Origin of the sequence: Sphingobacterium sp. UME9, from assembly GCF_014170215.1 — a bacterium.
GTDB classification, from domain to species: domain Bacteria; phylum Bacteroidota; class Bacteroidia; order Sphingobacteriales; family Sphingobacteriaceae; genus Sphingobacterium; species Sphingobacterium paramultivorum.
On record NZ_LZZP01000005.1, the window covers coordinates 230,687 to 288,357 of the forward strand.

33 protein-coding genes (2 of these 33 running past the window's edge) are annotated in these 57,671 nt (G+C 41.1%); 3 read left to right on the forward strand and 30 right to left on the reverse strand.

Annotated elements, in window-relative coordinates; genetic code table 11:
* From A9970_RS09660 to A9970_RS09690, 7 genes are all read right to left on the reverse strand, one after another.
* Nucleotides 1-1,671 carry the 5' portion of a glycoside hydrolase family 2 protein gene (locus A9970_RS09660; protein ID WP_182982143.1) on the reverse strand. It extends 1,287 nt beyond the left edge of the window, so 1,671 of the gene's 2,958 nt are visible here — the first part of the coding sequence; it begins with the start codon at nt 1,669-1,671; its stop codon lies beyond the left edge, outside the window.
* A 1-nt stretch (nt 1,672) separates the two neighbouring features.
* Nucleotides 1,673-2,827 carry a glycoside hydrolase family 88 protein gene (locus A9970_RS09665; RefSeq protein WP_182982144.1) on the reverse strand — a complete coding sequence of 385 codons (1,155 nt, stop codon included), beginning with the start codon at nt 2,825-2,827 and terminating at the stop codon, nt 1,673-1,675.
* A 114-nt stretch (nt 2,828-2,941) separates the two neighbouring features.
* The gene (locus A9970_RS09670; protein WP_182982145.1) at nt 2,942-4,537 is read right to left on the reverse strand and encodes an arylsulfatase; all 1,596 of its coding nucleotides are present in this window, start codon (nt 4,535-4,537) and stop codon (nt 2,942-2,944) included.
* A 1-nt stretch (nt 4,538) separates the two neighbouring features.
* Nucleotides 4,539-5,318, reverse strand: coding sequence for a rhamnogalacturonan acetylesterase (locus tag A9970_RS09675; protein ID WP_182982146.1), 780 nt, complete (start codon nt 5,316-5,318; stop codon nt 4,539-4,541).
* Between the two features lie 8 nt (nt 5,319-5,326).
* Entirely contained in the window at nt 5,327-6,097 is a 771-nt protein-coding gene (locus A9970_RS09680; protein ID WP_182982147.1) for a rhamnogalacturonan acetylesterase, read from the reverse strand.
* A gap of 55 nt (nt 6,098-6,152) precedes the next feature.
* Nucleotides 6,153-8,000: a rhamnogalacturonan lyase gene (locus A9970_RS09685; protein ID WP_182982148.1), complete on the reverse strand. Its 1,848-nt coding sequence runs from the start codon at nt 7,998-8,000 to the stop codon at nt 6,153-6,155.
* Between the two features lie 41 nt (nt 8,001-8,041).
* Entirely contained in the window at nt 8,042-9,367 is a 1,326-nt protein-coding gene (locus tag A9970_RS09690; protein ID WP_227550052.1) for a glycoside hydrolase family 28 protein, read from the reverse strand.
* Between the two features lie 630 nt (nt 9,368-9,997).
* On the opposite strand from A9970_RS09690, the gene A9970_RS09695 reads away from it, so the two are divergent.
* A complete protein-coding gene (locus tag A9970_RS09695) occupies nt 9,998-11,383 on the forward strand; it encodes a glycoside hydrolase family 28 protein (protein WP_182982149.1) in 1,386 nt (461 codons plus the stop codon).
* 128 nt (nt 11,384-11,511) lie between these two features.
* Here the strand turns inward: A9970_RS09695 and A9970_RS09700 are convergent, their stop codons facing one another.
* The 16 genes from A9970_RS09700 to rhaT all read right to left on the reverse strand — a co-directional run bounded on the left by A9970_RS09700 (nt 11,512) and on the right by rhaT (nt 44,430).
* Nucleotides 11,512-14,328, reverse strand: coding sequence for a glycoside hydrolase family 2 protein (locus tag A9970_RS09700; protein WP_259655363.1), 2,817 nt, complete (start codon nt 14,326-14,328; stop codon nt 11,512-11,514).
* Between the two features lie 594 nt (nt 14,329-14,922).
* Nucleotides 14,923-15,861 (reverse strand): glycoside hydrolase family 43 protein, encoded by a 939-nt coding sequence (locus A9970_RS09705; RefSeq protein ID WP_182982151.1) that lies wholly within the window; start codon nt 15,859-15,861, stop codon nt 14,923-14,925.
* Nucleotides 15,862-15,922: 61 nt separating this feature from the next.
* Nucleotides 15,923-18,337: a glycosyl hydrolase 115 family protein gene (locus A9970_RS09710; protein WP_182982152.1), complete on the reverse strand. Its 2,415-nt coding sequence runs from the start codon at nt 18,335-18,337 to the stop codon at nt 15,923-15,925.
* A 15-nt stretch (nt 18,338-18,352) separates the two neighbouring features.
* Nucleotides 18,353-20,881: an alpha-L-arabinofuranosidase C-terminal domain-containing protein gene (locus A9970_RS09715; protein WP_182982153.1), complete on the reverse strand. Its 2,529-nt coding sequence runs from the start codon at nt 20,879-20,881 to the stop codon at nt 18,353-18,355.
* Between the two features lie 323 nt (nt 20,882-21,204).
* Entirely contained in the window at nt 21,205-23,040 is a 1,836-nt protein-coding gene (locus A9970_RS09720) for a RagB/SusD family nutrient uptake outer membrane protein (protein WP_182982154.1), read from the reverse strand.
* A gap of 14 nt (nt 23,041-23,054) precedes the next feature.
* A complete protein-coding gene (locus A9970_RS09725; RefSeq protein WP_182982155.1) occupies nt 23,055-26,240 on the reverse strand; it encodes a SusC/RagA family TonB-linked outer membrane protein in 3,186 nt (1,061 codons plus the stop codon).
* 14 nt (nt 26,241-26,254) lie between these two features.
* A complete protein-coding gene (locus A9970_RS09730) occupies nt 26,255-27,721 on the reverse strand; it encodes a fasciclin domain-containing protein (RefSeq protein ID WP_182982156.1) in 1,467 nt (488 codons plus the stop codon).
* A 14-nt stretch (nt 27,722-27,735) separates the two neighbouring features.
* Nucleotides 27,736-29,541: a fasciclin domain-containing protein gene (locus A9970_RS09735; protein WP_182982157.1), complete on the reverse strand. Its 1,806-nt coding sequence runs from the start codon at nt 29,539-29,541 to the stop codon at nt 27,736-27,738.
* A gap of 6 nt (nt 29,542-29,547) precedes the next feature.
* Nucleotides 29,548-31,005, reverse strand: coding sequence for a RagB/SusD family nutrient uptake outer membrane protein (locus A9970_RS09740; protein WP_182982158.1), 1,458 nt, complete (start codon nt 31,003-31,005; stop codon nt 29,548-29,550).
* A gap of 9 nt (nt 31,006-31,014) precedes the next feature.
* The gene (locus A9970_RS09745) at nt 31,015-34,275 is read right to left on the reverse strand and encodes a SusC/RagA family TonB-linked outer membrane protein (RefSeq protein ID WP_182982159.1); all 3,261 of its coding nucleotides are present in this window, start codon (nt 34,273-34,275) and stop codon (nt 31,015-31,017) included.
* Between the two features lie 13 nt (nt 34,276-34,288).
* The gene (locus A9970_RS09750; RefSeq protein ID WP_182982160.1) at nt 34,289-36,502 is read right to left on the reverse strand and encodes a fasciclin domain-containing protein; all 2,214 of its coding nucleotides are present in this window, start codon (nt 36,500-36,502) and stop codon (nt 34,289-34,291) included.
* A gap of 239 nt (nt 36,503-36,741) precedes the next feature.
* On the reverse strand, nt 36,742-38,052 hold the full coding sequence (locus tag A9970_RS09755; RefSeq protein WP_182982161.1) for a rhamnogalacturonan acetylesterase: 1,311 nt from the start codon (nt 38,050-38,052) through the stop codon (nt 36,742-36,744).
* A 431-nt stretch (nt 38,053-38,483) separates the two neighbouring features.
* A complete protein-coding gene (locus A9970_RS09760; RefSeq protein ID WP_182982162.1) occupies nt 38,484-39,851 on the reverse strand; it encodes an FGGY-family carbohydrate kinase in 1,368 nt (455 codons plus the stop codon).
* A 13-nt stretch (nt 39,852-39,864) separates the two neighbouring features.
* A complete protein-coding gene (locus A9970_RS09765) occupies nt 39,865-41,139 on the reverse strand; it encodes a TIM barrel protein (RefSeq protein ID WP_153844252.1) in 1,275 nt (424 codons plus the stop codon).
* Between the two features lie 83 nt (nt 41,140-41,222).
* Nucleotides 41,223-43,331, reverse strand: a complete 2,109-nt coding sequence (locus A9970_RS09770; protein WP_182982163.1) for a bifunctional aldolase/short-chain dehydrogenase — start codon at nt 43,329-43,331, stop codon at nt 41,223-41,225.
* 22 nt (nt 43,332-43,353) lie between these two features.
* On the reverse strand, nt 43,354-44,430 hold the full coding sequence (rhaT, locus tag A9970_RS09775) for an L-rhamnose/proton symporter RhaT (protein ID WP_182982164.1): 1,077 nt from the start codon (nt 44,428-44,430) through the stop codon (nt 43,354-43,356).
* 177 nt (nt 44,431-44,607) lie between these two features.
* Here rhaT and A9970_RS09780 point away from each other — a divergent pair, with 177 nt between their 5' ends.
* Complete coding sequence (locus A9970_RS09780) at nt 44,608-45,243, forward strand: 3'-5' exonuclease (RefSeq protein ID WP_159727346.1); 636 nt, start codon at nt 44,608-44,610, stop codon at nt 45,241-45,243.
* Complete coding sequence (locus tag A9970_RS09785) at nt 45,240-47,153, forward strand: DUF294 nucleotidyltransferase-like domain-containing protein (protein ID WP_153844256.1); 1,914 nt, start codon at nt 45,240-45,242, stop codon at nt 47,151-47,153. Before A9970_RS09780 ends, A9970_RS09785 begins: the two co-directional genes overlap by 4 nt.
* 9 nt (nt 47,154-47,162) lie before the next feature.
* Here the strand turns inward: A9970_RS09785 and A9970_RS09790 are convergent, their stop codons facing one another.
* The 7 genes from A9970_RS09790 to araA all read right to left on the reverse strand — a co-directional run.
* A complete protein-coding gene (locus A9970_RS09790) occupies nt 47,163-49,082 on the reverse strand; it encodes a family 43 glycosylhydrolase (RefSeq protein ID WP_182982165.1) in 1,920 nt (639 codons plus the stop codon).
* 29 nt (nt 49,083-49,111) lie between these two features.
* Entirely contained in the window at nt 49,112-50,167 is a 1,056-nt protein-coding gene (locus tag A9970_RS09795; RefSeq protein ID WP_182982166.1) for a glycoside hydrolase family 43 protein, read from the reverse strand.
* A gap of 1 nt (nt 50,168) precedes the next feature.
* Entirely contained in the window at nt 50,169-52,130 is a 1,962-nt protein-coding gene (locus tag A9970_RS09800) for an alpha-L-arabinofuranosidase C-terminal domain-containing protein (protein WP_182982167.1), read from the reverse strand.
* Between the two features lie 105 nt (nt 52,131-52,235).
* Complete coding sequence (locus A9970_RS09805) at nt 52,236-53,780, reverse strand: alpha-N-arabinofuranosidase (protein WP_182982168.1); 1,545 nt, start codon at nt 53,778-53,780, stop codon at nt 52,236-52,238.
* Nucleotides 53,781-53,793: 13 nt separating this feature from the next.
* The gene (locus tag A9970_RS09810) at nt 53,794-54,942 is read right to left on the reverse strand and encodes an aldose epimerase family protein (RefSeq protein ID WP_182982169.1); all 1,149 of its coding nucleotides are present in this window, start codon (nt 54,940-54,942) and stop codon (nt 53,794-53,796) included.
* A 95-nt stretch (nt 54,943-55,037) separates the two neighbouring features.
* A complete protein-coding gene (locus tag A9970_RS09815) occupies nt 55,038-56,738 on the reverse strand; it encodes a sodium:solute symporter family transporter (protein WP_182982170.1) in 1,701 nt (566 codons plus the stop codon).
* A 68-nt stretch (nt 56,739-56,806) separates the two neighbouring features.
* Nucleotides 56,807-57,671 carry the 3' portion of an L-arabinose isomerase gene (araA, locus tag A9970_RS09820; protein WP_182982171.1) on the reverse strand. It continues 638 nt past the right edge of the window, so only the last 865 of its 1,503 coding nucleotides appear in the window; its start codon lies beyond the right edge, outside the window — the gene reads right to left on this strand; it ends in the stop codon at nt 56,807-56,809.

Genomic DNA, 57,671 nt, shown 5'->3' on the forward strand with positions numbered 1-57,671 from the left:
ATTGACACCGCCCGAATTTACGCGATCACCAGTGCCCGGACGCATCTTCCAATATTCCCACCAACGGTGTACCGCTTCAACAACATAAGTATCTTGATTCCTGTTATAATCACTGGCATCTACACCTTTATAAAGCGGGCCTTCACCATCCTTATGAAAAGGATAACTCAATTCGTCCCAATATTTACGTAAGGCCTCATCCCGCATATATTCGGTTGCAATCATGGGGTGGCGCGCACTTTTATTGATATACAACATTTCACCACCATACTCAGCTAGCTTACTATCCAGCATCTCACGTGAGCCAATTGCCCGTCCGCCAGCTGGATCGTATTGATCACGAATGGTCTTCATCTCTGCCATATGCTCCTCCGAAATCGATTCGTTTCCACATTCATAAAACAAGACACTTGGGTTATTCCGATAATAAATAATTGCATCACGCATAAGCTCCGTTCGCTGCTCCCAACGTCTACCTTGGACATCTTTTTCGGCATCTCCTGCAGGTAGCATTTGCATCAGTCCCACGCGGTCGCAGGATTCAACATCCTGTTTCCAAGGTGTTACGTGCATCCAACGAACCAAATTGGCATTGCTCTTGACCATCAGTCCATTGCTAAAATCACTTAACCAAGGTGCTACAGACAAACCAACAGCAGGCCATTCATTACTTGTACGCTGTGCATAGCCCTTCATCATCAAAACCTGATCATTCAGATATACCATGCCATCTTTAAAAGCCGTTTTTCGAAATCCTGTTTTCGTCTTTACAGCGTCTATAGTTTTGTTGTCCTGTACAATTTTTGTCGTAACCGTATAGAGATAGCCATAACCCCAGCTCCAAAAATTAACCTGATTCATGGTTGAGTTCATGGTCAATTGTTGTGTTCGATTGGCAGGAAGATTGAACTTTTTTGAAAATGTTTTCACTAATTTTCCTTCGGCATTATGTACTTCGGCAACAAAGTTGACCAGACGCGATTGCAGGGTTTCATTCTTTACCTCCGAAGAAACAAAAAGATCCATTGTCTTTTCAGGAATATTTATGTTTTTCGCATACACATAAACACCTGTAGTCTTCAAATTGGAATACAATGGTAAAGTCTGATAAATTTTGGAAGTAAAGTGGATCCACACATTTTTTGGAATTCCACCATAGTTTGCATTAAAGTTTTTATCGTTCCATTGATACGTGCTATTTGTTGCCTTTTCACGATAGCTCCAACTATTGTCTATACGTATGGCCAAGATATTTTCGTGATCGCGATCAATCAGGTCCGAAATATCAAGTCCTGCTGCCATAACGCCATTTTCATGACGACCAATAAATTTTCCATTGAGATAAAATTCTCCGCCAAAGCGAATCCCTTCAAATTCCAAAAAGACCTTATCAGAAGTAATTCCCTTGGGAATACTAAACTTTTTTCGATACCAAACAATAGTTGTCGAAAGGTCATGTATCGCTTTTGTGAAAGCTTCATCTTCATTCCATGCTTGAGGCAAGGCAACCTGCTTCCATGCCCGATCATCGAAGCCCGTAGCAGAAGCATCACTAACATCGCCAATATGGTAACGCCAGTCAGCGTTGAAACTAAAAGTCCTCCTCCCCGCTTGAGCATATGTACCGAATGAAAGCAGCAGGCAACAAAAAATAAACAGGAACCTTTTCATCTTATCTTGACAACATTTTATAAACCTCTGTCCCCCCCAATAAAAAACAACCCAAACCGTAATCTTCAAAATCCGGTTGACTTGAAAAACTGACGGGCTGACCATCCTTAGGTTCTTTCCCTGTTCCTTGTAAATAGCCCAAAAACCCAGAAGGGTGTACCGCTTCTGCTAGCATTACTTTCCATGCCTTTTCTACAACAGGGCGATATATTTTAGCATCCAGGAAACCATTATTGATACCCCAGGCCATACCATAGACAAATAATGCTGTCCCTGAGGTTTCCCGTCCGCCAAAATTATTGGGATCATGCAGGCTGACATTCCAAAATCCATCTGGTCTTTGGATAGGAACAAGTGCTTCCATCAATGCCTTATAATCCGCTACATATTCTGCTCGATGTACTTCGTTTTCCGGAATTAAAGATAGTACCCTCACTAAAGCTGCTACCACCCATCCATTACCGCGTGACCAATAGCAGTCCTCACCATTTGGTTCTTTGTAGGGAGGAACAAAATCTTTATCGCGCCACCAAAGTTTATCGGTCTGATTATATAGGCCTCCACCTTCCTGCGTTTTTGAATGATGATACATTTTATACATGTAATCAAAGTAAGTTTGATCCTTCGTCATTACACCCAGTTTGGCATAAATTGGCATGGCCATTTGTATGGCATCAATCCAAGTCCAATCGTCTACTTTTCCAGATTTGATAATATAATCTATATTGGCTTTAATCTTTTGGATACGCTCAGGCTTCGCTTCAATCTCATAGAGATCCAGGTAGGTTTGCCCACAAGCCTGGTCATCGGCATTTCGAGTTTCTAAACCGTTGCGCATCCCCCAATCATGTTTATTTCCCCAATCCACTGCATAATTGTAGTATTCGTTGTTTTTATCAATCTGATAAAGTGCCATGAGCCCTTCGTAATAAACGGCCCGGGTCCAGATGTTGCTCGGCCGCCAACGGTTGGTGTAGATCGGTTTCCCTGTGTCTGTCCATTTGTTCATGAAATAACGATTGGTCAACTGCAACGATTGGAGTACATCTACAGCAGATAATTCCTGCTTCTGTTCGACAACTTTCTTCGTCGATGAACATGCTGAAAGGAAAAATGCAATCAATAAAGTGGTCGTATAAGTATTAAATATTTTCATGTTTTTCTTTATATAATTATTCATAACGGGAATTCCTTTTTTTTCTGAAAGTGTCTGATCTTATTGGCCAGAGAGAACCTTCTTTTGCTTTCACTGCTGTTGGTGTCTGCGAAATCATGAAGGTTTTTGAGCGAGCTGCTCGTAGGGTATCACACCAACCCTTTTCGCCCAGTTTTCATAGATCTGAACCATTTCTCGGTATATTTTCGGAAAAGAGGCTGATAAGTCTACTGTTTCACTTCTATCTTTTTCTATATCATATAAATACCACCTATTTTCAGGATAGGAAGAGACCAATTTCCATTTTCCTTTGCGCACAGCTTTGTTACCTTCGTGCTCAAAACAAATTTCCCTATCCATATCCTTCTGTTGCTCATTCCATAGCGGAAGCAAGGAGGCCCCTTCCATCGGTTTAATCGTATTACCGGCATAATTTTTAGGATAGTTTGCTCCCGACCATTGTGCTAAGGTTGGCATGATATCGATCAAATGGGCTGGCCTATCAAACTGTTTTCCTTGAGGCAGAAACTTGGGGCCATATGCGATAAAACTGGTTGCATTGCCACCCTCAAACTCCCAATGCTTAAACTTTTTGAAAGGGGTATTGCTCACTGCAGCGCCTTCGATTCCATAAGCTGTAAAAGAACGTGGATGACTAGCAGGGAATTCATTCGCAGCTCTAATTTCTGCTGTAAATCCCGCATTGGTTATTGTCTCATTGCTCGCCCCGTTATCAGAGAGAAAAATAAAAACAGTGTTGTCCAATTGCCCTTTTGATTGGAGATAATCAACCAGTCGGCCAACATTCTGATCCAATTCGTCTACCATCGCCGCGTAGACAGCCATCTTTTCATCCCATTTTACTTTTTCTTCCCAGCTGCAATCATTCCAATTTCGCAAGGTGGTATCCATTGGAGACAATTTGGTCGTTGGTGGCACTATCCCTAACTGCTGCTGTTTTTGAAAACGCTTTTCACGGATAGCCTCCCAGCCTTCCATATATTTACCCCGATACTTTGCAATATCCTGCGGTTTGGCATGTATAGGCCAGTGGGGTGCCTGAAAAGCGAGGTATAGAAAAAAAGGATCCTCTTTTTTCGTTTCCAAATGCTCGCCAATGAAAGCCATCGCATAATTCGTATAGGCATCCGAGCTATAGTAATCTTTTGGCGGAACGATCGTCTCATTGTCTAAAGCTATCGTCAATGTTTGTTTGGGACGATAAGGCCGGTTTTCAAAGTAGCTGTTTGCTCCATCAATTAGCCCATAGTAGCGCTGAAATCCACGCTGCCGAGGCCAATTTTCTTTTTCCTGTCCAACATGCCATTTCCCAGCCATATAAGTTCCATAACCTGCGCTTTTCAATAGTTCGGCCAATGTGACCGAGTTTCTATTTAAATAGCCCTGATAGGCAGGAAAAGGACGCTTGTTCATCATATCGCCCACACCTGCCTGATGCGGATACAATCCGGTCAATAGAGAAGCACGTGATGGACAACAACGCGAAGCATTATAAAAGTTAGTCATCTTAATACCATCCTTTGCCATTTTATCCAAATGTGGGGTCTGAATTTCGGAACCAAAACAACCTAAATCAGCATAGCCCATGTCATCGGCCAGAATCAACACAATATTGGGCCGTTGCTGTGCACGGACTGTAAATACTGTGAGCAGAAAGAAGATCGTCAGCGGAAAGGTAGATTTTATCATACTACATAAATTTCTTTAGTCCGATTTTGGTTTGTGCTTTCAATTGCTCCGCAACGAGTTTAGCATTTAGCAAAGCACCTGCTTTAATTGTGTGGGTCGCATCTTTAGGATCAAAAAATTCTGTTTCTACATTCTTTTTACCCAATGTTTCATACTGGGCTATCACTTGATCCTGCAAGGGGATAAAAAACGCATTAGTCTGTTGTGCAGCTTCTTTTGCCCATGTTGCATAATCCGATTTACGCACTTGGTTTCCTTCCCAGGCATTGCGCGGAATAGGTGAACAAATAATTGCTGTGGCTCCTTTGTCTTGAATATTTTTCACAAATCGACGTAAGTAAAAACCATAACTATAGACAACTTCATGTTGCTTCAGCAATGGATTATACACTTCTTGGTAATCGTCGCCATTTCCTTTTATCGTTCCACGAGCACGTAACGTATCCACAATAGGACTTGAATCATTATGTCCAAATTGCATAAGGACAAAATCGCCCGGCTGTATGCTATCCAGTACCCTCTGCCAAAGCTTTGGATTGTTATAAAATGTCCGGGTACTTGTTCCCCCCAAAGCACGATTCTTGACATTGATCTTATCTAATTTAAAATACTGACCGATCAAACTTCCCCAGCCCCACTGTCCATTGGCCCCATTTCCCTGTCCGTTTTTTACGGTGGAATCACCAATAATAAATAAGGTCGGTTTATGCTGTTTTTCCAAAAAAGACATACTGATTACAGCGAAAAGGACCGCAGCCCAAGGCAACAATTTCAATTTCATCTTCGTTTTTATTTAATGTATTGTACTAATTGGCTTTTAATCCTCCGAAATCCTTCGATAACAGACAATGCATTTTCTCTTGCTCCAGCTTTATTCGTATGCGTATGGTCACCTGGAAAATAATTGGATTTTACCCGTTCAGCTCCAAGCTGATCATATTTATCTGCGGTAATACTATTCAGATCCAAAAAAGGAACGCCCTGTTCTTCTGCAATCTGCCTAGCCCACAAGCCAAAGTCGTTGTCGGCTCGTTTCACCTTACCTTGATTATCCCATTGGTTGCGCGGAATCATGGATAACAAAATTGGTGTTACCCCCTTTTTCTTTGCTTCAATCACAAAACGACGCAGGTTTTCACCGTAAGTGCGCACGGTCTCCTTCTTTCCATTTCCCCAATCCAGCACAACAGAATCCCGGCCGATGCCCCGTAGCACACCCCGATAGCCTTGTTTGCTGGTATCGGGCTTACTGCCCTCGTTATGGCCAAACTGAATCAATAAAAAATCTCCCGGCTTGAACAAAGAATCAACTTTTGCCCATCTTCCTTCTTTGACAAATGTTCGTGTACTACGCCCCGCCATTGCATGATTGTCTACACGGATTCGTGTCGTATCCAATAATTCAGGAATCAGGGTACCCCAGCCCCAATATTCCTTATTGCTGTTCTTAACGGTCGAATCACCGATAAGATAAATCGTAGGTCTATCTTGCTGTTTTGCAAAGGATATCAAAAGAACGGCTGTCAGTGCCATCCCTATCCATTTTATTGTATGCTTCATTTGCTAACTTATCTATTTCTTTTAGTCAAAAAATCCAAATCGCGCTTCCAAATTTCTATTTTTTATGGGCATACTTTACCAGCTGAATGTTCGGCTTGACTGGACGATCCATACCTGCGCCGAGATAATACCCCGTATGTGGCGGTTGATTGTAAGCCACATTCTGCCATGCTATGCTCAAGCGATACTGTGGATCATGCATCAACGTATATACCCTTTGCGTTGTAGGGATCGTTGTTGTATAGATACGTAGGCTTTGGTTGTCATCTGCACGTAGGATCAATTCTTCACGCCAATCGCCAAAGATATCCGCGCTCAGGTTAGGTGTACTTTTAGTTCCATTGATCGACGATGCTCCAATCCCCGTAAAGATTCGTTCTATTTTCCCATTTTTATATTTTTCAATATAGTTACTGTTTAAAAGTTCCCGGCTCAAATCAGCATCCCACCAAATCAAAAAATTGGTCGATCTCGGAGCCGGCCCTACACGATTACCTTTGGTATCGTACATATCTCTAGATCCCAGCCACCACAGATACGCCCCTTTATGATCGGGATCTATATTTGCAGCAACACCGCGGGGAATATCTTGGTCTATTGCACTTTTAAACAATATTGCACCAGTTTTGGCATCCAATAAAGCCACGCCGGTCCCTTTCCGCCCTCCTTTCAGTTCATGGATTCCAAAGATCTCCAGGCCGGGTCTTTCAGGATCTAAGTCACCGACATGCAGCGCATCACCATGTCCCAGTCCTGTACTGTATAGACCTTTGCCATTATCATCAATAACCATCGAACCAAATACAATTTCATCTTTGCCATCCTGGTCAACATCCGCGACCGTAAGATTATGATATCCCTGTCCGGAATAAGGATCTTTACGAACTTTGCTATCAAATACCCAGCGGTTCACTAATTTTTTATCTTTAAAGTCCCACGCTGCCAGAGCTGTCCGTTCATAATATCCCCGTGTCATCACAACACTTGGATGTACACCATCCAAATAGGCTACACAAGCTAAAAATCGATCGCTGCGATTAGCATTTGTATCTCCCCATGAATTTAGCTCTCCACGTTCTGGTAGATAATCTACAGAGCTTAGGGCTTTGCCCGTCAATCCATCAAATACGGTTAAATATTCAGGTCCTTTCAATATGCGACCAACAGTCCGCGAATTTAATACGGTATCACGCCAATCGGCCTGGGCATCACCAATGACATTTCCCAGTCCATCTTTCGTACCGTCGGCCGTTTTGCAGACCAGCTCCGCACGGCCGTCACTATCGAGGTCGTATACCATAAATTGGGTATAATGTGCTCCTTCCCGGATATTTTTACCCAAATTGATTTCCCAGAGAAAAGTACCATCTAGTTTATATGCCTGAAAAATAGGTTCCGAAGTAATCCCATTGTGTGCGTTATCATGTCCAACACCCGTCTGATGAACAATCAGTTCGTAAGTCCCGTCGCCATCCAAATCACCTACAGAAATATCACCAGGAGTGTATCCTTTGGGAGTACGTAAAGGAATATTTAAGTATTGCTGTACTTTTTGATCTTTCGATAAGGTCAATTTAGCAACTTCTTTTTCTTTACCTCCGGTTACTATATCCAAAATGTAAGTAACATCTTGATTCAAATCGACATGATCGTCCAAAAAATTAGTCCCTTTGGTCAAAGGTGAAGTATTTAGTTTTTTCTGCTTGCCATTCCCTTCCTTTCTATAAATTGCAAAGGCCGTATCAAAATCGTCAGTGCCAAGCAAACGCCAGCTTAAAAAAACAGCGTTGTCCGTCGTTTTTACACCCACCATCCCCCGATCCAAAAACTCCATTTTACGTTGGCCTGAAACGGCTAGGGAACCGATCAGTGCCCCAGTCAAAAGAATAAGTTTTGTCTTCATAATTCAAGGTCTAAGCCACAGCAATATGCTGGTACATATTATTATTGCTTTTTATTATTAACAGTTACATTATTTAGGACAAAGTTTTTAATATATTCCCTGTGAATCGCTGGATCTTTGGCTGCACGGACGTGCATATTTTGAAATGTAAAATCCGACAGCACATATTGTTCCGAATTTAGGACATCGAATACGATGTCGCAATCCAGATCTATATTGCGTAGGACAATATTTCTTGCATAGGACATTTTAATATCTTTCTCGCCCTTCAAATCAAAAAATTGGGTCCAAGGTTTAATAAACAACATGCTATTGACATTTCCCTTTACATTTTCGATCAAAATGTTTTCATATTCTTGTGGCGTATCCGGCCGCATCTTTAACTGCAACAGCTTGCGTGCTTTATCTAAGGTATTGTTCCTAAAAATCACATTATAGCTATGAATAGATTCACTACCACAAGTCAGTGCACTATGACAAAATCCAAAGAAACAATTCTCAATAATAATATTTGAATTAGGTCCATTATTAGGATCTTTGTCGGACTTAGGCCCTTTACCACCTTTTAATGCAATCGCATCATCGTTAACGGATAAGTAACAATCCTTAATCAACACATTACGGCAGACATCCAAATCGATCGCATCTGAACTAGGCGCTTTCACAGGTTCCTTGGGCGCCGAAATGTGCAAACCGATCAATTTGAGATTTTCACATTTATAATAATGTGAGGTCCAAAACGGTGAATTGATCAAACGAATGCCCGAAATTTGTACGTCCTTGCTATTGGAAACATAAAGTAAGCGTGGGCGCATCTCGTCCATATTTGTGCATTGTGGATTAAACTGTCTTCGAAGCCAAAAGGATCGCCAGTAGCGCAACCCGTTTCCATCGAGTGTACCTTTGCCCGAAATTGTAAATCCATCCACCTGATCTGCATTGACAAGCGCCAAAAAATATTTCACTGTCTGACCTTCCATTCGAGTCTCCGCTAGCGCAAAGTCTGCGATATCATCACTTCCTTTTAACACAGCCCCTTCTTCCAAGTGCAAGTGTGTCTTTGGTTTAAAAAATAATGAACCACTCAGATAGATCCCTTTAGGTACGACGACGACACCGCCTCCACTTTCATATGCTTTATCAATTGCTTGTTGGATTTTGGCAGTTTGCACGATGGTGCTATCTGCGACCACACCAAAATCCGTGATGAGAAATTTCTTTCCGAGCGTTCCGATCTCAGTCGATTTTACAGTCTCGAACCATTTTGAGATTGCTGTTCCGTCCGGAAACTTTCCTTGCGCATGTGCATTGGACAAAATCGCAATTGATGTGAGTAGATATAAAAATCGAAAGAATTTTTTCATCATATTTAGTTTTATTAAGTCTTGTTTCCCCGCTTGTCTACAGCTTAATTAAAAAGTGTAGACAATGCCTTCGAATTGATTAGCGTATTTAAGGATACTTAAATAAGTAGCTAGTTTTAAAAGTATCAACATTTTTAACAAGAGCCGTCCTGTAGTATCCTGAACAAACCAGACAGTACAGTCAGAAAGTGCTCGTTTTCATGTATAATAAGGTTAAAAACAGGGATTCAACGTCATTCGTAATATATTTGTTATAGAATTCTCAACTCCAACCCCACACCAACTTATGACCAACTCCTCACTGTAACCACGTTGAGTGCACAGTGAGTCCACGTTGAGTCCACCTTTTAGAGGTTGATTCACCATGCTCTCACCTTTTTAACAATCCGCTAGCAGTCAGGAGTTGATATGGATTTGGTGATACCTTATCCTTAAGAAAATATATCCAAACCACCTTGTACTGTCCTGCTTGGTAAAATTAGGTTCCCCCTTGATTGTTCCTTATTTTTAGTCTTTATTGTTTTTAACCAATTGCTTAGGACCTCCTGATGAAAAATAAACTGGATATTCCATATGCCATATGGCCTTAAAAAACACAAACCGAGCTTGCGTGCTCATGAAATAATTATTAACATGAAATATAAATCAATCTTCACCCTTATTTTACTATCGATCGCTTTTACTCGATTGAGCGTCGCGCAGATCAGCAAGATCAACCAAGACGATATTAAAATCAAAGCTCCTTTTGAAATCCCAGTATTTAAGGTCCCAAATTTCGAGCATTGTAAAAACTACGATATCCGCGATTTTGGTGCACGTAAGGGTGATAAGGAAAGTACTACCACAGCAATCGCGAAGGCAATTGCGCTAGCGACAACATCGGGTGGCAATATCATTATTCCTTCTGGAGAATGGTCAACAAAGGCAATCCACTTAAAGAGCAATGTCAACTTACATGTCAGTGCAGGAGCAACCTTATTATTTTCGGGCGACCCGAAAGACTATTTACCTGCTGTTCACAGTAGCTGGGAAGGACTAGAATGCTATAACTACTCCCCACTGATCTACGCATACGAAGCGACAAATGTTGCCATTACCGGTAAGGGAACCATAAAAGCAGATCTGACTGTTTGGGAGAAATGGTTTCCCAGACCAAAACCGCATATGGAAAGCATCAAAAATCTTTACAACTGGGCACAAGAAGGGCTACCTGTCGAACAACGGATCATGGTCAACGACACATCCAACCTTAGACCTCAGTTTATTCAATTTAACCGTTGCCAACATGTGAGGGTCGAAGATATCAAGATCCGAAACAGTCCTTTTTGGACCTTGCATCTCTACCTAACGAAAGATGCGCTTATCCGTGGCATCGACATCTACGCCCATGGGCATAACAATGATGGAATTGACCCAGAAATGAGTCAGAATGTATTGATTGAAAATTGTGTATTTGACCAAGGGGATGATGCTATTGCCTTGAAGTCCGGTAGAAATCCCGAAGGCTGGCGGTTGAAAACGCCAACAAAGAATATTGTGATCCGCAATTGCGAGATCCGTGACGGTCATCAGCTCCTTGCCGTTGGGAGTGAACTCTCGGGAGGGATTGAAAATATTTACGTAAACAATTGCACGGTACTGCCGAATGAGAAGCTCATGCATCTACTTTTCATCAAAACCAATGAACGTATGGGCGGTTACGTTAAAAACATTTATTTTTCAAATATCAAAGCCCAAAACGTAAAGGAAGGTATACTTGGAATAGATACGGATGTGCTCTATCAATGGCGCAACCTGGTACCAACCAAAGTAAAAAAACTGACTCCAATAACGAATGTCTATCTTTCCCACATTAAAGCTGAAGTAGGGCAGTTTGTCTCGAAGATCAATGGCAATCCCGAACTTCCAATTCAGACCGTACAATTGAAGGATGTACATCTTAAAAAAACAACATCAACTGCTATTCAAAATAAATACGTCAATGATTTTTCCTACACGAATAGCGATAAAAGTGAATAAAGCACAACCTTTTGGGGTTCAAGAAACCTAAATAAGCATTATTGAAAAGAATACATACTATTAGGGTTACACCATAAAAAAGGGCTTTTCTATTAACATAGAAAAGCCCTTTTTTATGCATTATTCTTTTAATCTGTCAACACATTAACCTTAGGCATCACAAATTGTGTATTTTCTTTTTCGCCTTTTGGGGTTCCAAAGTAAAAATAGAGTGTCCGGTTAATCCTTTTATCCATTTGATTAAGCTCACCCGCGGGTCCATTCACGGCAGCATTTCCATTAATTCCCAACGCCAGTTTTGTTCCAATAGGGGGAATAGCATCTAAAAAGGAAATATCTCCAGACGGCAATTGCGGATATCCTTTAGGACCGGAAATTCCGTAAAACTCGAACAATCGCACAAATAAATCTTCCTGATCTGTTGCGACCAAAAACTTGCCTTGCACTGTATTGAATTGTACCCAGCTAACATCGGAGAAGTAGCCTTTAAATTCAGGAAATGCCCATGGACCAATACCGGCTTTTCCATCATTGTACATTTTTTCCCATGTATTTAGGGTGACACCTTGCATCCTATTCTTCCATACGCGATACGGCCCATTACCGAGCCATTTGGCCCCAATAATATAGTTTTCAGGAAAGTTGAAGCTTACTCCGGCATAAGGCACCGTTTTTTTCATATTGTAAGCATAATCAAGTTTCAACCAGCCGTCTGGCCGCATCGTCCAACGGATAAAACTTAGATTGCCATCAAACATAAACTCAACAACTTCATTTTTTCCATCCTGCCAACGTTTAGCACTTTTCAGCTCCGACTGTCCATCAATAAGCACCGGGCCATTATTAAAAGCTAATTTCATGCTATAATCATTGGCCAGATCAACCAATAATCCTGTTTTTTTGGAGATAAAAGCTGTTATTCCGTTTGCCTTGAGGATATAATTCACACTGTCCTCTTTCGCTTCAACATCGGTAGAAGATTTTAAAGGTAGGATTTCAGCTGTAAGAACCTGATTGGATTTTATACGCCATGTCCAAGTATAAATTTCCTCCCCATGTGGGCCAGTTGCCGTCAATATTAGCGCATCATACTGTTTCCAGTCTGCAGGCAAATTCAATTGCACGTTTCCTTTTTGAGTCGGAGCCAATACAGGACTACTTATCTTTAGATTCAACACTGAGTCCACCCCCGCTTCTTCAGCATAGGGCTGTTTATAAGTAATCAATTTACCCTCAAACCTGCAATCTTTTAGGTCGGTAAAGTGATAACGATTTTCCACCGGAATAGTTCCATTGAAGTCGGCAGGTAATTTCTTCATCGTAATATGCACAGGTGAATAGATTTCCCGAATAGCATAGAAACTTCCCTCTTTTTCGCGATGTGGCCCAAGGATTCCATCGGGGGCATTTACGCGGTTGACATCAATCACATTGTTGAAATCTGTACGTACGATACCTTCATCTGCAAAATCCCAAATAAATCCGCCTGCACCTAATTTGGCATTCCAGTGCAACTCCCATATATCCGCTAATCCTGCTGCGGCGCCGCCATCGTCCTGTGCATGGAGAAATTCAGTCGGCATGTAAATGTTTGGCCCTTCCAGAATTTTTTTTGTTGAATAAAAGTCTTCATAATGGTTGCAATCGATTCCATTGATGGCGTTCCCAGGTCTATGATGTGCATGGATTACCGTTCTTGCCGAAAGATCATATTTTTTATACTCATCAACAAGTTCTTTATTATGCCCGCCTTCATTGCCATTGCTCCAAAGTATAATGGACGGATGATTGGCATCTCGAATAACCATTTCTCGCACTAGCTTTTTACCCACAACGGTGCTATATGCCTTCTGCCATCCGGCCAATTCATCCAAAACATATAAGCCCAATGAATCGCAATAGGCCAAAAACGATCTATCTGGCGGATAATGTGAACAGCGTACCGCATTCATGTTCATTTCTTTGATCAGTTTAACATCATTCAGATCCAATTGTGCGTTCACAGATCGTCCAGTTTCGGGCCACCATACATGACGGTTGACACCTTTCATCTTCACTTTTACACCATTGACATAGATACCATCTCCTTCTCGAACTTCGATCGTCCTGAAACCAAAACGATCTTGAGATTGATATCCTTTATTCTTCCCATCCCATAGGGTGTACGTGACCTGATACAAGTTTGGCGTCTCCGCTGTCCACAATAACGGTTTTTCCACTTTCATTTCGATCAATTTTACCGAATCTTTCGCCATAATCGGGAACTTCTGAGTTGCGATCACGTTGCCCTTCAAATCTTTGATCTCCACCTGTAGATTAGTGGCTTTAGATAAGCTTTCTAAATGCACGTTGCTTCGAAAAGTTCCATCTGCTTTTGCGTCGATAGCTGTCCAGCTGATATGCTCCTGTGGTGTCGCCTCCAAGTATACGGGTCTATAAATACCGCCTAAAATCCAATAATCTGCAAGGCGCTCGGCATTGTTAACAGATTTATCGGAAGACATTTTTGATACAGTGGCTTCCAATATATTGGCCTTGTCAAAGCTGATCTTGTCGGTGACATCGTACTTAAACTGATAGAAAGCACCTTGGTGGATATCTCCGGCTAACTTACCGTTGATCTTAACTTCGGTGTCTGTCATCGAACCTTCAAACACAAGGCTTATTTTTTTACCTTTCCAGTTTTTTGGAACAGTAAATTGATGCCGATACAAACCTTTCTCATCGTGAAAGATGAAATTCTTGCCATAGGTCACATAGTCCCGACCATAGTTATAAGCCCCAAATCCCTGTTGTTCCCAATGACTGGGAACCGCAATCTTATCCCATTTTCCAGCCTTACGTCCCCCAGTTACCCAAAAGTCCCAATTGACCGTATGAACGTTGTCCGTTCCTGAGAGATAGTGTATTTCCTTCATCGTTTGTGCTGAGGCAATATTTGCCATTATAACGTATATCAAAGTAAAGAAGGCAATTCGAATTTTAAGCATAGGTTTATTCATTGAATTAGCAAACCTCTAAAATAAAAAGTTCAGGACACTTAAGCATCCTGAACTTACCTGAATGGTTTTATTCACCAACATTTTATTTAGGCATACCATACTGTTCAGACAGAACAGCACAGGATGACAAATCACTTCAATATACTTAAACTTGCCTTACTAAATTGGCTATTCCCAAATTTAGGTGGTAAGTACGTAAATTATAATTTAGATGAAACCAAATGAGTTTTATCAAAGGAACGCCAACAAAATAGTATCATATTTTTTATCATAAATTTAGGATTAATTGGTTATTTTAAAGGTTTTCATTCTCCCCGTTTGAAAACCTTTTTTTATAACAATCACTTCTATTAAGATGGCAACAGTATTATAATTTGATCATTACAAAAGCGTGAATATTTCGAAAGAAAGATCTCAGAAATACACTACTCCGTTCTAAAAGGTAAAGTAGGCAAGCCTTCCTTATTAAAAAAATTAGTGCACGTTTTCCAAATAAAACACACTAAAATAAAGTTTCAGGAACTATACATAGGATTATCAGTTTGCTTTTAACAGATTTGATAAAACCGTTTGATTTATCGTAAAAGCTGTTCCATGACGTACTCCCTTCGGAAAGCTCACCAGATCGGAGACATCTTCCCAGTTGATGCCGTCTTTGCTTCGTACAGCTCCATATTTGTGGTCGCGGTATTTATCAAAATATACATATATATACTCCCCAACCTGTAGCGGAGCAGGCCCCTCCGCCCAATAATTTCCTGTAATCGGCTTAGAGACAGTCGTCGGAAATCCTTTCGCTAAACTCTTTGTTGTTGTGATCCGAATATTTTTCTCAGGTGGGTTAGAATTTTCATTTTTCAACACCATCATGTATTCCTTATTGCCTTTTTGTATAATGGCCGCATCGATGACACTAAATTCGGGATCAAAATATAACTTGGTTTTTGAAAAACGTTTAAAATCCTTTGTCGTGACGTTATACATCCGATGGTTTAAGCCTTTCTCACTATCGCTGGTCTGTACCTCTTTATGTCGACCAGGGATCGTCGTGGCCCAAATGATATAATATTCCTTCGTCGCCTTGTCGTAAAAAAGCTCCGGAGCCCATGCATTTTTCGCATCAGGTTCATCTACCATGACTGGAATTTCTTTTTGTTCGGTCCAATGTACAAGATCTTTGGAAGAAGAATATCCGATAATTTTATCCCACCAACCCGTTGTCCATACAAGGTGAAAGGTGCCATCAGGGCCTTGGCAAATACTGGGATCACGCATCAGCCTATCTTTTCCTACCGTTGGTACTAAGAAAGCTTTTCCCTGATTCAAGGGTTCCCATTTCAGACCATCCAAACTATAAGCAAGATGCAGTCCGTCAGCACCATTACCTATAAAATAAGAGAAAAGGTAGACAGAAGATTGTGCCTTAACGAGGCAAGTTAAAATAACGAGGAGCGTGACTAGAAATTGTTTTTTCATTTTTATAATCTTATGAATAAGTCTATAACGAATTTCCATTATAGAGCAGGAAACGAATACTTTAATCCAAATATAGTGTTACTTCATCGACCACTACGCCCTCATCAAGCGCTTTGATACGCAATATGTCCTGTTGCAATGAAGCAACCTTAAATTTAATCGTTCGAATGGCCTGGTTGCGCAAGACATTCTCTTTCCACTCCTCACTTCGTCCAATTGTTTTATAAGAAATGGCAGGCGAATGCTGTTGCCCCAAGGAAACTTCAAAACGCAAATCATCTGAAGAGACCGGGTGTGTAGGCAGCAAGTGGACGACAATGGTAACAGAATCGCCTTTGAGCCCTTTGAGCGGATAACTGGCTTCTACATCCAATGGGATAGCTCCGGCCTGCCCTTCATACCCCAAACCTTCATATCCTATTGAGCCTTTTAGATCTCTACCAGGAATCCGCTTGACGGGCTGATCATTATTGGCCAGTGGAGCAACAGCTTTCTCTTCTATAATCTTATCGAAAACAGCAAGGTTTCTGGGTTTATAATCCATTATCCCCTTCCACTTACCTTTATTCAAGGCATTGTATTGCGCAGTTAAGGAAACGATTTTATCATACGCATCGTGGCTTTTTTGCCATTCAGCTTTGCCATGACGTGCCAATTGCGCATAAAGGTGTTTTTCATTCATCTTTGCCGCTGCAACAAGTGGATACAGGACTAATTCAAAATATGCATCCTTGCGATCCAAGGGGACTGATGCCTCAATTGCGGTGGCTGCATCTTGAATATGTTTATACTGCACCAATCGCTTTTTAATCTGCTGTTCGGACCAAGGTAGGTCTTTCACAATTTTATAGGCTGGATCTTTTTCTTCCGTACGTGTATTTCCCATAAACTCAGGTTTTCGAATATGAGCCAACCGATAATGTTCCTGCATAATCGGCACGATCTTCTTCGCCAAACGACGTCCAAATTCCCGTTGCAAAAATTGATTCAGATGCTGGTAGATGCCTATTTTTTTTACCTGGTCCATATCCCAGGCCATGTCCATCAGGAGTTCAATCTGATATTCAGCAGGCTTAATATCCCCAACATTGACAATCCACATTTTTTTAACATCATGTTGATAAGCTGTATTAAGCTGCTGATAAATCAGCGCCGGACTCATGGTCGACAACCAAAGATAATCATGTGGTCGTCCCCAATAGGAAACATGATAATACAGTCCATTACCACCCGATCTTTTTCTTTCTATCGGATTTGGGAAGTGGGTGATATAACCATAATTATCGTCACACCACATCAGTGTTGTATAGTCAGGAAGATCCATACCGGCCCTATACACGTCTAATACCTCTTTATAAGGTATAACAACCTGAGGAATCTGCGCTGGGTCTGCATTGACATATTTTTTCAACAGACCCGTTTGATCTTTAATGACCTTATTGATCGCATCTTTATAGGCTTCAGTTGTTTTGACGCCTTCCATTGCTCCATCGTGTTTCCCGCGCATACCCAGTGTAAATATGTTATGGGATTGCCCCAGTGTTTTGAGTCGATTGGACCAATAATCAACAATCTCATTTTTATTTGTCAAATAATTATAGGGCCCCCGACCTACGATATCCCATTCCGTCGCACTGTTTCGAGCAAGGGGTTCACAATGAGATGAGCCGATATATATTCCATATTTTTCAGCCATTTCGCGATTTCCCTGGACAAAATAGAAAGGAACAGTTACTTCATGCATTGCTGGCCAAATTGAATTAGCCCGCAGCCTTAATAACAGCTCAAAAATACGTGCATAGGTCTTAGGCCCTATCGTCGCCATTTTTTTTGTTTTGGCTGGATCAATTCCTGCATCTAACTTTGCTTCGGGTTCATAGGTTTTGCTGCTCCAAGGTGTCAATCCCCAGTCCTCATCATTTAAAAAAATTCCCCGGAATTGCACTTTAGGAAATTGCTTGTCTTCAAAATCGACGGGCAGAGAAATTGTTGATTTTTTAAGGGGAACCACATCTGCCCACCAACTCCATGGAGAAACGCCCAATTTTCTAGAAATTTCCATCACTCCATATGCCGTACCTCTAGCATCAGATCCTATCACTAAAAGTGTCGGTACTTTTTCTATCGGAAGCACCTTCAAACAAAACATTTCCCATTGACCTTCCATTTCAGGAAGACGGATATGATAATCTTTTATCAATTTGCCAATTATTGGATCATGCAATTCTCCAACGATAATCCCCCCAGGATCAGCATTGTCGATTCGTTTAAAAGCAGATTGACCAACTTGTTGTGCATCTGCATCCAAAAGTTCCAAAGCGGTTTCAATGATAGGATTTCTTCCACCATAATAAATATCCGCAGCCCGATTATTTTTGATCAGATTGAAGCCTGAGCCGGCAAACAAGGGCACAATTGTCAAACAGAGGTTTATAAAAACTAAAATAGACTTCTTCTGCAAAGCTGGATATATCATATGAATTGAATGAGGCTATTTTGCACCCGACTGAATTCGGATGACAGTTAACGAATAAGGCGGTAATTGCTGGTTTTTAAGCTTGTCAACGGACATGGTCTTTTCTTCGGGTTTTGCCGTTTTACTTTCCAATTCCCCTGCCAACTGAGCGACAAGAGCCGTATCACCCTTCAAATTGAGTTGATCCAATTCCAATTGTATATTGACCGCAACAGGCAAAATATTAACCAGCTTTACAATGAGTGATTGATCTTTCGGATCTTTAACAATAGAAAATGCCACACGCTTCTGTACCTCAACGTCAGCATTAGCATAAACTGTTTCTACTGGAATATATTCGGTTCCGTTATTATGCCCAAATAATTGCTGTACATAATAGGATGGTGTTAAATTTACATCAGTATTGGAGAAATAAATAAGATCGGGGCGCCATTGCGTATAGCCATCTTTGGCCAACAATGGCGCATAAGAGGCCATCTTAACAACGTCACCATTTCTTTCCAATGCCGTGAGATATGCCGCTTCAGCCAATGCAACTTCCAAGGTACTCGCTCGCCCATGAATATGGGCAGCGTATTCGCCCAAATACACCTGTGATTTGCTGCGATCATATTTATCATAGAAGTCTTGATTATGAATAAACCAGCCCGGTGTCTGATAATAGTGTTCGTCCATAATGGGTACATTCAATTTATTAGCGATTTTCCAGCCCTCTACATAGTCGGTTCCTTCAAAAAATGGCCCTGCCGTTCCAATAACCTGTATTTCGGGATATTTTGCACGGATAGCGTTATAGATCATGGTAAAACGCTCCTCAAAAACATTCGATATTAAATCTTCGTTACCAACACCAATGTATTTTAGATGAAATGGCTCGGGGTGCCCCGCGGCAGCTCGTACCTTTCCCCAGGTACTATTTTTATCGCCATTGGCCCATTCAATCAGATTCAGTACTTCCTGGATGTAGTCATCCATATCTTCCATTGGGATACCACATTGTTGTCCACCCAATGGGTGACCATGAGCACCCGAATTTTGGCAGGGTACACCAGCCGCCACTACAGGAACAGCATAGGCACCGATGTCTTCACAAAATTGAAAATACTCGTAATACCCCAAGCCCACGGTTTGATGATATCCCCACATGTTACGCTGTGGCATACGGCTTTCCAGCGGCCCTACAGTATTAGACCAATGGTAGATATTTTCAATTCCATCCCCATGTGCTAAACAGCCACCCGGAAAACGGACAAAACGGGGATTCAATGCAGCTATAGCCTCGGCCAGATCCTTCCGTAATCCATTTTTTCTCCCTTTAAATGTATGCTGAGGGAATAAAGAAATCAGATCCAAATCCAATTGTTGTCGGTCTGTAAATACAAATTCCAATACGGCATCCTTACAGGTTTCATTGGATGTCAATACCAATTGATATTTTTTCCAGTTTTTACTGTCAACAATTACGGATTTCTCATCGAGGATTTTTCCGTCTTTTGTACTTATCCGGATCTTTAGTTTAGGTACTTTACCAACAGTGCCCCTTCCGAAAAACGAAAGATCATAGCGTTCGTTCTTATTTAAGGCAATGCCATCGTAGCCTATATTTCTGAGGATGCCTTCACCTTGCAATCTCGCATAATGTTTATTATTAGGATGAATTGGATTGATGCTGTCAATATGAAATTGTCCCGAGCCATCCATACGCCAAGCAGTTTTCGCGTTCCAATTTTTATCACGGCCTTGTTTATCACTCAATTTATATTCAAAGTCTCTATTTTGAATCAATTCTGCATAAAGACCTCCGTCTGCGGCATAATTAATATCTTCAAAAAAAACACCCACTAACATATCACTGATGGACTTCGTTTGCCCTACCTTCGGCGTTAATTTGACATCCAATGGCTTTAGGCCAGGGAAGCGGGCGTCATCGTCAACGCTTCGTTCGGACCATTGTTTTTGCTTAAGCAGCGCGAGATCATAATGCTTGATTAATTCTTTAATAACAGACCATGAAACTTTCAACTTGGTTCCACGTAAACTTTCGCCATTCATGGAGATATTATCACGAGTCAATAAACTGTTTTTTACAAAAGATACCACTGATTTATCCAAATCATTTAATGCAATAAAATAATCTTGTCTGCCCCAATTGAAAAAATCGGATGTAAAAGTATATGCATAAGGACCGTCACTTTCAGTACTTAATTGCCACGCACAGGACCAGCCGCCTCCAGTTCGAGGAAACAATACAGGATTTATCATCCGTTTTTCTGATCCCCAGCGTCCATAATCTGACTTTACAAAGGCAAGTTCTGTCCCGATGGAGTTCCATTGCTTACCATCCAAACTCCAGGCATATAATAGCCCTTCTCTGCCAGCATTCTTTTCTTTTGCATAAGCAAAGAAATAAGCCGAATCCGGTTCAGAAGTCCCGCTGCTATAGGCATATGTAGGGGTAGTGAAAATCCAAAATAGACAAAAAAAGCAGATCGCTTTTGCCAGAAAAAAATAGTAGATTCTAAATTTTAAAGAAACTCGTTCCATTGGTTATAATTAATCAGAAATACTTATAAATGTAAAAATTACATTTATAAAACGCAAATGGCATTATCAAAAGATTACACTGTCATTGACATGTTACGATTACATACTCGTCTCACGATAATTACTCGATTTGAATGAGCTGTTGATAGAGCCTAGAAGTATCGATTACCGCTAACAAGTGGTATGGTATCTCTACACAATGATATTAAACAATTTCGAATTCACTATCCTGCTGTCTCATGGTCAACATCTAAGACAAAGAAAAAGGCCTGCACAAAGCAGACCTTTAACCATTAAATCAATAATCCAAACGTATATCAGGTTTACCGCAATTTAAAAGGTAAATACCAATTTTTCATATCCATCAACTTGCTACGTACTGCTCCAGCTTTCGGGTTATTTGCTTTCAGCAATTTCTCATAGACTTTATCGGCTAGGAAAGCTGGATCGTTACGGCGTTTTGCTATGCGCATCAGATCTGACCAGCGTTCGCCTTCGAAGGCTAACTCAAGAGCTGATTCTTCGATAATCTTATCCTCCAGATCTGATTTCGGCACGTCGAAGGCTGTCATCATACTTCCGTAACCACCGACTGTACCCGGACCATATTCAATGCCTGAGAATTGCCAACGCGGCATGGTAGCCCGTCCACGGATTCCCGAATTCCGATACCAAACTCCGCGCACAATACTCGCATTGTCGCGTGCGTCAAAATAATAGGGCGAAGACTCAGCATAAGTGGTCCGATTTGTCCCAAATCCTTCATAAGTTATTTCGGATTCCAATTCGAAAAAATTACCCGGGGCAATTGTTCCTGCACTCGTAAACGCACCATAATAAAAGGTACTAATCAGGCCCCAGTTCGCTAATGCATAGGCCAAACGTCCCTGACCATCCCGATTGGCAGCCTCAGCAAAGCGCAGGTGCGCCCCTGCCGCTCGATTGATGTTCCAACGACCGCTTTTATTTAACAAGCTTAATAAATCCCCTGAATTATCCGTAAATTTTGTAATCACTGGATCACCATTCGCAGCAACTTCATAAGATAGCTTACTCCGGGGATCCCAGGGAATACCCGCATTATTGGTCTGTGAATTCCATAAATCAATCACCTTTTGGGAGGGCTTAAGTGCATAGTTACCTGACTTAGAAAATAGCGCTATAAAAGGATTTCCAGGGACAAAAGAGTTGTGATATGGAATTGACCAGTTCCATTCGGAATTCCATTCCCGTACCGTGTTCGATAGCGCAAACATACTTCGCCAGCCTGCTGTTAAGGAATTTACCAAAGATGACCCCTCCTGGGCTCTCGCAAAACTTACATTAAAGTAGCTCCAGCCAATACGGTTGAAATTGAACAGATAATCAATATTACTGTTATTGTCTTCAGCAGACAGCAATCGCTTATAACTCTTTGCCGCTTCATAATAGTTTCCTTTCCAAAGATAGAGTTCGCCCAGGACATGAGCCTTGCTGATGAACACTTTCTGTGTGCTCGCGCCATCTGTCGTAAAAACCAATGTGCTACCTGTTGGGTAGGCATACGGATCCTGATAAGGCAGGTCTTTTGTGTCACTAATGAGAGAATCAACCAAATTATCGAAAGTTGTTTTCGGATAGTTCTCCAAACTTTTAATCTCGTCAACACTTTCAATGGTATTTTTGATATAGGGGACATTTCCAAAGTGAATCCCTAATTGTAAATACAACCATGCACGTAGCATAGCGAGGTCAGAATACCGCTGATTGAATTCGGTATTGCTCAACTTACCCTGTCGCTCCATCACCTTGAAGTTCTTCAAGGCATCATTGCAATTGAAGATAATTTTATAAAAAGCAGATGGATCTGCATATGGATTATCTTCTGCTACTTCATGATTGGAAACTTGCTGCAAATAGGGATTTGCATTTTGTGTGACGTCCATGAGATCGGCCCTTAATTCGTTCAGGACAATATAACGTTCCCCTAACCCAGCTACTTGCCCATAAATCCCAAGCACTACCGCATCAGCATCGGCAAGCGTATTGTACATTTTTGAACTGTCCAATTTATCCTCGGGCGAGAAATCCAATGCTTTCTTACAAGATGTAAAAGAGAGGCTACAGGCCAATAAGGCCCAGAGTGAATATTTCGAATATTTTCTGTATGTGATAAACATAGTATATTAAATTTTTATAAACCGATCCTCAATCCCAGCTGCACAGAGCGAACAATGGGTTCCAACGTCACATCAACCCCCTGATGAAAAACATCAGCAGACTGTGCAAATTCAGGATCATAACCTAAATACTTACTAAAAGTCAACACGTTATTGGCAGTACCATATAGACGGATATATTTGATGATACGTTTATTTACTGGAATACCGTACTCAACGGAAAGCTGACGAAGCCGAACATATGAACCGTCTTCTATCCATCGATTTGAAAATCGACTATTTCCCATTGGATCGTTGAGCGCAACGCGAGGCACATCAGTTTCCTGGCCTTCCGCCCGCCATCTATTTTGCAATAGTTCTGTCTGGTTATAAAATGTACTTCCCGACTCTAGTTGTGCCCGTGTATAGTTATAAATATCATTGCCTACGCTGAATGTCACCAATGCACCGAATTTCCAATTTTTATAGGTCAGGCTGTTATTCAATCCGCCCACCAAATCTGGATTGGGATCACCTATGATCATTCGATCACGATCATCAATGATCTTGTCGCCGTTACGGTCTGTAAACTTCCCATCTCCTGCCTGGAAAGGTATTTTATGACCTGTTGCATCTAAAATTGCTAGTCCAGAAGCGGCAGCTTCGGCACTGGTACGATAGACACCGTTGAACTGGTACCCATAAAAGGCATTGGGTGCGCCACCTTTCTCGCTCACAAAAGTTCCACCGGCATATTGTGTATAGGATGTTTCGGGGAGATCTGTGATCGTACTTTTATAGTGACTTAGTGTCAGTGAGGCATCCCATTTGACCGGACCGGTCAGAATACGTCCAAACAAGGAGAAGTCAATACCGCGTGTACGCATTGAACCATTATTATAGAGGTAGTAACTAATTCCCGAAACAGTATTCCCCGAATTATAAGCCAGCATATCACTTGTCCTATTTTGGTAGATATCAACGCCTAAATTGATGCGTTCATTCAACAACGAAAGATCCGTCCCAACGTTTATTTTTTCTACTTTCTCCCATTTTAGATAAGGATTGGCAACACCATCGCGCACAAGTCCCTGGACACCTAAGAAGTTTTGGGAGATGTAATTCTGCCGCGCATCATAATTTCCAATATCATCATTGCCTGTAATTCCATAACTCGCCCGAAGTTTCCATAATGAGATCGTACTATTTCCTTTTAAAAAATCCTCATTGGACAATAACCATGCTGCTCCAACTGCCGGGAATACTGCATATACCTTATCTGCAAGCTTTAAGCCTCCTTTTGCTTTTTCTCCAAAGCGGGAAGATCCATCCATCGATATGGATGCATTTAAGATATAAGTATTCTTCCAGCTAAAATTACCCATAGCATAGGCCGTCATATTTGCCCATTTACCGATATGCCCTCCATAAACCCGAGATGCCGGTGTTGAGTTACCAATACTGACCAGCTGATCGGTCGCCGAATTATAGCCTAGTGCATAATCTTGTTCCGAATCATGCTTGTGGTACCGGACTCCACCAATAGCTTCCAAGCGGCCCTGAGTTCCTAGATCCTGATTATATTGCAGACGCAAATCATTTGAAATCGAATAATAACGTGCCACCTGCGTACCGAGACGACTATAAACTTCCATATTATTTACCGTGTCCTTTGCGACTCCTTTTTTAGGAATAAAGAAATCCTCTTGCGCTTTATCATAGGTTACTGTAGACAGGTTACTTAACTTAAAATTTGTATTGAATGCATAGTTGAACACCAAAGAACCTAAAAACCGATAGGCCTTTTTATTATTAATCCCATTTTGTGTGATTTGCATCGGATTGGAATAGCCGAAATAATCAGCTTCAGCATAATTCGGTGAAATGCTGCCGTCTGGAGCAATATCATGCGTGTTTAAAAATGGAGACTTAATCAGCGAAAGAAACAAAGGGTTGGTCTTTGGTGATAAGCCCTGATCCTTCAAGCTTTGCTGTCCATACCCCATGGAGATATTGGTCTGAGCAGTTAATTTTTTGGTCAGGTTCATGTCGCCGTTAAAACGTGCCGTATAGCGATTTTGCTTCGTGTTATCCAAAACACCCTGTTCATTGTTATAACCTACCGACAAGGCATACCGTGCTATATTATCTCCCCCTGTAACGCGAAGAAAATAATTCTGGTCGACCGTATTATTAAGCACATCTTTCTGCCAATCCGTTTCATTATGATATTTCGCATATTCTTCGAATTTTGGATTATCATTATTGAAAGGCATATTCGCAATTTCCTCACCACTGTACGTACTCGTTGCTAACAAGTCATTCAAATAACTTCGGTAGGCATAAGACTTCATGACGGGAATACGTTTCGGACGGAAATTATATCCTGTTGTTGCCTGCAAATCGATCTGTGTAGCCAACTCTTTTGAATGGTTTGTATTAATGACCACGACTCCATTGGAAGATTTGGCCCCATAAATATTAGCGGATACAGCGTCTTTCAATACCGTAACATCTTGAATGTCGCGCACATCAATGTGCTGCAATGCATTATTGAGATGTCCTGTGGTTATAGAAGGACTCAAATGCTCCGCATTATATACAATACCGTCTACAATATATAAGGGCTGATTATTGGAATACAGCGATTGCAAGCCGCGAATATTGAGATTTCCGCCAATAGAAGGTGTTCCTGAATGGCGGGTTACTTGTACTCCGGCTAGCTTGCCTTGTGGATAGCTAACCACCGTCTCAGAATTCTGTTCCCAGGCATTGAGTTCCAATTTATCGACTGCGCCAGTATTATTTAAAACTCCATTATCACCAAATACTGTCTCTGTTTTTTTATAGAAAGAACGATACCCGTCAGGGTAAAGGACCACCTTCATTGATTTATCCAGCAGTACTGGTACCTGCTTGGCTATATATCCATCCAAAGAAACTTCAACAATTGCATTGGAAACCGGTAGCTCCAAGCGGAAATTTCCTTTACTATCCGTCAATTTTGCAACGTTACTGCCGTAAGTTATACGAGCACCTGCGATGGGTTTATTGGTTTGGCTGTCATAGACAGTACCTTTAACCGAATAAGCAGAAGTAACTTGTCCTTGTTGTTGTATATTGCGGGCGGCGGTATCTTGTTGCGCCCAACTGCTGTGCGCTCCCAAAGTAGAAATAAACAAGATAATACCCAATTTATAATTTATGTTGATCGAACTCATTTCGTTTTGCTTAGTTATTGAATAATCGGGACGAATCGGAGATATTCTAAAATAATAGGACCAGTACCATTGCTCATAACAAGCAAAGGCAGATTCCCATATTGGTCTTGCGTCACCTCACCTAAATAAACTTCTCCGTGATTGAGCGGCTGTACATCAAATGTCATTCGCGTATCGTTTGCACCCAAGTTATTGACGACTGAACGTTTGTATAAATCCGCCTCATTAACAGAGATAAGTTTCGGATCAAAAAAGTAGACATATTGGATAAACGCGGCTGTTTGCGGATCACCAGCCAATCCCATAATTGCTCGTCCGTATACTTTATATTTAGCGACGTTCATACCTGTAGCGCGATACTTTACATAAAAGGAAGTAACCTTATGATCATATACTTCAATGTCATTGTATAAATTACCTTCATTATCTCGCTTTTCCCTGAAAAAGGTATTTGATCGCTTATCCGTTTGCTTGTAACCGATGGGTCTTGCTCCCAATACTTTGATTTCCTTGATCTGATCCGCTAGTGCAAACTCTAGTCGCTTCACACGATAAACAACCCCATTACTGGCCTTTGTCCGCGAGATAATATTTGCGGGGTCAAGACTAAATTTGGTTCCCGCTATTGAAATCAGATTATTTGTAAGTTGATCAGTTGCCAATTCCCCCTCTACAATAAAATCGCGCAACAAAGCCTTTTTGGCAAAAAAAGTAGTCGTACTGTCGGGACGGAGCGTATTCCCTTCCTCATAGGCTGTCGCATAGAAAGGTCTTAACTTAGCATACTCGGTCTCAAAATTTTCGTCGTCTACTACGAAATAGGTGTGTTTCTTATTTTCGGTCGTCATATTGCGACGTACCTCCGTATACCATACCGGACTATACCTGTAATATATAATATCACCCTCTGTGGACACTGTATCAAAGGAATTCACAGCCTCAATTTGCTTGGTGTCGGCAAAAAAGGTGCGTACTAGATTAAATATATTCTGAAGAGGCTTTAGGGGACGACCTACCACATGGTACAGTCCATTGCTCGCCACCAGATTCCCCTGAAGAGGTTCAACACCGTCAAATGCGCCATGCGTAAACTCCACATATTTATTGCGAAAGTTTAATGCCTTTACGGTATCAGCTCCTGAATTCACATTATAGACCGAATTGATAATATGGTAGCCTACAAAACTCTTGATCACCGCAGTATCGGAAAAATTATATTGATCCTGTACAGCAGCAATGGCGTCATTAGTTGGTACAATCAAGGTATAATTTTTCGATGCTTTCAACGATTCACCATAGCCCGATTTATTGAGCAAGTCCATAAAAGTTGAAAACTCAGCATGCTCGGAAATAATGGTGTACAAGTTTTTTTGAGCATCGGCATCACCTCCTCCAAAATGATCCTCCCAATTTTTGGAACAAGCAGACAATAAACACATGCCCAATACGACTAGGTAAATTTTATAAATTATAGCTTTCATAATTGTGTATCCTGTTATTTTGGTCTATAAAAAAGTTCACCTGAAATCTGATGAAATCTAGGGTAGTTCTGTTCAAGATCATCTGCGGGGATAAATTGGATCATATCCAGATAGACGGTATTGCTACCACACTTCTTATCTTTGATCGCTTCAAAACGGATGACATGTCGATCAGTCGTCTCGACATTGATAATACCGGCCAAACGGCCAACATTCAATGGAGCTTCACTACCCGATTTTGCCTTGAGTCCACCGGTAATATTATTTACATTGTAATCGCCTACTGTTGCCATGTAACGTTTGTAACCCTGTGCCAGCATCAGATTATCCGCATTTGCATTCGCGAGGTCGCTAACGCCCGAAGCGGTCAGACTTTGATTCAATATGATCGTATTGGGCAGGATTTGTTCATCCCCTTTTCCAGGATTAAACGTCGCCTGAATCTCTGGGGCATCGCCATGCTGGGCATAACAGATCCAGACTTTATACCGTCCTTTTACGAGATATGGAGTCTTAAATTCAATCCATTTTGCTCGCGCACTATTGTTCGCGCAAAGCGACAGACTTAAGAGGTCTCCATTTGCATAAGGGCGCTTCGTTTCTAAGGCTTTATAATAGTAATATCCGTTCGTACCAATGGTCGAAACCGTCAAACTATTAAAGGCAAAAGAATTGGCAATGGTCGCACCATTTGCCACCAATGCCTTGGAACTATTAAAATAGGCGCTTCCCAGTGCATTGACTAATTCGGGAGAGGTCGCTATATCAAAATACACGGGCACCTGCTGGCGGACCTTAATCTTAAATGGCTGTTTCGCTTCATGCAGCACACCATTGGACGCCAATACATCGCTTTGTGATCTGTTGATTTCAGCACCCGCTTCATGAACCCCATTAAACACGTCATCATTCAATAAGATCTGCGCACCTAATAATTTGGTTGAAATAATCTCTTTTGGAGCCAAAGTATAGATCGTATTTGCGGCAACGATGTCTTCCAAGAATTTGATATCGTTGCTTAAATGGTAGGCCATATATAACCACAAACTATCTTTATGGCTTTTTACATCACCAGTCTGTGAATAGACTGCTTTCATATCCGCATAACTTTTGATTCCCTGTAGCTGCAAAACGGAGTCTGACTCAACAATAGCGGTCTGAAAACGTTTGGCATCCGCCACAGCTACACCGCGTTGATAATATAAAGTATCATAAAACCCAGTCTCTTTTAAAGCCTCGGCAAAAATGGAGTAACGAGGATTATTACCTATCAATTCAGCAAGACTCTGTGCTGGTGGAACCAATACTTTATTTATGGAGTGAATAATGCCGTTACCACAGCTAATATTGGATCTAATAATTTTTGCAGATTTATTAATTCGGTAAATCCCATTTTGCACATCTGTGTATAAATATTCACCTAATAAACTCGCTGTTTTGATTTTCCCATCTGTAAAACGTGTGCTGCCTACCGTATCCCTAACCACGTGGTATTTGACAAAATCCAATAGCTGCGCATCTGTAAAATCACTCAATCCTGTTTTTCCATTATCTTTGATCCAGGCATTAATGCTTTCATTATTGGGAGCAAACAATGTGTAGGTACCATACGCACCTAGATAGCCCGCCGTTTTTGAGCGGTATAAGATTTCGGTCAATAAGGAATAATCAGTTTCATGTGCTTCCAAATAACCTGTAATATTCACTTCATCTGAAGTTGAAATTCGATATTTCTCTTTTTGACAGGAAAATATAAGCGCAACAGATAGGACAAACCATGTCCCTATCAGCCAATATTGTTTTCTAAAATTTCTTTTCATAACGATCTATTTTAGGTAAAATGGGTTTTGCTTCAACTGTTTGTCTTTGAAGAGTTCAGTTTCCAAAATGGGAAGATAATGGCTATCCACATCGCGCACTTTATTAATTGCGGATTGGCGTACATTAGCGTCTACAACTTTCGTTACAAGATCTACTAGCACATTGATGTTCGCATAATTATCTTTCTTTGCCAAGCGCAAAAGGTCAAACCAACGTTTACCTTCAAAAGTAAGTTCACGTGCACGCTCAGCGAAGACGAATAGGATGATTCCTTCTAAATCTGTCGCTTCAATATTCGGATCCGTAGCTCTTATGGCTTTACGTTTGGTTCGCAAATCCTCCAGAAGTGCCAATGCTTCCGTCCCTCGCCCGAGCTCTGCCAAAGCTTCAGCACGCATCAATATGACGTCAGAGAAGCGGTAGAGCTGAAAATTGTAGTAGTCAGGTGATTCCGTACCGAATTTTCTCAGATCTCCCGACATACCATACAGGATTCCTTCTCCACGACTGTCGAATAAATCTATATCTGTCCCTTCATTGGAAGGAAAAATCTCATTATTCAAGATATCCACATTGGCTGTGAATGGTCTACGTGCAGTCACGCCAATATTATACATCGGATTTTCACTGGAGTTTTTATGGCTCAACTCCCAAATCGTTTCCATCGTGCCACCATCAAAAATTTCGGGCAGTGCTGCGCCAATTAAACTATATCGTCCAGTTTCTAAAATTTTTGTGGTCTGCTCTTCCACTTTATCGTATTGTTCCAGCCATAGATATACATCAGCCAACATCGCTCGAACCGCGGGTCTTGTCACCCGACCGGCGTTTGTCGCATTGTAACCCGAAGTATTGACATGGTATTCGGGTATCCAGTCCAAAGCCTGCAAGAGATCTTTCTCGATTTGCTTGAGCACTTCATCGCCAGTGGACTGCCCTACAGAAACAATATCGGTGTCTTTTGAGGTGCCTTTTAATTTTAAAGGGATATCCCGAAAAGTACGTACTAAATAGAAGTACAAAAAGCTGCGGACAGCTAAAGCTTCCCCCAAATCTGTATTGTATTCGGCCTCTGTAAAAGTAGGATCTGCCAGCTTTGCCTGACCTGCATAATCAATCAGCAGATTACAATTATTTATCGCGGTATAAATAGCACTCCAGTCCGCAATTACATTTGTACTTAAAATATTGTAATTTTTTACCAGGCGATTGTCGTCTGTCGCATAACTTGTCAACCCAACTAGATCGGCCCTAAGTTCGCCCCAAGTGAACAATTGCTGTTCAACAGGTCCTGAATTAAGGGAAGAATAGATACCGATTAAGGCCGCATGGACATCCTCCTTTGTTTTCCAAAATTCTGCACGGGTTATTCCATCCTGCGGCTGTAAATCCAGCCATTTATTACAAGAATTGAGTAAAATGCTTCCCGCAGCAACTAAACTCCATAAAATTGTTCTTTTCATAACCTTGTTTTAAAAACGTGCTGTAATACCTAGTGTAACTGTTTTTAATGGCGGTGTCATTGAATTATCCATTAACACAGTAAATGCATCCTTTAACTTTACGGCAACATCAGGGTCTTGACCGGTATACTTCGTCAGCGTAAATATGTTTTCTACGGTCAAATAAGCGCCAAGCCCCTCGATGTGAAATCGCTGCAAGAACTCTTTCGCAAAGTCATACTTTAAGGTGACTGTACGCAAACGTAAAAATGAAGCATCCTCGACATATCGGCTGGATCCCAAAGAATTATATCCAGTTCCAAACAATGCTCGCGGGATATCTGTTATGTCACCATCCTTACGCCATCTGCGCAACACGGCCGCGCTTTGATTGTTATACCCAAGCATATCAGTCGTATTCATTTTGGTTCCATTAATAATTTGAGATCCTTGTCTGTAGTTAAAGAAGGCGCTTAATTTCAAACGTTTATTATATCCCACATTAAATCCAAACCCACCCGTAAGCTTCGGATTACTATTGCCCAAATACACAATATCCTTTTGATCAATCACACCGTCGTGGTTGATATCTTCATACATCGCATCGCCCGCCTGGAATACATAATCGACTGTAGGATAATTAAAACGCATATAAATCGTCTCGCCGTCTGGGCTCACGATGGCATTTCCTTGTGCATCTTTTGCTATGGTAGCTTCCTGATCTTTGTAAACGCCCAAATAGCGAAATCCATAGAAAGATCCATACGGATTATTCTCCTGGAAATAGGTGAAAAATGTTTTGTTTTTTAATGATGATCTAGCATTTTCGCGCGGATAAAGCGGTGATATCTCGCGGATCACATTTTGATTGTGTGCAATATTGAACGTAAAACTGACATCCCATTTTTTATTACGAATGGGCACCACGGTAAAATTTGCTTCCCAGCCATCATTATCCATTGTACCAACATTCATAGCCAGTCCACTATATCCAGTATAGGTCGGAATCTGAATATTGTCCATCATCAAATCCGTTGTTCTATTTTTATAAATCTCTCCACCAAACATCAAACGGTAGTCGAACATTTCTACATCCATACCCAAATTCTGCTGTGTCACCGTTTCCCATTTTAAGTCGGACAACTCTATATTTTTTGAATAGACACCGTTTTCATCCAAATAAGCATAATCATTGGTGCTATATACATTGATATAAGTATAATCACGTCGAGGAGCATTACCACTGCGTCCCCAGCTTGCTCTTAGCTTAATATCTTTTATGGCGTTAATATCTTTCAAGAAATTTTCCCTTCCGATCTGCCAAGCGGCAGAGAAAGCAGGAAATAATCCATAACGATTATCAGGACCAAATTTTGAGTTGCCATCACCACGCAGACTTGCGGCAAAAACATACTTTTTGTTGAGCATATAATTTGCCTGGATTAACGCTCCAATTGAGCGCGATTGTGTGGTAACCGATTGTGCATATCCAGTCAAGGTCCGCGACGGTACACTTGGGTCCTGTAGATAGGAAGATGCCGTATTTGTCGAACTCAGTCCTTGAATCGTATAGCGATAATCCGAAGTCAGGAAAGACAAATTGGCTGTAAGCAGATGGTTTTCACCCAATGCAGGGGTAAACAAAAGCCTGGTATTGGTACTCAGTGAAAACTCATCTAAATCTGAGTCCGAAGCCCTATTCACTGTATTTTCCGTAAAAGGTCGGCCTGTTGCCAACTGGGGTAAAAAGAGCTTGGTTTTGTTGTTTCTAATATTTAGCGCTAGTGTACTTACAAATCGCAAGGTATTAGGAATCAATCTATAATCCACATTAAAACGGGTTCCCAAAATATCGCCCAACTGTTTACCAATAGCATTTTGGACCATAGAAAGTGGATTATATGTCCCTGGATAAAATCCTTGCGCCGAAGAAGAAGGATTAAATAGATTACCTGTTAGGTTCCCATATTCATCATATTCCCAAATGGCCTGATTTGGCATCTTACGATAAGCGATATCCCGTACATTAGCATGATAAAGATTATCATTGTCGACGTGTGTATATGAAACGTCCGACTGAAAGCCGATGCGCTCAGAAACTACATAATCTAGATTGATACGAGCAGATAGACGATTTAGACCTGTTCCAATGGTCGTTCCTTCTTGATTAAAATAACCTATTGAGGCCAGATAGCGTGCTTTTTCACCGCCACCACGCACCTGGAGATTATGATCTTGAAAATACCCCAACTGTGTAATGGCATCTACCCAGTTGGAATTGTTACTATAGTTGTGATATATATAGGTGTTATTCGGATCGTACTGGAACTGCTGCGCATTGTCTGTCGTTGAAAAGACCTTCCCTGCATTATAGAATTCTTCTGACAACAAGGTCGAGTACTGATCGCCATTCAATAGTGGAATAGATTCAGGTTGCTTTGAAATAGATCCTTTGAAAGTGTATCCCAACGTGGGAGCACTAACAGTTCCGCGTTTGGTTGTGATAACCAATACCCCATTTGCTCCACGCGATCCCCAAACAGCAGTTGCAGCAGCATCTTTTAATACCGAGATGTCCTGAATATCAGATGGTGCAATATTTAAAAGCTGCCCATATGCATTATCATCAGAAGTTGCAAAGTTGAAATCGTCCGGAATGGTAATGTCATAAGGCATACCATCAACCACAATAAGCGGGTCTGTTGCCCCATTTAAAGAAGATGTACCGCGAATCCGGATCTGCATTCCAGCCCCAGGATCGCCTGATACCGTAGTGATATCAACTCCTGGCAGCCTTCCCTGCAACGCTTGATCAACAGACACAGATTGCATTTCGGACAGCTCATCCATGCTAATCGTTGAGATCGCTGCTGTATTGCGTTCTTTCGAAATCCCCATACCCGTGCCGTCATTGACAGGTTTTGACTTTGAGATAACAACCTCATCAATCACATTATTTGTCGATTCAATCTGCACATTGATCGTTTTCCTATCCCCTACAGCAATCGCACCCGAAGATTTATAGCCCGTGTAGGAGACCGCCAGTTTCAAGCCTTGCATTCGAGCTCTAAGACTATAGTTACCCTCAACATCTGTAGTCGTTCCGACAATTGTGCGGTTATCATTATCTTTTAAGACAACTGTTGCTCCGGCGATGGGTTGTTTTGTTCCCTTTTCGGTTACCTTTCCGGTGAGCAAAGCCGCATTATTTTGCGCGTAAACTCCTCCTCCCCAGAAAGTCATCCATACTATGCACCCTATTAAAATCAAATAGTTTATCTGTTTCATCATGTTTTCGGTTAGATTACAGGCCATGCTTTAAATATCCTTTGAGAGAATGTATCAATACGCGCTGTCCAAGTTGATTACTCTGCACGACATCAGCTTCAACGGTTCGGTTAAGATTATCCATCACCTGCAACTTATTAACCAGGTTGACAGCAACCTGTATTGATTGGGCATCCCCGTCTACATTTTTACAAAGCGACTGAAAGAATCCCGTCTTCTTTCCATCGATTGCAAATGAATTTCGCGCAATATGATATTGAATAAACCGGGTTATTTTATCTATAGACGCTTGATCTGCTGGAGCGGATGATGCTGGCAAATCGTTGTTTGCAACCGCATTGGCTATAGCGTCATTGTTAGGAATAAGCAGCGTATAATTCAATCCGAGTTCTATTCCTTTGACAACTCCATCTGTAGCCGAATAAAGTGTGCTTGCAATAAGATATTTATAAAATGAATTGAATGGAGAGGAGGCCTGATCCGCTCCAATATTTTTAAGAAAAAATCCAATATTGGTATTCGATGAAGTCAATCCTCCGTTAAGATAGACCGCAACGCCATTTAATGGCCCCGAAAGGTTATTTCCAATACTGATTGAATCAATGCGGATTTGCTGTGTTTCCGTTGGGCCATCCAAAGTTCCGCTAGAAGACATTTTCATCTGGTTAAACTTTACATACTCACCAGCATAGCTTTCCAATATTCCCTTTCCCGTTAAATCAGGCAAGGGATCGTTTCCTAATGGAATAATATGAGCCATCAGCACCTCTCGCATTTCCGGGGTGCCATTTCCGCCATTAAAACGGATCGGGTCTGAGGTATTATAGGCATCATAGTCAAAGCCCATTTCATATAACTTCTGATCCGATACGAGGATCAACATATAACGAATGGTTGGAATCTTTAAGGTCAAATTCATGCTCATGCGTTCCAATGCGCGACGCATGAAGCTATATTTAGGATCCAATAAAACATTGCCATAGACGGAGTGGAAGACATTGGCCTGTTGACACGCGTCTATACCATAAAATGCACCATTGCTCAACAATTTTGTCTCTTTGATATTGGCCTTTGTCACCTTAGGCAGCTCACCGACAAAGTTTTGAGCTTGGGAGAACTGGGATGGCCACACCTGTGTATTATACAGATGAGAATTTACAAATTCTGTTAAGACAGCAGGATTTGTATAAAAAAGATCTTTTAACGTGGTGCCTTGGGGGTAATACTTTAACAATACACGTTTAGCGTAATTACTTACAGCCTCATTGGTAGGTACCGTGATCGAAAAATTATTGGTTTGGGCATCGTTGGGATCTTCCTTTGCATAATTTTCATTGTTGAGCGCCAAACCAATCCCTGCATATCCTTTAACAAATACAGAATCCTTTTCCCCAGTAAGCACCTCATTCTTCCGTGTTATCTCCGCATTATATGTATAAGAGGCAAAAAAATCCAGAATTGATTTAAATGTGGAGTAACTAATATTATCGCGGAGGTATTGATCGATACTCTTCTCCGCAATCAAAACTTTATTCACAACATGGATATAGCCATTCTCCGCGGAGATATTGCTTCTTGCAGGATCAATTTCAGCTGATCCAACGTTCAACCCCGTATAGCTGCTGTTAGGATAAAATGACTGATAATCTATAGCACCTAAACCACGCTGGTTCATGTAAGCATCAAAAAAATAGCTAATGTGTTTATTATTGTTATCCGTAGCTGCATAAGCTACATTAGGGCCGCGATTTGTTGAGACAAAACGTCTAATCTTGCCATTCCCTAAATCCTCTTTTTCAACAAAGTCATAGTATACAGATCGACGTCGAAAAGCAAAACCTTGCTGCCAACCTTTTGCTGAAAAATAATCGTTCAGCTTTTCAAGTCGCTCACCGTCATAAATCATCGAAGAACGCACAATCTTCTCGGCCAGTTTCGCATCGATCTTTGATACATCACTAATACCATTTTCCTTCATAAATTGATCAAAGGCCTGATCAGTGGGTGCAAATACCGTCCAAGAACCCGCAGTCCCGAGTGTATTTTTATAGCCAGACAATTCAATGCAGCTCAGGTACTTCTTAAAGTCGCCCATTGAATCGAGCTGCTGGTAAATTGGGCTTGCCAGCCAATCGGGTCTACCATAGTAGGCGTCAAAGGCTTCCTTCCTACATGACACTACCGTAATCAATAGTGCAATCCAAAATAGGTTAAATTTGGATGATAACATAGTAAATGTATTAGGTCAATAATTTGATTAATAATAAATACGGCAAGTGCTCGTTGAGATACTTCAAATAATACGTTTTATGAAGCTAAAGTTTGTTCTTTTGCGGTTCATAATTGGTGTAACAAATATATGTCTAAAAGACATTTGTACCAACCTGCACTATCCTGTCTAAATGAGCAAATAGAACATAAAAAAGGTCGGACAAATACTGCCCGACCTTAACGTTATATCAATACAAATTAATTGCCATCTGGTTTGATAACACTATTGATCAAACTTGGTGGCCAATACCAAGTTTTAAAATCATCTGGTTGCTGCGGATCAAAGCCCTGAAAATCGACGATATGGTCTGCTATCTTCAAGTTGTTTTCTTTAATTCCTGTGAGCACCATTTTAGCGATCTCATAGGCACCATAGGGATTGAAATGGGTATTATCGGCAAGATCATTTTTTTGATTTGGAAAAGTATGCGCGGGGTAGTGAACAAATGCTCGTTTAGACTGCTCAACTCCTAATGCCTCGTAAAACAAACTCGTTTTCTGATTAAGATCTATTAAAGGCACCTGAAGTTCTGCTGCGACCTTCCGAGCCGCATCGGGAAAATCACCTAATGTCTGCAACAGTTTTCCTTGTTCATCAAATGCTCGCCGTGCTGTGGAGGTTAAGATAACTGGCAGGCCACCTTTTGCACGAAATTCACGTACAAAATAACGTAAACGATCACTATATCCCTTATAAGCACCTGCATTTTCTCCTTTTTCCTTTTGATCATTGTGCCCAAATTCAATAAATAAATAATCTCCGGGCTTCGCGACAGAGAGAATTTTTTCCAATCTTTTTGAGGACAAAAACGAACTTAGTGCTAGTCCAGATTCCGCATGATTAGCAATGGCCACACCTGCATCGAAAAATCGAGGAATCATTTGTCCCCAAGACGCCCAGGGCTCATCCTCTTGATTAACTACCGTCGAGTTCCCCGCTAAAAATACAGTCGGGACATTGCTTACTGACTCGATTCGAATGGTCGAAATACAATTTGTTTGCTGGAACTCCAAAGTCAACTTATTATCCCAGTCGAGTTTTTGCGGCTCCCTTGGCTTCTTCAATGCTACAGTTTCGCCAGAAGCAATCTTTGGATCTTTGATATGTACAATAAAGGTCCTATCGAAAGATCTATTACGTAATACCTCTTGGTTTTCGATCTGCAGCCTCCGGGATTCAGACCGTACAGTACTGCGGTAAGGCTTATCGTTCAAACCCTGATAGGTAATCGTAATTTTATAATTGCCTTCAGGAACCCTTACCGAAAAATAAAATGGCTTTTCGCTGAAAAGGCTTTTATTCTTTGAATCAATCCTGACATCTTGTTCTGTTGAAAATTCAAAACCATACCCTTGCTTATCCTTATAGGCTTGTGCTTCCCTTAAAGAAATTACAGTCTGGTTTTTCTTAGTACCACCAAAGCGAAATTCCCTGACAATCTGTTCGGCAAATAAAACATGGCAACAGATCTGTATAAAAAATGTGATCGTTAAGATTAGTCTCTTCATCTGTAAGTTTTATTAATTTAGGAGGCTCAAATATAATTTTTCCAATTGATCAGACCACCCTGCGCTTACCTGTGCCTCCCTTTCGCCAACAGTTCAGGACAGCTAATCGCTCAATTTTCCGCACCTTTAATCATCATATAATAATTGGTATCATTATTCATAATTTTAGGTTTTTAATAAATAAAAGGTTTCCTCACGCCCGTTTGGAAACTTTTTATTTTTTAACACAGGTCGTAACCATATAAATACACTCCTACCAATATATTAGAAAATGACTCCACAGATACCAACAGCAATGAAAGCGAACAGAAGGTTCTTTCTAACCAATAACATCAGACACTTTCAAAAAAATAGGCCAGACAACGAATTGCCTGACCTCTCACGATAACTAATAAAAAAACTAAATTTTTACCTTAACTCCAATTTTATAATCAATGTAGTTGCTGTTTGGTTCTAAAGTAGCGTAACTCAATGATATCATTTGGTATAGCCTGCGTATTCCAATGATCATGAATAACCAGAGCTGCTCCAAGAGCTGTCGCCTGGGCCATTGATGCACCAAAAACTTCACTATTTGGAAAAGCTTGGGCCAACAGCGTCATATAGATCAAATTACGACTAAATCCGCCGTCCACGAATATACGTTGAGCACCATTAGGCCGTAAAATCAGTTCCGTCGATTTTATCTGTGCTTTCACCAAATGCATCATAAAAACATGGTATGCTTCAAAATAGCTAGAAAAATGACTCAAATCAATCGATGCGAAAGCTGATAGCTCATCGGAAATATCCAGTGCCTGATATTTTTCAATAATATCCCACTGCAGGCCGATCTGCTTAAACTTACCAGTCGAAACCTGGAAAAAATTCGCAATACGTTTCACTTGCTCCTCATGTTCATAACCGGCAAAAAGCCGGGATGCTTTTACAGGTTTGCCTGTATAGGTCATATACTGCAAGCAATCTTTGCTCAGTTCTTCTTTTGTCAACGGTTCGTTATTAAATGGATTGAAGGAAATGCACCAAGTTCCTGTCGAAATTAAAACAAAAGGTTCATGAAAATTCAACAGATAGGGAATCAATGCCGAAGAACTATCGTGCAAGCCGCTACCTACTAAATAACCACTCCCAGGAAAAGTCGCCCGAAACAATCGATCACCTTGTACAATGGGTGCCATTTTTTGTAGAATACCTGTATCAAAGACCCACTGATGATAATTATTTTTCTCAAAATCCCACAGTGCTGTATGACAACCTATACTTGTCATATCGGCATAGGGTTGTCCTGAAATTAGATAACTCAAATATTGTGGAAGATGTAATGCCCATTTGACGTCCTTAAATAATGCCGGTTTTAGTTTAAACAAACGATAGATCTGTAGTCCAGAATTGAGACTTCCCAAACTCGGAGAGGAAGTTTCTAATGAGAATTTATCTTTTCCGCCATATTGTGCATAAAACGATTCCAACAGTTTCTTTGGGTATTCTTTCAAATAATTATATAATGGTGTTAAAGGCCGTCCATCTTTATCAATGTAGACAAAACTCGCTCCATACGAAGTAAAATTTATCGCCTTGATTTCAAACTCACCTTTCCGAAACACTTCATGCAAGGAATCGAAAACGGACAAACGTAAACTTTCTAGATTTTCACAGCTATCCCCATCCTCATCGGTAGTTTCTAAAAAACGAGCAGACCTCTCAAAAACAATCTGATACTGCTCATTAAAGAGAAATAATTTCTTGTTAGTCTTACCAACATCAAATATGGCAACTACTGGTATTGGTTTCCCCTTCATTCTTTTTCCTTAATTACAAACCTGTAGCTACAGAATTTATTCCACGTTCTTCGATAAGTTTGTTGCGTAAATTTTCCTCATTGAACAATTGAACCGGATTTAAAGCAGCACCACTTCTCAACCGAGCTTCCGCCACAAGCGGTCTGACATCTGTACGGAAAGCATCCTGTAATATTTCCTGGGCCTTCACAATATCGTTAGTTTGCTGTGCCTGTTTCAGTGCTTTACGATCGACCAGCAATGCTTGAGCATACGCGATCTTAATTGCTTCTACTGACTGTAAAAGATCGACTAACGGATCTTTCAGATTATGAGAAGCATCGATCATCCAGCCCAGCCCTGTTGCATGATCTATCCCATTCAAATCCATACCATCAACCAGTTCGTTGAATATCAAGAATAACTGATAAGGTTTTATACTACCCGCTGTAAGATCGTCATCCGCATATTTACTATCGTTAAAATGGAATCCACCAAGTTTACCCTCCATAAGTAACAACGAAACAATTTGTTCAATGTTGGCATTTGGCAAATGGTGTCCCAAATCAACAAGTGTATATGCTTTAGGGCCTAATTTATTGGCCAATAGTAAAGACTGCCCCCAGTCTCCGATTGTTGTTGAGTAGAAATAAGGTTCAAAAGCCTTGTATTCAACAAACAATTTCCAGTCGTCTGGTAGGTGCTTATAAATTTCACTTAAGCTAGACAATGTATTTTGAAATGCCTCTCTAAAATTCAACTGTCCTGGAAAAGATGAACCATCAGCTAACCAAACTGTAAGGGATTTAGAGCCCAACGCTTTGCCATAATTGATGACCTCAATATTGTGGGCTATGGCTTGTTCACGAACTTTAGGATTTACATGGTGAAGCGAACCAAATTTATAGCTATGTTCTTGTCCAGCCTGGTCTTGGAATGTATTGGAATTCACTGCATCAAATGCAATACCGAGTTTAGATGCCAATGATTTGATTTTTTCTGCATCTGAAGGAATATCCCAAGGTATATGCAAGGAAATAGCTCCGCTTGATTTGTTGAGCGCGTGTAATAAGCCTACATCCGCTAACTTTTGTTCCAAAGTTCCAGGTTCACCTGCTCCGGAAAACCGTCCAAATCGGGTACCACCTGTCCCTAATGCCCAGCTTGGGATGGCAATTTGAAATTTTTGGAGCTTTTCCAAAATTTCATCTGTAGTTGAAATATCCGCCGACACATAGTCAAATGCTCTTTTATGTTTTTCCTTTAATTGGTTATTGTGCTGATCTATAATTTGTGTATCAAGAATCATAATATTACTGGTTATCGTGTAAAAATTCGAAAGGTGTCGCGCACATTTTTCCCTTTCTGAGCGCGACACCTAAGATATAAAAATTAGCGTACAAACGCCATTGCAACACCTCCGTCAACGTTTAAAACATTTCCCGTAGATTTGCTCAACAGTCCTCCCACAAAAGCGAAACAGGCGTTCGCAATATCTTCAGGAAGAATGACCTGATTCAACAAGGTCCGTTTTGCATAATAGGCTGGCAATTCGGCAACTGTGATACCATAGGCTTTAGCACGGCCTTCTGCCCAGCCACCAGCCCAGATATTGCTATCTGAAATAACCGCATCGGGATTGACAACATTGACACGTACTCCCGCTGGCCCTAATTCTGCGGCACACAAACGACTTAAGTGTAGCTGAGCTCCTTTTGCACTCCCATAGCCAGTATTGTTCGGACCACTAACCAAAGCATTTTTACTGACAATATTAATGATATCTCCCCCGATTTCCTGTGCTTTTAATACAGAAGTAGCTCCTTGCGTAACTAGAAATTGCCCTTTTACTAATACGTTGTACAACAAATCCCAATCTTTCTCTGTATGATCTTCGATTGTTTTGGAAATTGACAGTCCAGCATTATTAACGATAATATCAATACCTCCAAAAGCTAAAGCAGCTTCTTTCAACGCTTCTTTAATTGATTCTGCGTTCGTTACATCCAAAATCGTCGTAATAACGGAATCTTTCCCAAAATCGGTAATAAATTCGTCTTTACTTGATTCCAGGCGCTCGGTATTGATATCATTTAAGATGATTACGGCGCCTTCTTGAGCCATCTTTTTAGCGATTGCTTTCCCGATACCGCCACCGCTTCCAGTGACCAAAGCAATTTTTCCTGACAAAGCCTTTGGTTTTGGCATACGTTGAAGCTTAGCTTCTTCCAATAACCAATACTCAATATCGAATGCTTCCTGACGGGGTAAAGCGGTGTATTCACTTACTGCTTCTGCTCCTTTCATGACGTTGATCGCATTGGTATAGAATTCTGCTGCCACACGTGCCGTTTGTTTGTCTTTCGCAAATGCGAACATACCTACACCTGGGTACAGAACAATTACCGGGTTTTTATCACGTACAGCTGGACTGTTTTCATGTTTGCAGTTTTCATAATATTGCGCATACATTTCACGGTAATCTTCGAATAATGGCGTCAATTTCGCTTTGAGCTCCTCAACGTTGTCTAAATCTTCGGATTTATCCAAATCCAATACCAATGGTTGGATTTTAGTCCTTAAGAAGTGGTCCGGACAACTGGTACCTAGCGGAGCCAAACGACCTAAATCATTGGAATTGATAAATTCCAATACACGATCATCATCTGTAAAATGTCCGATCATATGGCGCTCACTGGAACAAAAACCTCTTAAAACAGGCGCAAGTTTGGCTGCTTGTGCAGTTCTTTCTTCCTTGCCCAAGCTAGTCACTTTCTGTCCACCAAAGACGGGTGCTTTTTTACCATAGTTTTGCTCAAGATATTCCGCACAAGCTTCAATGACATCCAACGAATTAACATAACATTCGTATGCTGTATCGCCCCAGGTAAACAAACCATGAGAGCCTAACATAATACCTCGGATTCCTGGATTCTGCTCCAAACAAGCTCTTAACTGCAGGCCTAAATCAAATCCCGGTCGTTGCCAGTCTACCCAGCCGATGGTCCCATTAAAAAGCTCTTGCGTGATTGTCTTTCCATCTTTGGCCGCGGCAATGGCAATTGCCGCATCGGGATGTAAGTGGTCGATATGTTTGAATGGCAGGAATCCATGCAATGGTGTATCAATAGATGGAGCTTTAGATGCTAGATCATAGATACAGTGGTTAAACAATTCAACCATTTCATCTTCGTGATCTAATCCACGATAGACATTTTCCAAATTACGTAGACGTTGGAGATACAAAGCCGCCAAACCGGATTTTTTCAAAGTTCCGATATCACCTCCTGAGCCTTTGATCCACATCACCTCCACTTCTTCACCTGTCAAAGGATCTTTTTCAGAAACTTTGCACGAGGTATTTCCCCCGCCATAATTTGTGATCCTTAAATCTGCACCTAAAATATTCGAACGATATAACAGTAAAGCTACTTCATCACCGCTTAGTGCCTGAGCTTTCTCATCGTCCCATAAGTAATTGACATGTTTGTACGTTTTCACTTCTTCTATATTTATTTAAATATTAATTTTCTAATGTCTTTGCAAACCCTACAATGCAAATAGAGATGATAATGGTTACAATTCCTCCGATTATAGAACGATAAGTCGCACGATCCACACCTTTCCATTCCTTGAGTGCAACACCCCAAGCATTTGAAATGAGAATGATAAATGCCATATGCAAGATCCAGGAGCTGGCTCCATTTCCTAAACGGCTTTCGCCCATACCATAAAAGAAAAACTGCAGATACCAAGTCGTTCCCGCTATCGCACATAAAAGGAAATTTTTGCCTTTTGGCACATCGGACTTTGTATAATCCCCAAAAGTTCTATTCTTAAACAATAAGTAAAGGCACCAAAGAAAGTTCGTCACAAAGCCACCCCAAAGGATTACAATATAGGTGACGTTATTTTGATAGAGAAATTCTCCTTGATTTGGATTAGTAGCCTTCCATAAGTTGTTCGCCACATCGGCCATCGGTTTTCCAGCCTCAATTCCAAAATTGAAACAGGCACTTAATATTCCGGAAATAATAGCCACGACGATGCCTAGCCCAAAATTGTAATCTGATTTGCTCTCAGCTGATAATGCAGATAAATGTTTTTCCTTGGAAACACCCGCCTTACCACATAGAAATACACCTAGCACGCAGACTAAGAGCCCAATGAGGATACAGATACCTGAATGTGTTGTAAAAAAATAATCTATCCCATGCTTCCCCTCTGTCCTATTGAAAAAATAATAAATACTCGGCATCAAGGATCCAAAAACCATGCTAAGCCCTAAAATGATACTGCTCCCAAGGGATACTCCCAGATAACGCACGCCGAGTCCATAAGTAAGTCCACCTATTCCCCAAAGTAATCCAAATAAAAAAGTGTACCCTAAGATCGAGTTATTCGTATCTCTGATAATCTCCAAAAAATTGGGAATTGTCAAAATAGCGGCTATAGGTGGTACAATAATCCATGAAAAAAGGCCACCCAAAATCCACATAGATTCCCAAGACCAGCCTTTCACTTTCTTATACGGCACATAAAAACTTCCAGACGCGAAACCGCCTATAAAATGAAATATAACTCCGAAAACAGCATTCATTGTGTATCTTTTTAGGTATTACAAAAACTAAATTAAATGATTTGATGGGAGGAACTGTTATGCACTGTTATGCCACATAACCAAGACAGTTGCTCTATACAAGATAATTTATTTAAGCGGCATCTACAGCTTACAGTAAATTTTGATTACTTTTAATTAGTTATTATCGATAATTCATTGAAAAAATATTTATTATTCTTAGATACAGAAACATCTGGCTTACCGAAAAAATGGGGCAAAAAATACACAGACAACGATAATTGGCCGCATGTACTGCAATTGGCTTGGATCATTTTTGATGAGGAACAAAATGAGGTGAAGCGTACGAACAAATATATCTATGAGCCCCTGATTCCAATCAGTCCAGCCTCGGAACAGATACATGGATTGACCCCGCCTTTTTTAATGAAGCATGGCGAAAAGAAAAAAGAGGTACTACGCAAGCTAAGTCATGACATCAAAAAATATAAGCCACAGATTGTTGGGCATTTTCTTTCCTTTGACCTACAGGTGCTGGCGGCAGAATTCTATCGATCCAATTTACCTTTCCCTTTCGATGGGACAAACTACTTTTGTACATTATTGCATAGCAAAAGGTACGTAAGAAATCCCAATATGGTCCATCTTCCGCTTTCTTTATTACACGAATCTCTTTTCTCCGAAATCCCTGAAAATATGCACAATGCAGAGAAAGATGCCGAGATTACCGCGAAATGCTATTTCGAAATGATTCAACGAAACGAACTGTCCCATCAAGACATTCGAGACCAGCAAATAGAATTCGATAAAATCTTCCAAATACAGTCCCCATGAAAAATCCCGAAAGTATCCTTTCCCTACTGAAATCAACCCAACCTTTCCAAGTATTACCAGAAACCCTACAGCTCAGTATTATAGATATATTCTACGAACATCGTTTCTCCAAAGACACACTTGTCTATCGACAAAACATCACAGACATGGAAGGGGTTGACTTAATCCTAGAAGGGGAATATGAAACGTTTTTTCTGGATGACTTAGACAATAAAAGATTAGTAGAGATCCACCGTCAACCTTATTGTTTTGGCGGAATTTCGGTGTTATTGAATCGAACAAAAGCGTTAAAATCTGTCATCGCAAAAAAGGGGACGATTATCTATCGATTACCGCGGAAAAATTTTATTGAGCTATGTAATGCAAACGAAGAGTTCTTCCATTTCTTCACCAATTCATTTGGAAAAAGGATGTTAGACGAGGAGTTTTCACACTTTGTCAAATCCCCTGCCTCTTTTGAGGAAAGCTACTTTGCAGCAGATCAATTGTATTCGCGAAAGATAGAACATATCACCTATAAAGATATCGTTGCCTGCGCTGGTGATACGCCCATTTTTGAAGTTGCAAAGACAATGGCCAGACAAAAGGTAAGTTGTGTCTTTATCAAAGACGAAAATGATATTATCGGTTATGCCACCGATATGACCTTACGGGATAATGTCGTTGCTCAACAAATCGCTGTCGACCGCGCGATCATCGAAGTGATGGACAACCCAATTGTGAGTATATCCGATCAAGCTTACCTCTATGAGGCTGTACTAAAAATGTTCCGAACGAAATCAAGGTACCTGCTCGTTGAAAAAGAAGGAAACTACGTTGGGTTCTTAAGTCGAAATAGGTTATTGAGTGAGCAAGGACAATCTCCGCTTGTATTTATTCAATCGGTCAAACTAGCAGAAACTTTGGACGAATTACGTGAAAAGTGGAACAACGTCCCAGAAATTATCCATCAACTGCTCGGCAGAGGAGTAAATGCCGAAATTGCCAATCAGGTGATTACAACTGTAGCGGACAGTATTGCACTGAAAGTAATCGAAAAAGTAATCGAAGAGATGGGCGAACCGCCGGCAAAATTTGTCTTCATGGTGACCGGAAGTGAAGGCCGAAAAGAGCAAACCCTGATGACGGATCAAGACAATGCGATTATTTATGAAGATAAAGCCAATGAACAGCGAGAGCTCGTCCGAGACTACTTCTTGAACTTTGCAAGTCGTGTATCTGATCACTTAAATACAATAGGTTTCAGCTATTGCACTGGAGGATATATGGCCAGCAATCCTGAATGGACACATTCGCTTTCACATTGGAAAAACAACTACAAAAAATGGATCGAGGAAAGCATCCCCGAAAATGCAATTAAGTTCTCCACATTCTTTGACTGCCGACGATTGTATGGCGACCAAGAGATTATAGATCAACTTAAAGAGTTTCTAAATGTCGAATTACAAAAACCTAATGAGCGCTTTTTTACATTTATCGCAAAAAATGCACTACAGTATGAACCTCCTCTGACATTTTTTAAGGCGATCAAAACGCAAACCATCGGATCGTCTGAAGTCTTCAACATCAAAAAAGCTATGACACCTATTGTTGATTTGGTTCGCGTCTATGCCCTCAAAAACCGAATTTATGAGGAAAATACCGGTGGGAGACTCAAACAGCTGCTCGATTTGAAAATTTTCACGCAGGAACAGTATGAAGAGTTGCATCAATCTTACTATTATCTGATGTCGATTCGCCTGAAAAATCAAGCGAATCAGATTCGGATAGCCAAACTAAGTCCAAACAACTATGTACCGATGGACAGCTTGACAAATATTGAAAAGGCAACCATTAAGGAAATATTTAAAACGATCAATAACTTTCAGCTCGGAATTAAAGTAAAATTTACCAGTAACCTCTTTGGATAATAAGCCCTTTTAATGGCTCGGTACGACTGGAAGAATTTTCCCATCTGGACCAAACTGCAATTTGTCCATACACACTTCGCGGTTATATCCAGCAGCGTCGCCCATCGTAATTCCCTTGGGATAGTTAAATCGATGGTAAACAATGTACCATTCGTCTTTTCCAGGCAACTCCAATACAGAATTGTGTCCAGTACCGTAAATTCCATGGGCAATATCTTTCTGTAGGATAAGATTATCTTCGGGGATTTGAATAGGTCCCAAAGGAGAGGTCGAAGTGCCATAACGAACCCGATAATTCTCGCTACGTGTATCATTTTCCGACCATAGGAAATAATAAATTCCGTTCCGAAAAAAGACATATGTTCCTTCACGGAATGTTCTATCGGGGGTCAATAATTTGATCGTATTCTGCTTGATTGTGATCATGTCCTTATTGAGTTCGGCTACAGCAAGATGACCATTTCCCCAATAAAGATAACTCTTATTGGTTTTGGGATCAGTGAAAACAGCCGGATCGATCTCTTGGCCTCCCTTTACGCCATTTGGTTTGAAGTCTATCAGCGGTTTACCGGAATCCTTAAAAGGCCCGGTTGGCGAGTCTGCTACTGCAACACCGATTTTCTGAGCTGCTGTAAAATAATAATAATATTTATACTCACCCTTGACTTTCTTCTCTGCGATCGTCGGCGCCCAGGCATGGTGGTTGCCCCATAGTACATCTTTTTTTAAATCTAATATTACTCCCTCATCTTTCCATTCTTTCAGATCAGTAGAAGAAAAGGTTTTGAAGTAATAGCCGCCCCAACCGTCAAAGCCATCACTCGTTGGATAGATATAATATTTCTTTGTCTTATTAGAATACAATACATCCGGATCCGCATAAAATCCCTCCAATATAGGATTCTTCACATTGTTCAAGGTGATATCAGCTGGTTTTCCCCAATGTTGAATCAATTTATTCAACTCATTTCTTGAAAGCGGTAAAATAGTGCCATGTCTAGGATTAAAATCCATATCAATCTGTTGATCTATTGCTTTAAAATGATCTAGATCCTGAGATTCACAAAACTGGTATTTCCCCTTTTTATAAACATCATACATCAAGATATAGGTGTCTGATTGATTGCGTTTAAAAACCCCAGATCCTTCAACATCGTCTGCTGTTGCCTGTTTATAACCAGGTTGTTCAACCCATTTCCCCGAAGTCAATGAATCTGTGATCGCCTGTTTTATCCCTTTCCCGTTCCCCTCAGTTTTATAAAACAAATGGAATAAGCCGTTTTTAACAATAATATCCCCATCTATACAAGATTGACCGTTTTTAGGCAAGAACAACACCTTAGGTTCACCCTCTAGATCCGTAAAATCGCGATTAGCATAGGCATAATAAATCACATCGGGTTGATCTCCATATTTCATGGACCAGTAAACCATATATTTACCTGCTCCTGGATCAAATACAGTCTGTGGTGCCCAAACTCTTTTTAAGTCCTTCTGTCCTTGATAACGCTGTTGAATATTAATCACATGATGATCCCAATGGATTAAATCTGTAGACTTTAACAAAACCATGGCCCGGTTAGAATCCCATCCTTTGGATGCCGTCATATCCGTTAGCACCATGTAAAACGATTTTCCGTCTTCAGCTCGTAAAATATGAGGATCCCTTACACCACCTGTACTACTGATGATTTTAGAATCCAATATGGGCTGATTATTGTTGAGTGTCCTGAAAGTATAGCCATCAGTGCTAATCGCAAAACACACGGCTTCATCGGCAACCGAATTGCCTTTAAAATAGGTAAACAAATAACCAACGAAATCTTTTTCCGATGGTCCAGATTTATATTCCTGTGCCGATGCGAAAAAAAACGAAGCCATCATTAAACCTACAGCTCCCATAATGGACATTAACTTAGTTTTCTTCATAAAAGGTTATTTCATTTGTAAATAGCACATTACTGTTTTTTTTGAATTGACAAATCAAACTGCCAATGCTTCGCTAATCGCTCCAGCTCTTGCTTTGTTATTGGAATGACAGCACCATGTTTAGGCGAAGTGAAATTAGTAGATTTCATTTTACCTGCATTAAAGTGTCCCAGATCAACAAAATTTTTAAAATCTGTTGTTTCACTAAAGCCAAAATTATGTGGCGAGATCCCATAGATATCATACATCAAAACCCATTTATCTTCCCCAATCCTTTTCCACACATTCGGAGCTTCGCAGGCTTCTGGCTCAGGATCATAGAAGCGATCATCGTACTGATAAGGGCCATTTGGATAATCTGACACAGCTTGCTTAATGCCCGGAACACCATCGTGGGCGACATAAAAAAGATGGTATTTATTGCCCACTTTCGTAATATCGCCATCGATGTAATTTTTATTTGCTTTGGGGTATTGAAACAAAAGCTGTGGTTCTGATTCAAATGCTGTAAACTCCTTATTTAAATAGGCATAATAGAGCTGATTCAGTCCATTGCCAAACCGCATCGTAAAATAGATCATCATCTTCCCAGTACGATCATCATAGATGAGTTCGGGAGCCCAGAAGGACCCTACATTTTCCCAACCTTGAAAGGCTTTCTCCAAGTAGAGCTCCGTATGGTTCCAGTGAATTAAATCAGTCGATTTCATTAAGACAATACCCCGGTTGTTACCCCATCCAAATGCGACTCCGTCACGCTCCCATTCCGTATTTCTATAACCCTGCTTTTGTGCGTAGATATGTAAATCCGTCATGACCATATAAAAATAACCATCTTTCCCCCGCATGATATAGGGATCCCGAATACCTTTCTGCTGTGCAATGCTATCGCCGGCAATGATCGGTTTTCCTTTATTGATATCGGTGAAAGAATAGCCATCCTGACTTATTGCAAAATACAGCCCGTGGCTTTCATCCTTGAAATAAACCATCAGGTAAGCAGCCAGATCTGATTCCTTTACCTGTGCAAACAAGTTATGCGCAAATAGGATCAGGATAGTAAAAAGGAGTGTGCGGATGTTCATCTTATTTCACGGTCAATTTTATCAAGGTCAAGGAATAAGGTTCAAATGTTTCAACAATTGTCTTTCCCTTATAAGTTACTGTATTTTGTTTTGGACGAATATTTAACGGTTCTTCTAGACTGTTGCTCACGCTCAGATCTGCATTAGACAATGTAATCTTTTGCGCTGTCGCTGACAATTTCTTTTTCGTCAATACATCTAAATTTAACTGCCTTGGCTGACTGGTATAATTGACGACCTTCACAATCAACTGCTGCAAAGTCTCATCAAATACTGCCGAAGCATATAGGCTATCTTTGCCAGCTACGAATTCACCATCCCGTTTGATCGGAACAATGTTTGTCCCTTTATTGGTAGCATATAATTTTTGTACTTGGTAGCTCGGTGTTCCATATACCTGCAAGTTATCAACCCAAATTAAATCTGGTGACCACTGCCAGCCATCGACATGACCGAATAATGGCGCATAAGATGCCATCTCCACTACGTCACCATTTCGTTCCAAGCCCGTCATGAAAGCGGCTTCCGAGAGGGCCGCCTCCCAGGTACTTTTCCCTGGACCGTTTGGTCGTGTCGTATGCGAAGCGTATTCCCCTGCGAAAATTTTCACCCCATTTCTAGTGTAATTATCATAGCGATTGGCGCTCGAAAGAAACCAGGATGGTGGACGATAATAATGTTCATCAATGATATTGATATTCATCGCCCGCAGTTGATCATTTAAGAAATCAAAGCGATCTCCTTCGGGATCAGTGCCCGAACTGGCAATAATTTTGATCTCTGGATGCTTTTCGTTTAACGCTTTCTTGAAGACGGCCAACCGTTCGATATATTGCGGACCCCAATTTTCATTTCCAACTCCCAGCATTTTGAGGTGGAAAGGCTCAGGGTGCCCCATATCCGCCCGTAATTTCCCCCATTTTGTATCTGTTGTACCATTAGCAAATTCAATCAGATCCAAAGCGTCTTGAACATAGGTGTCAAGTTCGTCCAATGGCACAAGTTCCCCGGTATTAAATTGGCAGGCCATACCACAATTGAGAATGGGAACTGGAGATGCTCCAATATCTTCTGCCAGTAAAAAGTATTCATAAAATCCTAAACCAAAGGTCTGAAAATAATCAGGTGTCAGACGATGGCTGAATTCGGTATTCCACCGGTTGATAATCAATTCCCTTTCCGTTATTGGTCCAACAGTTTTTTTCCATTGAAAGCGATTGGCCAAATCTTTCCCTTCAACAATACAGCCTCCAGGAAAGCGGATAAAGCCGGGTTTCATATCGGCAAGCATCTGAACCATATCTTTACGTAGACCCTTCGGTCTTCCTTTCCAGGTGTCTACTGGAAATAACGAAAGCATATCTACGTCTAACGTACCCGTCCCTGTAAACCAAACATTTAATTTGGCTTTATCTGCCGTTTGGTTGACAGGAAATTTGACTGCAGCTTCAGACCATGATCCGACGGGTTCAAGTGGAAGTTCAGCTGCGCCAATAACCTTATTCTGTTGATCGAGCAGCTCAACATGGATTTTCATCCCCTTAGCTGCACCTTGGTATTGTACAGAGAACTCATATGCTGCCCCCGCTTTCACCCCCATTCCTCTAAAGCCTTCATTTTGTAGTCCTAATTTCAGATTAGCCGCATTGTTTATCCTTAAATACCGTTTGTTGCCTTTACGTTTGCTATCGTTTAGCAGCAGGTAGGTTCCCTCAGGACCATTTTCGAGCTTTTTCCAGCCCATCCAAGGCTGATCAAACTCAAATGATCTATTCTTTACCAATTCAGCATAGATTCCCCCGTCGGCACCAAGATTGATATCTTCAAAAAAGACGCCCCACATATGTGGCGATATTTTGCCTGTAGGTTTATCCAAAGCAATATTTAATGTTATCGGTGACTGTGCCATTGCTGAAGAACCCAAGCTCGCTAACAGTAACAGTATTGACACTACTCTTTTCATTTCTATATGTATTTGTTCAACAATAATTTATCATTTCAGGTTTTTACACCAGCTCTAACAGCATAAATAGGGTAGCACGACATGACACCCTATCAAAATTGGCTGTTATATTAATTCCAATACAATAACTGAAAATGCCGGAATGTCCACTTCAATGGCACCACCATTCACTACCTTTGTCTTATTGTACACAGCAGGTTTAATTGTTGTCGGTTTCTTGAAGGAATTATAATCGCGTAGATTCTCTGCGGTAAGAATTCGGCCTGAAATTTTTGCAGCTTTCACTGAACCGAGATCCACACGTACCTTATTATTCTTTTTCGGATCAATATTTACCAAGGAGATATGTGTACGGCCCTGCTTGTCTTGTGACGCTGAAACCGACACGGCCGGAATTTTTTCCTGGTTAAATTCAAAATCCGTTGATTGAAGGGAAATAGGAATTAACTTAGCATCCTGATGTACCTTATACATTTCCATCACATGATAAGTCGGCGTCAAAATCATATTCTTTCCTTCTGTTAGAATAACCGCCTGCAATACATTCACAGCCTGCGCTAGATTGGCCATCTTCACCCGACGAGCATGATTGTTAAAGATATTGAGTGTCATTCCTGCAATCATGGCATCACGCATGGTATTTTGTTGGTAGAGAAAACCCGGATTCGTACCAGGCTCTACCGCATACCAGCCTCCCCATTCGTCTACGATCAGATCCACAAGTCCTTTCGGATCGTATTTGTCCATAATGGCAATATTCTTCTCCACCAGCTCATTCATAAACCAAGCTGATTTCATGGTTTTAAAATACTCCTCCTCCGAATATTGGGTCGCAGAGCCCTTGTTATCCCAGTTGATCACTGCATAGTGATGAAGTCCCATGCCTTTCATCAAACCACTCGGAATTTTCTTCATGAGTGTCTCCGTCCAATTGTAATCTGCACTATTAGCTCCTGATGCTATCCGATACAAACCACTTCCATTGGTCCAATCCGACATAAAAGTGGCGTATTTGCGATAAATGTCGGTATAGTAATCGGCGGTCATATTTCCACCACAGCCCCAGGCTTCATTTCCTACGCCCCAGAATTTTACCTTCCAAGGTTCCTGCCGACCATTTTTTCGTCGCCAATCCGACATGGGGCTTTCTCCTTTAAAATTCACATATTGGACCCAGTCGGCAAGCTCCTGTACCTCACCGCTACCCACATTACCCGCCAGATAAGGTTCCGCACCAAGCAATTCACACATGTTGAGAAAATCGTGTGTGCCAAAAGAATTATCCTCTGTCACGCCACCCCACCAGTTGTTTACGATAGCAGGACGCTGCGCTTTGGGCCCAACTCCATCCTTCCAATGATACGTATCGGCAAAACATCCTCCTGGCCAACGTAAATTGGGAATGTTTAAATTCTTAAGGGCTTCGATGACATCTTTTCGGACGCCATCGGAATGGGGAATCGAGTCATTTTTCTCCCCGACATAAAATCCATCATAAATACAGCGTCCCAAATGTTCGGCAAAATGTCCATAAATATGTCGACTTATAATCTGCTCCTGCTGCGGTGTTTCCAATCTTACACTACTCTGTCCATACAACAATCCAGTGGCTAGCGTAAAAACAACGCCTAATTTTAATCTTAGCTTCATTATATAGATTTTATTATTTCACACTGAATTGGTAGGTTGTTTTTGAACTATATTTTTCTCCAGGTTTTAATACCGTTGATGCAAAATTGGGGTGATTTGGTGCATCTGGAAAATGTTGTGTCTCCAAACAGAAAGCAGAACGTAATGGATACACTTTTCCCTCTTTCCCTTTAGGGTCAGAATCCTTCATAAAATTACCACTGTAAAACTGTAAACCAGGTTCGGTTGTGTAGATGTCCATTTCAATACCCGTTTTCGCGGCATACACCTGTGCGACCTTCTGGAAACCATCTTTCTTGTTTAGTTCATAATTATGGTCATAGCCTTTTCCGATCTTCAGTTGTGCATTTTCATCTTCAATACGAGCACCAATACGTGTCGGTTTTGTAAAATCGAATGCTGTTCCCGCTACAGGCAAACTCTTTCCAGTTGGAATCAAGGTATTGTCAACTTCGGTAATTGCCTTTGCATCAATTTGAAGTTCATGATCCAAAATAGAAGAATCTCCAGCCCCATTGAGGTTAAAATAAGCGTGGTTGGTCAGATTTAAGACCGTCTCTTTATCTGTTGTCGCCTGATAGGCTATGGCCAAAGCACCATTGTTCTCCAGGGTATAGGTAACCTCCATCTTGACCGTTCCCGGATAACCCGCTTCTTTATCAGGTGAGGTATAGGCTAATGTGATTGATGTCGAAGTGCTACTGACTACATCCCACACTTTATTGTAAACGCCATTGGTACCGCCATGAAGTGAATTCTCGCCATCATTCTTTTCTAAAGAATAAACCTCTCCATTCAGTTTAAATGATGCTTTGCCAATCCGATTCCCGTAACGCCCTACAATTGCGCCGTAAAAATTATTATAGTTATCCTTGTATTCTTTGGCCGAATCATAGCCCAAAATCACATCAGTCAATTTACCGTCTTTATCTGGCACTTTTAAACTTACCAGGCGTGCGCCATAATTTGTCAATGTAATAGCGAGTTTGTTATTCTTGAGCTGGAATAGTTTAACTTCTTTACCATCAATCTGGCTATCAAAAGCTTGGTTGGAGGTAGAGTCAGCCAAGGTCGCTGCTTGTTTACTTTGAGTTGATGAAGACTGGCAGCCATAAGCCAATGAAGCACAAGTCAACAAACCAATAATAATTTTCTTATTCATCTGCAATTAAGTTTTACCCCATCGGTCTGATGGAGGCTTCCTAATTTTAATTAGGAATGGTTCATAATCATTTAATTATTCAAATGGCAACATTTCTACCAAAAACGCACATAGATAGCAGTCACCAACAATAAAGTCACAACAATTAATGCCAATACGGACGGTTCCACTTTAAACATCAATCGATCCAACACAAAAGCTTTTGGATTAACTTTTGGTCCAAATAAGCTGACAGCAATCATAGCGATCATCGTAAACACAAATGCTAGTCCCATACATATCTGAAATGGAATTTCATAAACGCCCGCTTTGTTAAGATATGCCGTATAGATCCATGTTTCTGGTCCGAAAACTTTTGTTGCAAACTCGTTGAAAAATACCGACAATGCAAATCCCGTAACAAGGCCTGTAATGGCAGCTGCACCCGTAGTCCTTTTCCAGAACATACCGAGCAAAAACATCGCAAAAACACCCGGACTGATAAAACCTGTATATTTTTGGATAAAAGTAAATCCTCCGGCGCCACCGATGCCCAGTGCATCATTCCAGGTAAATAAAACAGAAAGTAGAATAGAGATCACAATTGTTATCTTTCCAACCCAGACCATTTTTGCTTCGCTCGCATCTTTATTGATGTATTTTTTAAAGATATCCAGTGTAAAGATCGTTGCGATACTATTTGCTTTTCCGGCCAATCCGGCCACAATAGCCGCTGTAAGCGCCGCCAGTGCAAGTCCTTTCATTCCATTTGGCAGATAGCCCAATATCGCCGAGTACGCATTATCAGCATGAAACACCCCTCCAGGAGCCATTTCGTGTTGTAACGCACCATTTTTATAAAGCACATAAGCAGCTATCCCGGGAAGCATAACGATAATCGGCATAAACAACTTTAGAAATCCTGCAAAAAGAATCCCTGTGCGTGCCGTCTTTAAATCTGCTCCCAAAGCGCGTTGTGTGATGTATTGGTTACAACCCCAGTAATTTAGGTTGACAATCCAGATCCCGGCAAGGTACATCCCTATTCCAGGCAGCATCAGATATTTATTGATATCTTCCTGACTGGCACCCGGCCCTGGTTTATCGACAAATAGGTTGAAATGCTCCGGCGAATCTTCCATCAGTTTATTGAATCCAGCTAAGGCGTCTTGTCCCAAACCAAAATGTTCACTGACCAAGGTCAATGCCACATAGGTCGTCGCTATACCACCAATAATTAATACAACAACCTGAATAACATCTGTAAAGCCAATAACACGCATTCCGCCCAAAGTGATGATAACGGCAAATACGGCTAGAGCAACTGTAATGGTGTGGAAGCTGTCGCCACCTCCGGCCATACTCGAAATGGCGATTGCCCCGAGATACAAAATGGAAGTCAGATTGACAAAAACGTACAAAAACAACCAGAAGATTGCCATAATAAGACTCGTCGTTTCATTGTATCGGTTGTTCAAAAACTGAGGCATCGTGAAAATCTTGTTTTTCAGATAGACCGGAATAAACCAAACCGCAACAATAATTAGCGCTACCGCAGCAATGAGCTCATAAGCGGCTACAGCAATACCGACCTCAAATCCATTACCGCTCATACCAATAAACTGCTCAGCAGAAATATTCGATGCGATCAACGAAGAGCCTATGGCCCACCAGGTCAGTGATCCTTCTGCCAGAAAGTAGTCCTTGCTGCTGCTTAAACTATTCGTCTTTTTACGATAAATCCAGTAGCCATAACCGGCTACAATAAAGAAGTAAATTACGAAGATGATGTAATCTACCGTTGCAAATTTTTCCATATTTCCCAAATTGGTTATTATCAATAAGCCATCTATACCCGAAGAGCAGGTATAAATGGCTTAGGTTATTATTTACTTAGTAAATAATATAGTTCATTCCATTTCAATTGATCTTCGAGTTTCGCTACCGTAGTATCCTCGTCGATCAATACATATTCCAGTCCGGCAATACGTGCAAAATCTTCCAGGTATTCGGGAGTTAAGCTCAAGCTGTAGGCGGTATGATGTGCCCCCCCTGCCACAATCCAGGCACTGCAGCCTGTTTTCATATCTGGCAGCGGTTTCCATAGCACCCGCGCAACAGGAAGCTTAGGTAACTCTTCTTCCACAGCAACACCTTGTACTTTATTCACGATTAAACGAAAACGCGTTCCCATATCGACCAAAGAGGCATTCAATGCATCTCCGCTCTGACCATTGAAAACCAAACGGGCAGGATCCGCCTTGCCGCCAATTCCTAGCGGATGTACTTCTATACGTGGTTTTCCAGTTGCTAAAGCTGGGTCCACTTCTAACATATGTGAGCCAAGTACCATGGGATTCTGCGGATCAAAATGGTAGGTGTAGTCCTCCATAAATGCGGTCGTTCCCGCTAATCCTGCCCCCATTACTTTGCAAGCGCGCACCAAAGCCGGAGTCTTCCAATCCCCTTCGCCGGCAAAACCATAACCCTCAGCCATTAAACGTTGTACCGCCAAGCCTGGAAGTTGTACCATCCCATGCAGATCCTCAAAAGTATCCGTAAAACCTTTAAAGTTTCCTTGTTCCAAAAATTTCCGTAGGCCAATTTCTATTTTAGCAGCTTCGATGAGGTTAGCACGATATTCACCGTCAGCTTTCACATTTTCGGCAAGTTCATAAGTCGCTTCGTACTCCGCTAATAATGCCGCGATTTCCGCTTCAGTACTCGCATTGATAACCTCTACCAAATCA

What these genes read in the sequence shown, in the direction of transcription:
- A9970_RS09665 (WP_182982144.1), bottom strand. Translation starts at nt 2,827, where the DNA reads ATGAAAATATTTAATACTTATACGACCACTTTATTGATTGCATTTTTC.
- A9970_RS09670 (WP_182982145.1), bottom strand. Translation starts at nt 4,537, where the DNA reads ATGATAAAATCTACCTTTCCGCTGACGATCTTCTTTCTGCTCACAGTA.
- A9970_RS09675 (WP_182982146.1), bottom strand. Translation starts at nt 5,318, where the DNA reads ATGAAATTGAAATTGTTGCCTTGGGCTGCGGTCCTTTTCGCTGTAATC.
- A9970_RS09680 (WP_182982147.1), bottom strand. Translation starts at nt 6,097, where the DNA reads ATGAAGCATACAATAAAATGGATAGGGATGGCACTGACAGCCGTTCTT.
- A9970_RS09685 (WP_182982148.1), bottom strand. Translation starts at nt 8,000, where the DNA reads ATGAAGACAAAACTTATTCTTTTGACTGGGGCACTGATCGGTTCCCTA.
- A9970_RS09690 (WP_227550052.1), bottom strand. Translation starts at nt 9,367, where the DNA reads ATGATGAAAAAATTCTTTCGATTTTTATATCTACTCACATCAATTGCG.
- A9970_RS09695 (WP_182982149.1), top strand. Translation starts at nt 9,998, where the DNA reads ATGAAATATAAATCAATCTTCACCCTTATTTTACTATCGATCGCTTTT.
- A9970_RS09700 (WP_259655363.1), bottom strand. Translation starts at nt 14,328, where the DNA reads ATGGCAAATATTGCCTCAGCACAAACGATGAAGGAAATACACTATCTC.
- A9970_RS09705 (WP_182982151.1), bottom strand. Translation starts at nt 15,861, where the DNA reads ATGAAAAAACAATTTCTAGTCACGCTCCTCGTTATTTTAACTTGCCTC.
- A9970_RS09710 (WP_182982152.1), bottom strand. Translation starts at nt 18,337, where the DNA reads ATGATATATCCAGCTTTGCAGAAGAAGTCTATTTTAGTTTTTATAAAC.
- A9970_RS09715 (WP_182982153.1), bottom strand. Translation starts at nt 20,881, where the DNA reads ATGGAACGAGTTTCTTTAAAATTTAGAATCTACTATTTTTTTCTGGCA.
- A9970_RS09720 (WP_182982154.1), bottom strand. Translation starts at nt 23,040, where the DNA reads ATGTTTATCACATACAGAAAATATTCGAAATATTCACTCTGGGCCTTA.
- A9970_RS09725 (WP_182982155.1), bottom strand. Translation starts at nt 26,240, where the DNA reads ATGAGTTCGATCAACATAAATTATAAATTGGGTATTATCTTGTTTATT.
- A9970_RS09730 (WP_182982156.1), bottom strand. Translation starts at nt 27,721, where the DNA reads ATGAAAGCTATAATTTATAAAATTTACCTAGTCGTATTGGGCATGTGT.
- A9970_RS09735 (WP_182982157.1), bottom strand. Translation starts at nt 29,541, where the DNA reads ATGAAAAGAAATTTTAGAAAACAATATTGGCTGATAGGGACATGGTTT.
- A9970_RS09740 (WP_182982158.1), bottom strand. Translation starts at nt 31,005, where the DNA reads ATGAAAAGAACAATTTTATGGAGTTTAGTTGCTGCGGGAAGCATTTTA.
- A9970_RS09745 (WP_182982159.1), bottom strand. Translation starts at nt 34,275, where the DNA reads ATGATGAAACAGATAAACTATTTGATTTTAATAGGGTGCATAGTATGG.
- A9970_RS09750 (WP_182982160.1), bottom strand. Translation starts at nt 36,502, where the DNA reads ATGTTATCATCCAAATTTAACCTATTTTGGATTGCACTATTGATTACG.
- A9970_RS09755 (WP_182982161.1), bottom strand. Translation starts at nt 38,052, where the DNA reads ATGAAGAGACTAATCTTAACGATCACATTTTTTATACAGATCTGTTGC.
- A9970_RS09760 (WP_182982162.1), bottom strand. Translation starts at nt 39,851, where the DNA reads ATGAAGGGGAAACCAATACCAGTAGTTGCCATATTTGATGTTGGTAAG.
- A9970_RS09765 (WP_153844252.1), bottom strand. Translation starts at nt 41,139, where the DNA reads ATGATTCTTGATACACAAATTATAGATCAGCACAATAACCAATTAAAG.
- rhaT (WP_182982164.1), bottom strand. Translation starts at nt 44,430, where the DNA reads ATGAATGCTGTTTTCGGAGTTATATTTCATTTTATAGGCGGTTTCGCG.
- A9970_RS09785 (WP_153844256.1), top strand. Translation starts at nt 45,240, where the DNA reads ATGAAAAATCCCGAAAGTATCCTTTCCCTACTGAAATCAACCCAACCT.
- A9970_RS09790 (WP_182982165.1), bottom strand. Translation starts at nt 49,082, where the DNA reads ATGAAGAAAACTAAGTTAATGTCCATTATGGGAGCTGTAGGTTTAATG.
- A9970_RS09795 (WP_182982166.1), bottom strand. Translation starts at nt 50,167, where the DNA reads ATGAACATCCGCACACTCCTTTTTACTATCCTGATCCTATTTGCGCAT.
- A9970_RS09800 (WP_182982167.1), bottom strand. Translation starts at nt 52,130, where the DNA reads ATGAAAAGAGTAGTGTCAATACTGTTACTGTTAGCGAGCTTGGGTTCT.
- A9970_RS09805 (WP_182982168.1), bottom strand. Translation starts at nt 53,780, where the DNA reads ATGAAGCTAAGATTAAAATTAGGCGTTGTTTTTACGCTAGCCACTGGA.
- A9970_RS09810 (WP_182982169.1), bottom strand. Translation starts at nt 54,942, where the DNA reads ATGAATAAGAAAATTATTATTGGTTTGTTGACTTGTGCTTCATTGGCT.
- A9970_RS09815 (WP_182982170.1), bottom strand. Translation starts at nt 56,738, where the DNA reads ATGGAAAAATTTGCAACGGTAGATTACATCATCTTCGTAATTTACTTC.